Genomic DNA, 53,556 nt, shown 5'->3' with positions numbered 1-53,556 from the left:
CCCCACCCCGCCGGCCACGGCCAGGAGGGCCCCCGCCAGGGTGGCGAGGAGGGCGGAAAGCCCCCAGACCCCGGCCAGGATGCGGGCGGTGGGGATGCCGAGGGCCAAGGCCGCCACCTCCCGCTCGGAGATGGCCCGCACCAGGATGCCGTGGCGGCTTTTCCGGAGGAGCCAGAGGAGGCCGAGGCCGATGGGCAGGGCCAGGAGGAGGTTCCACACCGCGCGGGAGGGGACGAAGAGGCCGCCCGCCTCAAAGCCCAGGTCGGGGAGGCTCCCCGGGAGGTACTTGAGGTCCGGGCCCCAGAGGAGCTGCACCCCCCCGTCCAAGGCGGCGGCGAGGCCGATGGTGGCCATGATGACCGCCACCACGTTCCGCCCCAGGAGGGGCCGCACGAAGCCCCGCTCCACCAGGACCCCGAAGAGGAAGGCCAGGGGCAAGGCGGCGAGGAGGGCTAGGGGAAGGGGGAGGAGGAGGGCGAAGGTATAGGTGAGGTAGGCTCCCACCAGCAGGAACTCGCCGATGGCGAAGTTGACCACGCTGGTGGCCCGGTACACGAGGACGAACCCCAGGGCCAGGAGGCCGTAAAGGGCCCCGTTGGCCAACCCCCCCAGGAGGTAAGGAAGGATGTCGGGCATGCTTCCCCGGAAGCCTCAGGCCAGCTTGAGCCAGTCGGTGATGGCGTTGAAGCGCCCGTCCCGGACGCTCGCCCGGTAGAGCTTGGTGTAGGGGATGCGGTGGTCCACGAACTGGAAGCCCCGCGTCAAGCCCAGGGCGTTGTAGTCCCCGATCTTCCCCAGGTGCTCCACCACCCCGGCGCGGGTGAGCTTCCCCGCCTGGGCGGCCCGGCGCATGGCCTCCGCCACCCCCAGGACCACCGCCAGGCTCCCCATGTAGTAGGTGGTGCGGTAGGAGGTGTCCCGGCCCTTCCGCTGGCGGAAGCGGCGCATCTCCTCCACGGCGGGCACCAGGGTGTCGTACCAGTAGGCGTTGTGGTAGGTCACGGTGAAGCCCTCGGCCGCAGGCCCCGCCCGCTGGATGAGGATGAGCTCCGCCGAGTAGTAGGTGCCCATGAACTGGGCCCTAAGCCCCTGCTCCCTTGCGGCCCTCAGGATCAGGGGTTCCGCGGAGAGGGCGTACCCTTGCAGGATGACGAAGTCGGGGTTGGCCCGGCGCAGGTTCAGGACCACGGGGGTGGCATCGGTAAAGGCGGGAGGCGTGACCTCCTCGTGGACCACCTCCATCCCCAGGGCCTTGGCCCGCTCCTTGGCGTAGGGGATGGGGTCGCGGCCGAACTCGGTGTTGGAGTACACGAGGGCGATCCGGGCCCGGCCCTTCTGCAGGCGGATCTGGCGGAGGAGGGCCTCCATCATGTCGTTGTAGGTGGGACCGAACACGAAGATGGTGGGGTAGGTCTTGGGGTCGGCGAGCTCGCTGGCGAAGCTGGTGGCGGAGTAGGGGAGGTTGATCCGGGCGATCTCCGGGGCCAGGGCCTTGGAGAGGCCCGTGGAGTCCCCGTAGACGAAGAGGAGCTCCTCGGGCCGCTCCCGGGCGATCACCCGGTTGAAGGCGGCCGTGCCCTTGGCCACGTCGTAGCCCGTGTCCTCCACGATGAGCTCCAGCCTGCGCCCCCCGATCCCCCCCAGGACCTCGTTCACGTAGTCCGCCCCGTCCACGAACCCCTCGCGCCCGGCGTTGCCCGCGAAGGCGAAGGGCCCGGTGAGGGGGAGGAGGGCGGCGAGCTTCACGGGCCGGGCCTGGGCGGTGGCGAAGTAGGGCATGCCCCAGGCCGCCAGCGACCCCACACCTAGCTTGGCCAAAAACTCCCTGCGCTTCATGCTTGCCTCCTTTCCGGTTGTGCTTGGGCCAAACATAACACGCCCCCGGCCATCCGGCAAGCCCCCTGGGCGAGGAGGCTCTAGGATAGACCCATGCGCTGGCATGCGGTCTACCGCCGCTTCGTCCTGGGTCGGCACTACCGGTTTGCCCGGGAGGAACTGGTGCCCCACTTCTTCGATGCCCTCACCGCCTATGCCCTGGAGCTGGCCCGCCTGGGGGTGCCGTGGGCCGAGGAGGCGGTGAAGGCCCTACGGGAGCTCCGCACCCTGCCCCTACCCAGCTTCACCGGGGAGGTGGAGGACGTGTTCTTCTCCATCCAGGCCCAGCTCCAGGAGCACTGGGGGGAGGAGGTGGCGGGGGCGGTGCGCCGGGGCCTTTCCCGCAACGACCTGGACCTCACCGTCTTCCGCACCTACCTGCGCGACCAGGTGCTCCGGCTTCTGGGGAGCTTCCTGCGCCTGCGGGGCGCCTTGCTCAGGGTAGCCAGGACCTATGCCGGGGTGGCCCTCATCCTCCGCACCCACCACCGCCCGGCCCAGCCCGCCACCTTGGACCACTACCTCCTGGGGGTGGAGGGGCTTCTGGCCCGGGACTACGGCCGCCTGGTCCACGCCCTGGCCACCCTGGACTGCTCTCCCCTGGGGGCCAGCGCCCTGGCGGGAAGCCCCTACCCCGTGGACCGGGCCCGCCTGGCGGAACTGTTGGGGTTTGCCGCCCCGGTGGAGAACACCCTGGACGCGGTGGCCTCGGGGGACTACGCCTGGGAGCTGGCCACGGCGCTTGCGGGCCTGGGGGCGAGCCTTTCCCGTCTTCTCACCGACCTTCTCTTCTGGGCGGAGCGGGGGGCCTTCGTGGTGGGGGAGCGCCTGGCCCAGGGCTCCAGCTTCATGCCCCAGAAGCGGAACCCCGTGGTCTTAGAGCACGCCCGCATCTACGCCGGGCACCTCCTGGGCGGGGCCAGCACCCTGGCCTTTCTCAACCACAACACCCCCTTCACCGACCTCAACGACCACTCCACCGGGGTGCTGGAGCCCCTGTCGGCCCTCCTGCAAAGCGCCGAGGCGGCCTTGGAGCTGGTGCGGGTGGCCCTCGAGGAGAGCCGCTTTGAGCCCCAGCTCCTCCTGGAGGAACTCTCCCCCGAGGTCCTGGCCTCGGAGGCGGTGGACCTCCTGGTGCGCAAGGGGGTGCCCCTCGCCGAGGCCTACCGGCGGGTGCAGGGGGCCTTGCCCGGGGTCAGGCCGGAGCTTTTGGGCGTGGAGCGGGAGGAGCTCATCGCCTGGATGGCCCTCGAGGGCTTCTTCGCCCGCAGGGAGGTGCTGGGCGGGGTGGGGCCGAGGGCGCGGGCCGAGGCCCTGGCGCGGGCCAGGAAGCGCCTGCGAGAGGACCGCAAGGCCCTAGCCGCCCTGCGGGCCCGGGTGCGGCTGGCCCGGCTGGCCCTGGCGCACCACCTCAAGCCGAAGGAAGGCCAGGAGGCTCCGAAGGAGGAGGGGCAGGTAGAAGGCGAGGAGGAGGCCCAGTAGCCCCTGGGCTAGGAGGCGGAAGACCAGGCTCTCCAGCCCCTCCGCCAGGGCCCGGGTGGCCAGGGTGAAGGCGGCCAAGGGGAAGACCAGGCCCCAAAGCCCGGGCTGGAAGCGGAGGCGCACCCGGTGCAGGAGGAGGTTTTCCAGGAGGAGGGCCAGGGCCAGGACGAGCCACCACCCCCCCAGGCCCCAGAGGGCGGCGCCGAAGAGGTAGAGGGCCTCGAGGCCCCCCGGGTACAGCCCCGCTTCCCTTGCTCCTGCGAAGAGGGCGAGGGGGGCCAGGATGCCCACCCCCACGGGGGCCAGGCCGATGAAGAGGCTGGGGACGAGCTCGGGGGCCGGGCGCTCGTGGGCGTAGAGGCGCCCGAAGAGGGTGGCCCCCACCCAGAGGAAGAGGACGAGGCCCAGGCCCAGGAACATGAGGAGCCAGAAGAAGGCCTCCCGGGCCCAGGGGCCGAGGAGGGGGAGGAGGGGCCCCCCCGCCAGGGGCACCACGATGGCGGAAACCGGGGGGATGAACCAGGTGCCGTTGGCCGCCTCAAAGGGCAGGCGCAGGCGGGTGAAGACCAGGTACCCCACGAGGAGGCTGAGGAGGAGGGTGAGGGGGGCCCCCAGGGCGAAGAGGCCCAGGGCCAGGCCCGGGAGGCCCGCCACCTGGAGGCTGGCCAGGCCGAAGAGGAGGAAGGCCAGGGGGAAGGTGGCGTAGAGCTGGGAGAGGAGGGGGTGGTGGAGTTCCTGCCACACCTGGGCCGGGTGGCGCAGGAGCTTGGCCAGGAAGAAGGCGAGGCTTAAGGCGAAGAGGAGGCCCGAAAGGGCGTAGGCGAGGAGGCCCAGGGGGAGGGCGCCGAAGGCCTTGAGGGCCAGGGCCACCCCGCTTCCCCCCATGACCGAGGCAAACCAGGCCGGGTGGAAGTGGCGCGCGCTCATAAACCCCCATTTTGGGTACGGGGGTAGGGTATGTCAACGGGCGCGGAAGGCCTCCACGGTGCGCCTTATCCCCTCCGCAAACCCCACCCTGGGCCGCCACCCGTGGGCCATGAGCTTGTGGGGGGAGAGGACGCTCCGCTCCAGGTCCCCGGGGCGCGGGGGGGCTTGGACCACCTGGGGGGTTCGGCCCGCGGCCTGGGCCACCGCCTCGAGGACCTCCCTGGTGGTGTGCCCCTCCCCGGTGCCCACGTTGTACACCCCCTCGAGGCCCTTAAGGGCCAGGTTGTGGGCCTCCACCACGTCCCCCACGTACACGTAGTCCCGCACGCACCCCTCGTCCCCCGGCGTCTTCCGGGCGTAGAGGGTCACGGGCTCCCCCTTGAGCACCCGCTCCGCGAAGATGGCCACCACTCCCGCTTCCCCGTGGGGGTCCTGCCTGGGGCCGTAGACGTTGCCGTAGCGCAGGGAGACCCACTTGAGGCCGTAGTTCTGCCCGTAGGCGGAGAGGTAGTGCTCGAAGGCCGCCTTGCTCGCGGCGTAGGGGCTTTTGGGGCGGGGAGGCCAGGTTTCCTCCGCGGCCTCCCCCTCGGGCACCTCCCCGTAGATGGCCCCCCCGGTGGAGGCGAAGAGGAGCTTCTCCACCCTCCACCTGCGGCAGGCCTCCAGGAGGTTAAGCCCCCCCAGGAGGTTCACCTCAAAGTCCAGGAGGGGGTTTTCCACGCTCACCTTCACCGAGGCCTGGGCCGCCTGGTGGGAGACGTGGGTGGGGCGGAACTCCCGGAAGACCCGCTCCAGGCCCTCCCGGTCGCGGAGGTCCACCTTGTAGAAGTAAAGGCCTTGGGGGACGTTTTCCCGTTTACCCGTGGAGAGGTTGTCCAGGACGGCCACCTCGAGGCCCTCCCGGAGGAGGCTTTCCACGATGTGGCTTCCGATGAACCCGGCACCGCCCGTGACCAGTACGCGCATGGGGTACCTCCAAAAAACCCGGGCCAGTCTACCAGAAAGGGTCCCGGGAGGGAAGGGCTACCCCTAGGCCTGGCCGATGCGCACCTCGGGCTCGTTGCCGGGGCGCCACTTGATGGTGCAGCCGATGGCGGGGGCCTCCTTGAGGGGGGGGTCCTGGCCCTGGAGGAGGGCCTCTATGGCCGCCTCGAGGTCGTGGCTTTGCACCTGGTCGGGGAACTTGGGGCTGTCGTTCACCCGGCCGTGGTAGCGGAGAAGGCGCCTCTCGTCAAAGAGGAAGACCTCCGGGGTGCGCAGGGCGCGGTAGGCCTTGGCCACCTCCTGGGTCTCGTCCAGGAGGTAGGGGAAGAAGATGCCGTGTTCCTTCGCGAAGGCCACCATGCCCTCGGGGCTGTCCTCGGGGTAGCGCTCGTAGTCGTTGGGGTTGATGCCCACGAAGGCCACCTTGCCCCGGTACCTTTCCGCCAGGGCCACGAGCTCGGCGATGGAGCCCTTCACGTAGGGGCAGTGGTTGCACATGAAGACCACGGCCAAAAGAGGCTCCTGGAACTGGGAGAGGCGGTAGCGCCCGCCCCTCGGGTCGGGGAGCTCCGCGTCAATCAGGGGGCTTTCCAAGGGAAGCTCGGGGTACTGGAGCATGGCCCTATCCTACCCGCTCCCCGGCTTCCGGGACAATAGTCCGACCCCTTATGGGTATCCTGGGTCCATGCGCGGGCTTTCCTCCGAAGAGGCGCGGCGGAGGCTATCGGAATACGGCCCCAACGCCCTCCCCGAAAAGCCCCCAGAGCCCCTCTGGCGGAAGTTTCTGCGCCAGTTTCAAAACCCCCTGGTCTACATCCTCCTCTTCGCCTTGGCCGTGGACCTGGCCTTCTGGCTTGGGGAGGGGGCGCGGGGGGCCCCCCTGGAGTCCCTGGCCATCCTGGCCATCCTGCTCCTGAACGCGGGGCTCGGCACCCTGCAGGAGAGGCGCTCGGAGGACGCCCTTCGCCGCCTTAAGGCCCTGGCCGAGCCCCTGGCCTGGGTCCTGCGGGACGGGACCTTCCGCCGCCTTCCCTCCCGGGAGATCGTCCCCGGGGACGTGGTGCGCCTGGAGGCGGGGGACCGCATCCCCGCCGACGGGGTCGTGCGGGAGGGCCGGGGCCTCCTGGTGGACGAGAGCATCCTCACGGGGGAAAGCGTCCCCGTGGAGAAGGAGGTCGGCCAGGAGGTCCATGCGGGGACCCTCCTGGTGCGGGGCCTCGCCCTGGTGGAGGTCACCCGCACCGGCCTGGAGAGCGCCATGGGGCGCATCGCCCACCTCCTCGCCGAGATGGAGGAGGAGAAGACCCCCTTGGAGCGGCGCCTTCATGCCTTTGGCCACCGGGTGGCCCTTTGGGTGTTGCTTCTGGCCCTCTTGCTGGTGCTCCTGGGGTTGGCGATAGAAGGCCCCTCCCCCAAGGTGTTCCTCTTCGCCGTGGCCCTGGCGGTGGCCGCCGTTCCCGAGGGGCTTCCCGCCATCCTCACCCTGGCCTTGGCCCTGGGGGTGGAAAGGATGGCCCGGCGCCAGGCGGTGGTCCGCCGCCTGGCCGCGGTGGAGGCCCTGGGGAGCGTCACCGTGATCGCCACCGACAAGACGGGCACCCTCACGGAGAACCGCATGGAGGTGCAGGACCTCCTGAGCCCCGACCGGGAGAAGGCCCTCATGGCCATGGTCCTCTGCAACGATGCCGACCTCGCCACCGGGGCCGGGGACCCCTTGGAGCTCGCCCTCCTGCGCTACGCCAGCCGCCACCTGGACCCGGTGAGGGTGCGCCAGGCCCATCCCCGCCTCTCCGGGCGTCCCTTTGACAGCGCCTGGAAGTTCATGCGGGTCACCACCCCCCTGGGGAGCTTCCTCAAGGGGGCCCCAGAGGCCCTCATCCCCCGACTGGACCTGCCCGAAAGGGAAAAGCAAGACCTCCTGCGGGAGGCGGAGGCCCAGGCGGCCCGGGGCTTCCGGGTCCTGGCCCTGGCCTTTGGGGAGGGGGAGCGGGAGGAGGGCCTCCGCTTCTTGGGCTTTGTCCTCTTCCTGGACCCCCCCCGCCCCGAGGTGCCCGGGGCGGTGGCCCGGGTGCTCCAGGCCGGGGTGCGGGTGGTGATGGTCACCGGGGACCATCCGGCCACCGCCTTGGCCATCGCCCGGAGGGTGGGGATTCCGGCGAAGACCGTGGTCACGGGGGAAGAGATCGGGAGGCTTTCCGAGGAGGAGCTCCTGAAGGTGGACGTCTTCGCCCGGGTGAAGCCCGAGGACAAGCTCCGCATCGTGGAGGCCTTCCAGAGGGCTGGGGAAGTGGTGGCCATGACCGGGGACGGGGTGAACGACGCCCCCGCCCTCAAGCGGGCGGACGTGGGCGTGGCCATGGGGCAAAGGGGCTCCGACGTTACCCGGGAGGTGGCGGACCTGGTGCTTCTGGACGACAACTTCGCCACCATCGTGGCCGCCATAGAGGAAGGGCGGAGCATCTACGAGAACATCCAGAAGTTCATCCGCTTCCTCTTCTCCACCAACCTCTCCGAGGTCCTGGTGGTGGCCTTCGGCATGGTCTTCGCCGCCCTTCTAGGCCTAAGGGACGAGGCGGGCCACCTCCTCCTCCCCCTCACCGCGGCGCAGATCCTCTGGATCAACCTCGTCACCGACGGGTTGCCCGCCCTGGCCCTGGCCCTGGACCAAAACCCCGGGGTGCTCTCCCGTCCCCCCAGGCCCAAGGAAAGCCCCCTCCTGGACGGCCCCTCCTTGCGCTTCGTCCTCCTCACGGGTTTCCTGAAGGCGGCCTTGGCCCTCTCCCTCCTCGGTTTCCTGCCCCCGTGGCTGGGGACGGAGGGGGCGCGCACCGCCACCTTCCACTTCATGGCCATAGGCCAGCTCTTCTTCGCCTACGCCGCCCGGCACACCCACATCTACCCCCTGCCCAACCCCTACCTGCACGGGGCCGTGGCCTTGGGGATCCTCTTGCAGGTGGGGTTGGGGACCCTCGGGCCCGGGCTCCTGGAGGCCATCCCCATACCCCTCTGGGCGTGGGGCCTCGTCCTCCTCGCCGCCCTTTTGGCCTGGGGTCTGGCGGAGGTGATGGACCGGTTACTATGGAGAAAGGAGGCGCGATGAAGGTAAGGGACGTCATGGTCAGCCCCGTGGTCAGCGTGCCCTTGGGGACCACCTTGGACCGGGTGGCGGATCTGATGACCGCTAACCGCATCGGCAGCGTGTTGGTGGTGGACGAGAAGGGGAAGCTGGTGGGCATCGTTACCGAGAGCGATTTTCTCAAGGAAAGGGGCATTCCCTTTTCCACCTTCCGCGCTCCCTTGCTCCTCGGCCGCTTCCTGGAAGGAGAGCAGCTGGAGCGGATTCTGAGGGAAGCCAAGGCCACGCGGGTGGAGGAGATCATGACCGCCCCTGTCCACGCGGTGGGGCCGGAAGCCCCCTTGCGGGAGGTGTTGGAGACCATGCTCGCCTACGACATCAACCGCATCCCCGTGGTGGACGGGGAGGGGAGGCCGGTGGGCATCGTTTCCCGCTTTGATCTCCTGAGGTTCCTCCAAGACCGGGTATGACCGCCCTGGCCTTCCTGGGGGTGGCCCTGGTCATCTTGCTGGCGGGCCGGCAGGTGGCCTTTTACGGGGATGTGCTGGCGGAGAAGACGGGGCTCGGCCGCACCTTCGTGGGGCTTTTCCTGGTGGGCATCACCACCAGCTTGCCGGAGATCTTTAACGTTACCAGCGCCGCCTTGCAGCACTTGCCCGAAATCGCCGTGGGAAACCTCCTAGGGGCCAGCATGGTGAACTTTCTTCTCCTCACCGTGCTGGATGCCGTCCATCCCCGTCCCCTCACCGCCCGGGCCAGCCAGGAACACGCCTTGAGCCTGGGGTTTGTGGTCCTCCTGTTGGCGGTGGCGGGGCTTGGCCTTTTGGCGGAGCGGAGCCTGGGGCGGGTGGGGGGGTTTGCCCTGGCCCTCGCCCCCCTCTATTTTTTCGCCCTATGGCTTTCCTTTCGCTACGCCAGGCGTTTTCCTCGCGATGAGGCCCTCGAGGAGGAGGCCTACGGCCATATCCCCCTGCGGGTCGCCGCGGGGCGCTACCTCCTCGGGGCGGGCGTTTTGGTGGGGGCGGCGGTGCTCCTTCCCGGCCTGGCCGAGGCCTTAGCCCGGGAAACGGGGCTGGGCCAGGCCTGGGTGGGCACCTTCTTGGTGGGGATCGTCACCACCTTGCCCGAGGCCACGGTGGTCCTGGCCGCAGCCCGCCTGGGGGCGGTGGACCTGGCCTTAGGCAACGCCCTGGGAAGCGCCATGTTCAACACCTTTTTGCTCTTCTATGCCGATCTCCTGGTCCCTGGTCCCCTCCTGGCCCAGGTGGGGGGAAGCCATCTCCTCAGCGTCCTGGTCCTCCTGGGCATGGCGGGGACGGTCCTCAGCGGCCTCATGTACCAAAGCCTGAGGAAGCTCTGGGTCCTGGCCTACGATTCCTGGGCCATCCTGGCCCTTTACCTGCTTGCGGCCTCGCTTCCCCTGGCGCGGTAGGGAACCACCAGGACCGGCTTGGGGCTTCGGCGGACCACCTCCTGGGTCACGCTGCCCAAAAGCACCGCGTCCAAGCCCGTGCGCCCGTGGGTGGCCATGACCAAGAGGTCGTGCTTTTCCGCTTCCCTGAGGATCACCTCCGCCGCCCTTCCCTCCAGGAGATGGGCTTCAAACGCCACCCCTAGTTCCTCCGCCCTGCGGGTGGCCCGGTCCAAGGCGGCGAGCCCCTCCTGGCGCATGTCCTCCACCAGCTCCTGGTAATAGGGGAGGGTCTCGGGGCCGAGGAGGAGGCTCTTCGTCAGGGGCTCCAGGGCGTAGAGGAAGGCCACCCGGGCCTTTAGGGCCCGGGCCAGCCCCAGGCCCTCCTCCACCCCCCTCTCCGCCGCCTCGCTCCCATCCGTGGGCAAAAGCAGGCTCTGGTACATGCCTTTACCCCTCGATGACCACGGGCAGGATCATGGGGTCCCGGCCCGTGGCCTTCTTCAAGAACTTCTTCACCGGGTAGTAGATGTCGTCCCGGATGCGCTCCAAGGGCTTCTTTTCCCGCACCCCGTGCTCTAGGGCCTCGAGGGCCATGCGCCGCACCTCGCCGAGAAGCCGCTCCCCGGCCTTGACGAAGCCGCGGGAGACCACCTCCACCACCGGGTCCTCCCCGGCGAGGGCGGTGATCACCACCAGGCCCTCCTCGGCCATGTGGCGGCGGTCCGCCAGGATCTCCTCGGTGATGTCCCCCACCCCCAGGCCGTCCACGTAGAGGACCCCGTGGGGCACCGTCCCCACCTTGTCAAAGCTATCCCGGGTGAGGCGGTAAATGGCCCCGTTTTCCCCGATCAGGGTCTTCTCCGGAGGGCGGCTCATGGACTCGGCGAGCCACTTGAAGTTCACCTGGTGCCGCACCTCCCCGTGCCACGGCAGGAAAAAGCGGGGGGTGGTGAGGTTGAGGATGAGCTTGAGCTCTTCCTGGGAGGCGTGCCCCGAGGCGTGGACCTTGTAGGTGGGGGGGTAGAGGACATAGGCCCCCAGGGCGTAGAGGCGGTTGATGACCCGGTTCACCGCCTCCTCGTTCCCCGGGATGGGGCTTGAGGAGAGGATCACCGTGTCCCCGGGCTTGATGGCCATCTTGGCATGCCCCTCAAAGGCCAGGCGGTGGAGGACGGACATGGGCTGGCCCTGGCTCCCCGTGGCCAGGATGAGGACCTGGTGGTCGGGGAGGTCCTTCACCTCCTCCAGGGTGTAGAGGCGGTCCTTGACCTTGAGGTAGCCGAGCTCCAGGGCGATGCGGCTGAACTTGAGCATGCTCCGCCCCTCCATGGCCACCTTGCGCCCGTACTTCTCCGCCGCCCAGATCACCGACTGAATGCGGTGGATGTGGCTGGCGAAGGTGGTGACGAAGACCCGCCCCGGGGCGCGGCCGATGACCCGGTCCAGCTCCTTGGCGATCTCCATCTCGCTTGGGGTGTAGCCGGGCCTTTCGGCGTTGGTGGCGTCGGCGATGAGGAGGAGCACCCCTTCCGCCCCCGCCTGGGCCACCTTGGCCAGGTGGGAGACCTTCCCGTCAATGGGGGTGGGGTCCAGCTTGAAGTCCCCCGTGTGGACGATGGTGCCGATGGGGGTGCGGATCACCACCCCGGAGTTGTCGGGGATGGAGTGGGTCATGCGGAAGAGGTCCAGGGTGAAGTACCGCCCCACCTGGATGCGGTCGTCGGGGGAGACCTCCTTGAGGTTGAAGGCCCCGGGCCTAAGGCCGAACTCCTCCAGCTTCCCCCGGAGGAGCCCCAAGGTGAGCCTCGCCCCGTAGATGGGCACCGGGCTTTCCTTGCCGAAGACCATGGGCAGGAGGAAGGGCAGGCCCCCGATGTGGTCCTCGTGGCCGTGGGTCAGGACCCAGGCCTTGATCCGGTGGCGGTTTTCTATGAGGTAGTCCACCCGGGGGATGAGGAGGTCCACCCCGGGCATCCCCTCCTCGGGGAAGGCAAGCCCTCCGTCCAGGACGAAGATCTCGTCCCGGTAACGGAAGGCGGTGATGTTCTTGCCGATCTCCCCCATGCCCCCCAGGGGGATGATCTCCACGAAATCCTGGGGCAAGACGCCAGGCGTCCCCCCCTCCTGGGGTTTTCTCCGCCGCCTCCGCCTCGGTTTGCGCGCTTGGTCTTCCATAAACCTCCTCTCTTCCCGGCCCGGCCGGGATGGGCGCAAGGGGAAAACCCCCAGGGGCTAGCCGCGCCGCCTGGGGGGGATCTTGCCCTCCAGCTCGGGGCGGATCAGGTCGATCTTGCCCCGCTCGTCGATGCGGTGGACCTTGACCTTGATGACGTCCCCCACCTTGAGGTAGTCCTCCACCCGCTCCACCCGGCCCGGGGCGATCTGGCTGATGTGCAAGAGGCCCTCGGTGCCGGGGAAAAGGCTCACGAAGGCCCCGAAGGGGGTGATCTTGGTCACGGTGCCCTCGTAGACCTCGCCCACCTTGGCCTCCATGGTGAGTTCCTCGATGCGCCGCTTGGCCTTTTGGGCCGCCTCCATGTCGCTGGAGTAGATGCGCACCGTGCCGTCCTCCTCGATGTCCACCTCCACCCCGAGCTCCTCCAGGGCCCGCACGTTCTTGCCCCCGGGGCCGATGACGAGGCCGATCTTCTCCACGGGAACCTTGAGGGAGAGGATCCTGGGGGCGAAGGGCTTGAGTTCGGGGCGGGGAGCGGGGAGGACCGTCTCCATCAGGTCCAGGATCTTGAGCCTGGCCTCCCGCGCCTGGAGGAGGGCTTCCTTCAGGACCTCCCGGGGCAGGCCCCCCACCTTGTTGTCCATCTGCAAGGCGGTGACGCCCTGGCGGGTCCCCGCCACCTTGAAGTCCATGTCCCCCAGGGCGTCCTCGAGGCCCAGGATGTCGGTGAGGATCACGGCCCGCTCCCCCTCCCACACCAGGCCCATGGCCACCCCGGCCACGGGGGCCCGGATGGGCACCCCGGCGTCCATGAGGGCCAGGCACCCGGCGCAGACCGTGGCCATGGAGCTAGAGCCGTTGGACTCCAGGACGTCCCCCACCACCCGGATGGTGTAGGGGAAGTCCTCCTGTTTGGGAAGCACCGCCTTGAGGGCCCGCTTGGCCAGGTTTCCGTGGCCCACCTCGCGGCGGGAGACGCCCCTTAGGCGCTTCACCTCCCCGGTGGAGAAGGGCGGGAAGTTGTAGTGGACCAGGAAGGGGTCCGTCTCGTCAATGCCCAGGTCGTCAATGATCTGCTCGTCCCGGCCCGTGCCCAGGGTGACGGTGCCCAGGACCTGGGTCTCCCCCCGGGTGAACACGGCGGAGCCGTGGGCCCGGGGCAGGACGTCCACCTCAATCCAGATGGGCCTGAGGTCCCTGGGCCCGCGGCCGTCCGCCCGCCTGCCCTCCTCGAGGACCAGCCTGCGGAGCTCCCGGCGCACCACCTCGTCAAAGGCGCTCTCGTAAAGGGGCTTTTTCCCCTCCTCCGGGGTGTCGTCCTCCCCTTTGGGCAGGACCTCGGCCACCAGGGCCTCGGCGAAGGCGGAGAGGGCCCGGCTCCTTTCCCCCTTGCTGGCCGTCTGGAGCACTTGGGAGAGGCCCCTTTCCATGGCCAGGCGATAGAAGGCCTCCTTTTCCTCCTCGGAGAGGGTTTCGGGCGGGGTCCAGGCCATCTTGGGCTTGGCGAGCTCCCGGGCCATGGCCTCCTGAAGCTTCAGGATGGGCTGGATCTCCCGGTGGGCGAACTCCAGGGCCTGGACCAAAAGCTCCTCGTCCACCTCCTGGGCCCCGGCTTCCACCATGAGGATGGCGTCCTGGCTTCCCGCCACCACCAGATCCAGGGCGCTTTCCTCCAGCTCCTGCAAGGTGGGGTTCAGGACCAGCTGCCCCCCGATGAGCCCCACCCGCACGGCGGCGATGGGTCCCTCCCAAGGGATGTCGGAAAGCAGGAGGGCGGCGCTGGCCGCCGTGGGACCCAAGATGTCCGGGGGGTTCTTCTGGTCGGCGGAGAGCACCGTGACGATCACCTGGACCTCGTGGCGGAAGCCCTTGGGGAAGAGGGGCCTAATGGGCCGGTCCGTCATGCGGGCTGAAAGGATGGCCTTCTCCCCGGGGCGGCCCTCCCGGCGCATGAAGCTTCCCGGGATCTTGCCCACCGCGTAGTGCCGCTCCTCAAACTCCACCGTGAGGGGCAGGAAGTCGGCCTCTATGGGCTCCTCCGAGGCCTGCGCCGTGGCCAAGACCAGGGTTTCCCCGTAGCGCACCAAAACGGCGCCCGAGGCTTGCTTGGCGTACTTGCCGGTTTCCAGGACCAGGGGGCGGCCTGCCACCTGGGTCTCGTACCTGTGGGGTTTGGGGGTGTTGGGCGTGGCTTCTGGCATGGCTTTCCTCAAGCGAAAGGCGGAGCCCTAAGGCCCCGCCCCCGACCTGTCTTCCAGTTTACTTCCTGAGGCCGAGCTTCTCAACTAGGGCCTGGTAGCGCTCCGGGTCTTCCCGCTCCAGGTAGCGAAGAAGCCGCCGCCTTTGCCCCACCAGCATCAAAAGCCCCCGGTGGGAGTGGTGGTCGTGCTTGTGGGCCTGGAGGTGCTCCGAAAGGCGGTTGATCCTTAGGGTGAGGAGGGCCACCTGCACCTCGGTGCTCCCCGTGTCCCCGGGGAAGCGGGCGAACTCCTGGATGACCTTCTGCTTCTCCTCCTTGGTGATGGGCATATTCTCCTCCGTCAGGGGGGAAGGCGCTTTTTGCCCCTTCCTCCTCAAAGCCCCGCAGGGCCTGAACCAGGATAGGCCCTGGGGCGCTTGCCGTCAAGCAGGAAAAGCGCCAGGGCCAGGAGGGCGATGCCTCCCCCGGCCGTGAAGGCCACCTTAGCCCCCCAGGCCTGCCACAGGAGGCCGAAGAGGAGGCTGGCGGGGAGGAGGAGAACCCCCACCACGGTGTGGTAGAGGCCAATGGCGCTGGCCTTGGCCTCCTTTGGGACCAGGGTGGCCAGGTAGGCCCGGCTTGCCCCCTCAAAGGCCGCGGAGTAGAGGGCGTAGGTGAGGAGGAAGCCCACCCCCAGGGAGGGGGTGGAGGCCCAGGCGAAGCCCAGGTACACCAGGGCGTAGAGGCCAAAGCCCAGGGCCACCACCCGGCGCAGGCCCACCCGGTCCGCCAGGCTTCCCAAGGGGTAGGCGAGGAGGGCGTAGGCCAGGTTGTAGAGGGTGTAGGCCAGGGTCACCCGCTCCTCGGAAAGGCCCAGGTCCTTCAGCCTTAGGAGCAAAAAGGCGTTGGAGGAAAGGGCCAGGGTGAAGACCCCGGAGACCCAGAGGAAGCGGCGGTAGCCCGGGTCCATGCGGGCCAGACGCAAGGGGGGGAGGGCCTTGGGGGGCCTTTCGGCCTCCCTCAGGCGGAGAAGAAGGAGAAAGGCCAAAAAGGCGGGCACCGCCGAAAGCCAAAACACCCCCCGCACCCCCACCACCGGCAGGAGGAGGAAGGCCACCAAAGGGCCCAGGGTGGCCCCCAGGGTGTCCAGGCCCCGGTGGAGGCCGTAGGCCCGGCCCAGGGCCTCCTGGGGGGCGCTTTCGGCGATGAGGGCGTCCCGCGGGGCGGTGCGGAGGCCCTTCCCCGTCCGGTCCAGGAAGCGGTAGAGGAGCACGTGCAGGGGATGGGAGGCCAGGGCGAGGATGGGGCGGAAGAGGGCGGGGAGGCCGTACCCCAGGAGGAGGAAGGGGCGCCTCTTCCCGAGCCGGTCCGAAAGCCTCCCCCCCACCACCTTGAAGAGGCTCGCCGTGGCCTCGGCGATGCCCTCCACCAGGCCCAAGGTCCCGGCGCCAGCCCCGAGGCCGCTCAAGAAGAGGGGCAGGAGGGGATAGACCATCTCGCTGGCCACGTCCATGAAGAGGCTGACCAGGCCGAGCAGGTAGACCTGGGGGGGAAGCTTCATGGCCGGTTTCGCAGGTAGAGGTAGAGGAGCAGGGGCTCCGGAAGGACCATGAGGACGGAGAGCGGGTCCAGGGGGGCGGGGGAGAGGAGGGCCGGGCCCAAGGGGGTGAAGAAGGGCAGGGGCAAGGTGCGGGTGAGGAGGAAAAGGAGGAGGAGGACCAGGGAAAGCCCCACCCCCACCTGCCAGACCCGGCGGGCGAAGGGGGGGTCGGCGGTAGGGTACATGAAGCGGAGGGCGGCGAGGGCCAGGCCGTAGGTGACCTTCAGGGCGAGAAGCGCCAAGAAGAGCTGCCCGTAAAAGTAATACTCGCTCACCAGGCCGTAGCGGACCGCCTCTCCCTCGCTGATGCCCAGGGCGCTGCCGCAAAGCCCCTGGCCCAGCGCCTCCCCTAGGCCCAGGCCGAGAAACTGCAGGAAAAAGGGAAGAAAGGAGAGCCCCACCATCCAAGGAAGGGCGGGCGAGGGTAAGAAGCCCACGGGCATAGCCTCCTCCCTTCGGGGGAAAAGGTCAAGGGCCAGGAGGCCCTGGCCCTTAACCGTTTTAAGCCCTTACCAGAGGCGGAGGCCCGGCACGGGGTTCAGGTTGCCGAAGAGCTGGACCAGGGTGGGCCCGTAGGCCAGCACCACCAGGATCACCGCCACAGTGAACCAGAACCCGATGCGGTCCATGGCCTGGACCAGAGGCCGGTCCTCCGGCCCGGAGATCACCTCGGCGAAGGGCACGGGGGCCTCGGCGAGCTCCACGCGGCGCTCCCGGCCGAGGAGGACGCTGAAGAGGCCGTAGATGAAGAGGAGCAGGGCCACGAGGAGGATGATCCCTGCCAGGGCGCTGAAAATCATGGGAACCGCCGCCTGGGGGTAAGCGTCCGGCACCTGGGCGATGTAGGCCCGCCTGGGCACGTTGAGGAGGCCCTGCCAGTGGAGGCCCAGGGCCATGACCATCATGCCGATGAACCAGAGCCAGACCACCGCCAGGCCGAGCCGCCTTTGCCCGTCGGAGATGGGCTTGCCCGTGAGGTTGGGGATGAGCCACCACAAGGAGCCCATGCCCGTGAGGGTCACAAGGCTTGCCACCTGGAGGTGGAAGTGGCCGGGGATCCAGGCGGTGTTGTGCACCACGTAGTCCAGGGTAAAGCTGGCGTTCACCAGGCCGCCCGCCCCGCCCGGGATGAAGCCCAGGAGGCCCAGGACCGGGGCCACGAAGGCAGGGTTGTCCCAGGGAAGGGCCCGGATCCACCCCAAAAGCCCCTTGCCGCCCCGCATCCGCCCCGCGAACTCCAGGCTCGCCGCGATGGTGAAGGCGGTCATGAGGCTCGGCACGGCCACGAACATGGTGAGGATGGAGTGGATCATCTTCCAGGTGGGGTCAATCCCGGGGTCGGCGAACTGGTGGTGGAACCCCACCGGGGTGGAGAGGAGCAGGAAGAGGAGGAAGGCCAGGCGGGCCATGGGGTCGGAGACGAGCTTCCCCCCGGCCTGCTTGGGCAGGACCGCGTAGATGATGGCGTAGGCGGGCAGGAGCCAGAAGTAGACGATGGGGTGGCCCGTCCACCAGAAGAGGGTGCGGGCGATGAGGGGGTCAACGCCCCGGATGAGGCCAAAGGACCAGGGCAGGAGGAAGAGGACGGCCTCCAGCACCAGGCCGATGGAGGCGATGAACCACATGAGCCAGAAGACCACGGCCATGTAGGTGACCAAGGGGGTCACCTTCCCCGGGTTTTGCGCCTTCCAGCGCCGCCACAGGTCCAGGACGATGTAGATGCTCACCCAGGTGGAGAGGACGAAGATGCTGGCCCCCAGGTAGAAGGCCCAGTGGCCCTTAAGGGGCGGGTAGAAGGTGTAAAGCACCGTGGCCTCGTTGGCGAGGAGGGGCAAAGCTGCCATCACCAGGCCGGCGAAGGCCATCCACCAGGAGAACCACATGAGGCCCATGTTGGGCCTCAGGTTCAGCTCCCTGGCGGGCAGGTAGACCATGATGGCCTGGGCGAAGAGCTGGGTGAAGACGATGGCGTTCAAGACCCCGTGCAGGGTCAGGCCCTGGTAGTAGGACTGGACGAAGGGGAGAAGGCGCTTGAGGAGGGGGTAGGCGTCCACGTTGCCGTAGTTCAGGGCCTGGAAGGGGCCAAAGAGGCTGCCCACGATGAGGGCGACAAAGCCCAGGACCAGGAAATAAAGGGTGGCCTTCTTTTCGGGATAGGCCTCGTAGACCCGGCTAATCTCGCTTGCGCGCACCGCCATGGCTCACTCCTTCACCACGATCTTGCCGAACATGTTCTGGTGGCCTACGCCGCAGTACTGGTTGCAGATGATCCGGTACTCCCCGGGCTTCTTGAAGGTGTAGCGCACGGTGGAGACCTCGCCCGGGAGCACCTCCACGTTGATGTTGGTGCCCTCCACGTGGAAGCCGTGGATCACGTCCGGGCTCGTGATCTTGAAGACGATCTCCGCGCCCTTGGGCACCTCAACGGGGTTCGGCTGGTAGCCGAAGGCGAAGGCCAGGACGTAGACGGTGTACTGGTTGGGGCCGGTCTCCACCACCGCCTGGGCGGGGTCGGCCCAGGGGCCTTCGGCGCGCACCTTGGTGGGGTCCACCCGCTCCAGCTTTCCTGCGGGGATGACCCCCGAGGTGTGGGTGGCCAGGGTGTAGGCGATGAGGGCGATGAAGACCACCAGCATGGCCAAGGAGAAGGCGAGCCAGCCTTTCTCGTACGCCAGAATGGCCTTGTGGGCTTTGTGCTCGTCCACCATACCCTACCCCCTAGCGAAGAAGACGGCGTATACCCCCAGCCAGAAGACCAGGATGGTGAGGGTGAGAACCAGTATCACTCCCATGGCGCCGATCGGTTTTTCCTCCATACGCTTCCTCCCTTACGGCGGTTTGCCGTATACGAGGGTTATGTTAGCGAAAGCCCGGGGCAAGGGTGAAGTACATTTGTCCCTTAACAAAATAACCCCTTGGAGAGGGCAAAACCCATACCCCTTTAAGGTATAGAGAGAGGCACGCCCCCCGGCCTTTTACGTGCTCCCCACCCGGGCGAGGATCAGGCGGCTCACCTCCCTCAGGGTCTCAAAGACCCCGCGCCCCTCGGTGGCCACCGCCTCAAAGACCGAAAAGCGCCCCTCGGGGTCCACCACCGCCCGCACCATCTCCACCGGCAAGGCCTCGGGGAGGTCCCGCTTGTTGACCTGCAGGACCACGGGGAGGTCCTCCACCTTGAGGCCGTACTCCGCCAGGTTTTCCCGCATGTTGCGCATGCTCTCCGCGTTGGCCCGGAGGCGGTTCGGGGCGGAGTCGGCCACGAAGACGATGCCGTCCACGCCCCTCAGGATGAGCTTGCGGCTCGCGTTGTAGAAGACCTGGCCCGGCACGGTGTAGAGGTGAAACCGGGTCTTGAAGCCCTTGACCTCCCCCAGGTCCAAGGGCAGGAAGTCAAAAAAAAGGGTGCGCTCGTCTTCCGTGGCCAGGGAGACCATCTCCCCCTTGCGGCCCTCGGGGATCTTGCCGTAGATCCACTTCAGGTTGGTGGTCTTCCCGGAAAGGCCTGGGCCATAGTAGACGATCTTGAAGTTGATCTCGCGGTTGGCGAAGTTGATGGTGCTCATGCTAGTTGCCGAGGAGTTCGTCCAGCAGGGCCTTGGCCTCCTCGCGGTACTGGGTGTCCAGGCTGAGCTTGGGGGGGTTGGCCAGGGCCTCCTCGGCGATCCTGGCCAGGGCCTCCGCCGCCCGCTTGCCGTAGAGCTTCACCTTGCCCAAGGGGGCGTTCTCGTCAAAGACCAGGAGCAGGAGGGCGTGTTCGCCGGCCTCGTCCACGTAAAGGCCCATGCGCTCCCCCTGGTGGAGGATCTCCTGAAACCGCGCCTCGCCCAGGAGCTTGGCCAAGGCCTGGGTGGCGGCGGCGTTGCCCGCCACCAGGGTGGCCAGGGAGTCCAGGGGGGGGGGCTTCGGGGCCCAGAGGGCCTCCTTGTGGGCCAGGACGAAGCCTTTCCGGTCTACGAGGAGGGCGTAGCGGGAACCGGTTTCCCGCAGGGTCTCCTCCAAAACCCCTAGGGCCCGCTCGTAGGGGGCCCCGTAAAGGACCAGGGAGGGTTCCACCATAGTATGCTCAGTCTACCATGGACCCTTTCGTGCAGGAGGCCAAGGCGCTGTTGGCGGAACTGGTGGCCCTGCCCACGGTGAGCGCGGAGGGGAGGGCCCTGGAGGCGGGGGCGGCCAAGGTGGCCGAGCTCCTGGAGGGCCTGGGCCTAAAGGCCGAGCTCCACCTGGGCTACGGGCCCCCGGTGGTCTACGCGGAAGGAGGGGAGGGGGAGAAGACCCTGCTCTTCTACAACCACTACGATGTGCAGCCCCCAGACCCCCTGGAGCTTTGGGACACGGACCCCTTCGTCCTCGCCGAGCGGGAAGGGGCCTGGTACGCCCGGGGTGCCCACGACGACAAGGGGGAGCTCGTGGCTCGCGTGGTGGCCCTGAGGCTTTTCCAGAAGAAGCACGGCTTCCTCCCCCGGGTGAAGCTCGTGGTGGAAGGGGAGGAGGAGGTGGGAAGCCCCCACCTCGAGGCCTACGTGGCGGACAAGCGGGACCGCCTGAAGGCCGAGGCCATCCTCTGGGAGGCGGGAGGCGTGGACGCCAAGGGCAGGCCCTACCTCTACGCCGGGCTCAAGGGCATCGTGGCCCTGGAGCTTAGGGTGCGGACGGCGGCCTTTGACCTCCACTCCTCCTACGGGGCGGTGGTGGAAAACCCCATCTACCGCTTGAGCCGGGCCGTGGCCTCCTTGCGGGACGATGAGGGGCGGGTGCTGATCCCGGGCTTCTACCACCGGGTGCGCCCCCTCACCCCTCTGGAGGTGGAGGTCCTCTCGGAGATCCCCGACGAGTCCGAGGCCTTGAGGGCGGCCTTTGGGGTGCGGGACTTCCTGGGCGGGGCGCGAAACCTGGAGTTCAACCAGCGCCTTTACACGGAGCCCTGCGTGAACGTGAACGGCTTTCATTCGGGCTACGGGGGGCCGGGGTCCAAGACCGTCCTGCCGGCGGAGGCCTTGGCCAAGCTGGACTTCCGCCTGGTGCCGGACCAGGACCCGGAGGAGGTGTCGGGACTCCTTAAGCGCCACCTCGAGGCCCAGGGCTTCCACGACGTGGAGGTGGTGGTCCTGGAAAAGGGGGAACGCCCGGCCCGCTCCGACCTCGCCCACCCCTTCGTGGCCCTGGCGCGGCGGGCCCTGGAGGAGGCCTTCGGGGAGAAGGCGGTCCTCTACCCCAACATGGCGGGCTCCGGGCCCATGCACCCCTTCCTCCACCACCTGAAGGCCCCGGCAGTGGGCCTCGGGGTGGGGTACCCGGGAAGCCGGGTGCACAGCCCCAACGAGCACATCCGCATCCGGGACTTTGAGCGGGGCACCCTGGCCCTCCTCCGGCTCTTGGAGCTCTTCTTCCTGGGCCGCTGAGGGCGGTTTCTGCTAGGCTCTTGGGGTATGCGCCTGATCTTTGGCGAGCGCGACACGCCCTACGAGGAGGCCCGGGTGGTGGTCCTGCCCGTGCCCTACGACCTCTCCCTCTCCTTCCTGCCCGGGGCCAGGCGGGGCCCCGAGGCCATCCTCTTGGCAAGCCGCGAGCTAGAGCCCTTTCTTTTGGAGCTCGGCGCCACCCCCGAGGAGGTGGGCATCCACGCGGCGGAGCCCGTGCCCTGGGTGGCGGGTAGTGCCGAGGAAAGCCACGCCCTCATCCGGGAGGAGGCCCTGGGGCACCTCCAGGCGGGCAAGTGGGTGGTGGCCCTGGGGGGGGACCACTCCATCACCCACCCCCTGGTCCTGGCCCACCGGGAGGCCTTGGGGGCGTTTTCCCTCCTCCACATAGACGCCCACGCCGACCTCTACCCCGAGTGGCAGGGCTCAATCTACTCCCACGCCTCCCCCTTCCACCGCCTCCTGGAGGAGGGGTTCCCCCTGGTGCAGGTGGGCCTCAGGGCCATGGACCGGGAGGCCTTGGCCCTGGCCCGGGAAAAGGGGGTCGCCCTCTTCCCGGCCCACCGGATCCACCGGGAAGGGCTTCCCCTGGAGGAGATCCTGGCCGCCTTGGGGAAGCGGGTCTACATCAGCCTGGACTTCGACGCCCTGGACCCCTCGGTCATGCCCAGCGTGGGCACGCCCCTTCCCGGGGGGCTTTCCTACCGGCAGGTGGTGGACCTCCTGGAGGCCGTCTTCCGGGAGAAGGAGGTGGTGGGCATGGACTTCGTGGAGCTCTCCCCCAACGGCCAGTTCCACGCGGAGATGACCGCGGCCCAGCTCGTCTACCACGCCATCGGCCTCAAAGGGCTTAAGGCAAAGTGGCTTGCCCGGGAAGCGGGCCACATTTAGCCCGTCCTCGGCCCTTTAGCCTGGGGCCATGCGCCCCGGGCTTGCCCTCTTTGTTCTCCTTTCGCAGGCCCTGGCCCAGGTCCTCACCATCCCCGCCTTGCGGGAAAGGACCTACGGGGACGGGGGGTTTCGCGTGGAGGGGGTTCTGGAGGAGAAACCCTCCTTCACCCGGGTTCAGTTTTCCCACCTCTCGGATGGCCTCCGGGTCCACGGCTTCGCCAACCTGCCCAAGGGCCAGGGCCCTTTCCCGGTGGTGGTGGTCCTCCACGGCTACGTGGAGCCTAGCCGCTACCGCCTTCTGGCCTACACCACCCCCTACGCCGACTTCCTGGCGGAAAGGGGCTATCTGGTCCTCCATCCCAACTTTCGGGGCCACCCCCCTTCGGAAGGGGCTCCTGCCCAAGGCCTCCGCCACGCCTACGCCGTGGACGTTCTCAACCTCCTCGCCGAGGTGCGCAAGGGGGCCTTCCCCCAGGCGGATCCCGCCCGCGTGGCCCTCTTCGGCCACTCCATGGGTGGGGGCATCGCCCAGGCCGTGAGCCTGGTGGACCCCTCCTTGGGGGGCGTGGTCCTCTACGGGAGCATGAGCGGGGACGAAAGGCGTAACCTAGAGCGCATCCGCCACTGGTCCGGAGGAAGCCGGGGCCAGGAGCTTCTTGCCCTTTCCCCGGAGGTCCTCCGCCAGGCCTCCGCCTGGACCTACCTGGGGGAACTTTCCGTGCCCTACAGCGTCCACCACGGCACCCAGGACGCCCAGGTGCCCCCGGGGTGGTCCTGGGAGCTTTGCCGGAGGCTCAAGGACCTGAGGAAGCCCGTGGAGTGCTTCAGCTACCCCGGGGGGCACCTCTTCCGGGGGTGGGTGGACCGGGTGTTCCGGGAGCGGGTCCTGGCCTTCCTCAAGCGGGTGCTTTAAGGTAGTACCGTGCGGGCGTTTTTGGAGAACCTTTCCGCCCTCTTCCTTGCCCTGGCCTTCGGCATGGCCCTTCTTGGGGTGCTGGCCCGGCTTCTGGGCGTGCGGCGCTCCTGGCCCCTTTTCCTCCTCGCCCTCCTCCTTTTCCTTTTAGGCCTGTACTGGGGTGTAAAATAGCCCCCCGTGGCCAAGCGCGTGGTTTCCGTTTCCCTGGGGGCGAGCCGCCGGGACTCCGTGGCCGAGGTGGAGCTCTTGGGGGAAAAGGTGGTCCTGGAGCGGCGGGGCACGGACGGGGATTTCCAGAGGGCCCTTTGTCTCATCGCCGAGCTGGACGGGAAGGTGGACGCCATCGGCCTGGGGGGGATAGACCTCTACCTCTGGGCCGGGGGCAGGCGGTACACCATTCGCGATGCCAAAAGGCTCAGGGAGGCCGCCAAGAAGACCCCGGTGGTGGACGGCTCGGGCCTCAAGCACACCCTGGAGCGGCGGGCGGTGGCCGAGCTGGCCGGGCAAATAGACTGGAAACACACCAAAGTGCTCCTGCCCTCGGCGGTGGACCGCTTCGGGCTGGCGGAGGCCCTGGCGGAGGCCGGGGCCAAGGTGCTCTACGGGGACTTCATCTTCGCCCTGGGGCTCCCCATTCCCCTTTACTCCCTCTCCTTTTTGCAGAAGCTCGCTTATGTCCTCCTGCCCCTCCTCACGCAACTTCCCTTCCAGCTCCTCTACCCCACGGGAAAGGAGCAGGAAACGCGGGTGGTGGACTGGCGGAGCCGCTACTACGCCTGGGCGGACCTGGTGGCGGGGGACTGGCACTACCTGCGCCGGTACATGCCCGAGGACATGCGGGGGAAGACAGTCCTCACCAACACCACCACCCTCGAGGACGTGGCCTTCCTGAAGGCGCGGGGGGTGCGAAGGCTCATCACCACCACCCCCCGCTTAAACGGGCGGAGCTTCGGCACCAACGTGATGGAGGCCCTTCTGGTGGCCCTGGCGGGGCGGGAGCTTGGGGAAGAGGAGTACCTCCGGTATATTGACCTCCTAGGGCTTAGGCCCCAGGTCCTGGACCTAGAGGAGAACTAGGAGGAAGCATGATCAGCGTGACGGATCTTCGGCCCGGCACCAAGGTGAAGATGGAAGGCGGCCTGTGGGAGTGCGTGGAGTACCAGCACCAGAAGATCGGCCGCGGCGGGGCCAAGGTGGTGGCCAAGTTCAAGAACCTGGAAACCGGGGCCACCATCGAGCGCACCTTCAACTCCGGGGAGAAGCTGGAGGACATCTACGTGGAGACCCGGGAGCTCCAGTACCTCTACCCGGAGGGGGAGGAGATGGTCTTCATGGACCTGGAGACCTACGAGCAGTTCGCCGTGCCCCGCTCCCGGGTGGTGGGGGCGGAGTTCTTCAAGGAGGGCATGACCGCCCTCGGGGACATGTATGAGGGGCAGCCCATCAAGGTGACCCCGCCGACCGTGGTGGAGCTCAAGGTGGTGGACACGCCCCCGGGCGTGCGGGGGGACACGGTCTCCGGGGGGTCCAAGCCCGCCACCCTGGAGACGGGGGCCGTGGTCCAGGTGCCCCTGTTCGTGGAACCCGGAGAGGTCATCAAGGTGGACACCCGGACCGGCGAGTACGTGGGCCGGGCCTAGGCCGCCCGAGGGGGGCGCTCCCTTTACGGGATTTTGACGCGGTGCAGAAATCCGTAAGGGGTGTATGGGGTAAGCTTTACCCGCGAGGTGCACCGATGACGCCGAAGGAGCTGAAGCAGATCCTGCAAGCCTTGGTGGAGCACGGGGTGAACGAGCTCACCCTAGAGACCCCGGACTACAAGCTCACCGTGCGGCGGGGCGGGGAGGTGCAGGTGGTGGGCGTCCCCCAGGTCCAGGCCCCCGTGCTTGTGCCCCCCCCGGAGGTGCCGGCCCCGACCCCGCCCGCGCCGGCGGCCCCGGCGGCGGAGCCCCAGCCCCAGGCCAAGGCGGAGCCCCAGGACGACTGCCCGGGGTGCGTGGAGGTCCGGGCCCCCATCGTGGGCACCTTCTACCGGGCCCCGGCCCCGGACGCCCCCCCCTACGTAAAGGAGGGGGACCGGGTGGAGAAGGGGCAGGTCCTCTGCATCATCGAGGCCATGAAGCTCATGAACGAGATTGAGTCCGAGGTCTCCGGGATCGTCCGGAAGATCCTGGTGCAAAACGGGGAGCCCGTGGAGTACGGGCAGCCCCTCTTCCTGATCCAGCCGGTATGAGGAAGGTTCTCATCGCCAACCGGGGCGAGATCGCCTTGAGGATCATCCGGGCGGCCAAGGAGCTCGGCATCAAGACGGTGGTGGCCCACTCCACCGCCGACGAGAAGAGCCTGCCCGTGCTCTTGGCGGACGAGGCCATCTGCATCGGCCCCCCTCCTTCGGGCCAAAGCTACCTCAACATCCCCAGCCTGCTCTCCGCCGCCATCGTGACGGGGGCCGACGCCATCCACCCGGGCTACGGCTTCCTGGCGGAAAACGCCACCTTCGCGGAGATGTGCCGGGAGCACGGGATCACCTTCATCGGTCCCACCCCGGAGAACATGCGGGCCCTGGGGGACAAGGCCACCGCCAGGAAGGTGGCCCGCGAGGCGGGGGTGCCCACGGTCCCCGGCACCGACGAGCTCACCAGTGTGGAGGAGGCCAAGCGGGCCGCCCTGGAGATCGGGTACCCCGTGATCCTCAAGGCCTCCGCCGGGGGGGGTGGCCGGGGGATGCGGCTGGTGCACACGGAGGAGGAGCTGGAAAGGGCCATCCAGCAGGCCCAGGAGGAGGCCCGGGTCGCCTTCGGCAACCCGGCGGTGTACCTGGAAAAGTACATCGAGGAGCCCAAGCACATCGAGATCCAGGTCCTGGGGGACGGGGAGAACGTCATTCACCTCTGGGAGCGGGACTGCTCCATCCAGCGCCGCCACCAGAAGCTTCTGGAGGAGGCCCCAAGCGTCCTTCCCTTAGAGACCCGAAAGGCCATCGCCGAGGCCGCCGCCCGGCTGGCCCGGAACGTGGGGTACGTCTCCGCGGGCACCCTGGAGTTCCTGGTGGACAAGGAGGGGAACTTCTATTTCATCGAGATGAACACCCGCATCCAGGTGGAGCACCCCGTCACCGAGATGGTCACCGGCATTGACCTGGTCCAGGCCCAGTTCCGCATCGCCCGAGGGGAGAAGCTTTGGCTCAAGCAGGAGGACGTGGAGGTCCGGGGGCACGCCCTGGAGGTGCGCATCAACGCCGAGGACCCCGAGAAGGGCTTTAGGCCCGCCATCGGCAAGGTGGAGACCCTCCTTTTCCCCGGGGGGCCCGGGATCCGGGTGGACAGCCACCTCTACCCGGGCTACCAGATCCCGCCCCACTACGACAGCCTCATCGCCAAGATCATCGCCTGGGCCCCCAGCCGGGAGGAGGCCATAAGGCGCATGGAGCGCGCCTTGGCCGAGACCCTCATCGAGGGGCCTGGCCTCAAGACCACCATCCCCTTCCACCAGAAGGTGCTCCACAACGCCTTCTTCCGCCGGGGGGCCGTCTACACCAACTTCGTGGCCCGGCGCATGGAGATGTAGACTGGGCGTGTGATGGTGGAGTACGAGATCAGCGACCAGGCCCTCGAGGGCCTCGTGGCCCACGCCCTGGAGGGCCTCGAGGGGGTCAGGCTCCTGGAGCACGCCCCCCGCTCCCTGGGGGAGGTCTTCCGCCGCCTCAAGCCCGTGAAGGTGGAGCGCTCCCCCGAGGGGTTGGCCGTGGACCTGGTGCTTTCCGTGGACTACGGGGTGGTCATCCCCGAGCTGGCCCAGGCGGTGCAGAAGGCGGTGGCCGAGGCCCTCTTCCTCGCCACGGGGGAGAAGGTGCGGGCGGTCAACCTCACCGTGGCCCAGGTGGAGTACCGCAAGGAGGCCCATGCTCAGGCGGGCTAGGGAGCTGGCCATGCGGGCCCTCTTCGCCCACACCCAGGGCGGGGTGGACCTGGAGGAGGCCCTGAAGCACGCCCTGGAGGAGATGGGCGGGGAGGACGAGCCCTACGGCGAGGCCCTGGACCAGGAGGGGGTGGCCTTCGCCCGGAGGCTCCTTGCGGGCTACAAGGCCCACCAGGAGGAGGTGGACCGCCTCCTGAGGGAGACCGTGGAGGGCTGGGACTTCGCCCAGATGTCCAAGACCGACCTCACCGTCTTGCGCCTGGCGGTGTACGAGATGCTCTACGAGCCCACCCCCTTCGCCCCCCTTATTGAGGTGGCGGTGAAGATCGCCAACCGCTACGGGGGCGAGCACTCCGGGGCCTTCGTGAACGGGGTCCTGGGCCGCCTCTACCGGCGGATCCAGGAGGGGGAGCTTAAGACCATGCCCAAGGAGGGGTGAGATGACCCTTGCCCGTACCCTTTCCGGCCACGAGGTGGCGGAGGCCGTGTACCAGGAGCTCCGCCAGACCCTCGAGACCCTGCCCTTCGTGCCCTCCTTGAGGGTGATCCGCCTGGGGGAGGACCCCGCCTCGGTGTCCTACGTGCGCCTCAAGGACAAGCGGGCCCGGGAGCTGGGCCTTAGGAGCCAGGTGGAGGTCTACCCCGAGGACTTCCCGGAGGAGGCCCTCCTCCGGCGCATCCAGGAACTCAACCAGGACCCCGAGGTGGACGGGATCCTGGTCCAGCTCCCCCTTCCCCAGGGGGTCCGCGCCGAGCGCATCCTGGAGGCCATCTCCCCCTTGAAGGACGTGGACGGGTTTCACCCGGTGAACGTGGGCAGGCTTTGGAGCGGGGGCGAGGGGCTTTTCCCCTGCACCCCCCTGGGGGTGGTCCGCCTCCTCAAGCACTACGGGGTGGGGCTCAAGGGCAAGGAGGTGGTGGTGATCGGCCGCTCCAACATCGTGGGCAAGCCCCTGGCGGGGCTCCTCCTGCGGGAGGACGCCACGGTGACCGTAGCCCACTCCAAGACCCAGGACCTGCCCGCGGTGGCCCGGCGGGCGGAGGTGCTGGTGGTGGCGGTGGGCCGCCCCCACCTGGTGCGGAAGGAGTGGGTGCGCCCCGGGGCCATCGTGGTGGACGTGGGGGTGAACCGGGTGGAGGGGCGGCTTTTGGGAGACGTGCACCCCGAGGTGGCGGAGGTGGCCTCCGCCCTCACCCCGGTCCCCGGGGGGGTGGGGCCCATGACCGTGGCCATGCTCATGGCCAACACCGTGCGGGCGGCCCTCCTCAGGCGGCATGGAGCTCCTCGCTAACCAGGTCTTCTGGACCGCCATCCTGGCCAACTTCCTGGCCCAGACCCTGAAGCTTTTCCTCTACTACCTCCTGGAGGGCCGGTTCCAGTGGGAGCGCTTCTTGGAAACGGGCGGGATGCCCAGCTCCCACTCCGCCACGGTGAGCGCCCTGGCCATGGCGGTGGGGTTCCAGGAGGGCTTCGGGAGCGCCCTCTTCGCCGTGGCCGCGGTCTTGGCCCTCATCGTCATGTACGACGCCACCGGGATCCGCCGGGCGGCCGGGCTTCACGCCCAGCTCCTGAACCAGCTGGTCCAGGAGCTTCAGCAGGTCCTGGAGAAGGGGCCCGCCCCGGAGCCCTTGAAGGAACTCCTGGGCCACACCTACCTGGAGGTGCTGGTGGGGGCGCTCCTGGGGGCTTTCGTGGCCTGGCTCAGCTTTCACCTCTTCCCTGCGGCGTAGAAGGCCAGGGTCTGCCCCACCAGGAAGACCAAGAGCCCCAGGGCCGGGGCGAGGAAGAAGGCGAAGAGGCTCACGAAGAGGACCAGGACCAGGGGGAGGAGGGGCTTCTTGAAGCGGTGGAAGACCCAGAGGTTCAGGAGGCCGAAGAGGAGGAGGAGGGCCAGGGCTACGCTTTCCACGGGGCTCCATTGTACGCTCTTGCCAGGTGGGGGGAATAGGGTAAACTTTTACCGAGTATAAGGAGGGCGGTTTCATGCTGACCCTGACCGAGAAAATCCTCTTTATCCTGCTGGCCTCGGCAAGCCTCTACTACGCCTACACCGGCTTCCGGCGGGTCTATCTGGCCATCCGGCGGGGAAGGCCGGAGGCGCGGTTTGACCGCTTGCCGGAGCGTATCGGGCGGGCGGTCTGGCTCACCCTCACCCAGCAGACGGTCTTCAAACGGCGGCCTTTGGTCTCCCTCCTCCACGCCTTCGTCTTCTACGGCTTCGTCTACTACCTGCTGGTCAACCTGGTGGACCTCCTGGAGGGGTACTTCCCCCTGCACGCCCGGGGGGGGCTTTGGGACCCCTACAACCTCGTGGCCGACCTCCTCACCGCCGCCATCCTGGTGGGCATCCTGGGCCTCATGGCGCGCCGCTACCTGGTGGCCCCCCGGGACTTCACCTGGAACCCCCAGGTGCCCCTGCACGAGGAGGCCCGGAAGGGCATCGCCCGGGACTCGGCCATCGTGGGGGCCTTCATCACCTTCCACGTGGGTAGCCGCCTCCTCTCCAAGGCCTTCCAGCTGGCCCAGGAGGGCCCGGACCCCTTCCAGCCCGTGGCGAGCGCCCTGGCCGGGGCCATCTCCGGGCTTTCCCCTTTTGCCCTCACCCTTGGGGCCCACTTCTTCTGGTGGGGAGCCTTGGGCTCCATCCTCCTCTTCCTCCCCTACTTCCCCCGCTCCAAGCATATCCACCTCCTCATGGCCCCCATCAACCTGGCCTTCCGCCAGGAGGTGCCGGGGGCCCTGGCGCCCCTGGACTTTGAGAAGGAGGAGGAGAAGTACGGGGCGGAAAAGCTTGAGGACCTCTCCTGGAAGCGCCTTTTGGACGCCTACGCCTGCATCATGTGCAACCGCTGCCAGGAGGCCTGCCCCGCCTACACCACGGGGAAGGCCCTAAGCCCCGCGGCCATCCTCATCTCCGAGCGCTACGAGCTGAACGCTATCCTCCCTGGGTTCGCCGCCGGGAAGGAGAGCCCCAGGCCCCTCATGGACTTCGCCCTGAACGAGGAGGCCCTTTGGGCCTGCACCACCTGTCTGGCCTGCGTGGAGGTCTGCCCCGTGGGCAACGAGCAGATGCTCCACATCCTGGACGTGCGCCGGGCCAAGGTGCTCATGGAAGGGGAGTTCCCCCAGGAGCTCAACAACGCCTTCCGGGGCATGGAGCGCTCCGGGAACCCCTGGGGCATCGGGCAGGACAAGCGCTTGGACTGGGCGGAGGGGCTTGACGTCCCCACGGTGGAGGAAAAGCCCCACCCCGAGGTGCTCTACTGGGTGGGGTGCGCCCCAAGCTACGACCCCAGGGCGCAGAAGATCGCCCGGAGCATGGTGCAGATCCTGAACGCCAGCGGGGTGGACTGGGCCGTTTTGGGCCGGAGGGAAAAGTGCACGGGGGACGCGGCCAGGCGCGCGGGCAACGAGTACCTCTTTTTCCAGCTGGCCACGGAGAACGTGGAAACCCTAAACCAGGTGGCCCCCAAGACCATCGTCACCACCTGCCCCCACTGCCTCCACACCCTGAAGAACGAGTACAAGGACTTTGGCGGCCACTACCGGGTGGTGCACCACGCGGAGTTCATCGCCGAACTCCTGCGCCAGGGCCAGATCCGGGTGGAGGAGGAGACCCGCAAGGTGGTCTTCCACGACCCCTGCTACCTGGGCCGCCACAACGGGGTCTACGAGGCCCCGAGGGAGGTGCTCAAGGGGGTGGGCCTCGTCCTCACCGAGCCTCCCCGGAGCCGGGAGAGGAGCTTCTGCTGCGGGGCGGGCGGGGCCCAGTTCTGGAAGGAGGAGGAGCCCGGGGCCATGCGGGTCTCGGAGAACCGCTACCAGGAGCTCAAGGGCACCGGGGCCGAGATCATCGCCACCGGCTGCCCCTTCTGCATGGCCATGATGAACGTGGAAACCGCCCAGGACGAGGCCCACCCCGAGGTCTTGGACCTGGCGGAGCTGGTGGCCAAGGGCCTCAGGGCTTGACGTAGACGGCGAAGGCCCGGTACCCCCCCGTCCACCCCTCCCCGAAGGCGCGCAAGCGGAGGCCTGGGGGAGGAGTTAAGAGCTCGTAGGGTTCCCAGTAGAAGGGGCTTTCCCCCCTTCCCCGCCGCGCGGCCTCCCTCCGGGTGAAGCCCTCCACCAGGAGGAGGCCTTGGGGGGCGAGGAGGGGAGGCAGGGCCTGGAGGAGGGGCCGGTTCACGTAGTAGCTCAGGAGGGCGAGGGCGAAGGGGCCCTGGGGCAGGCGGGCGAGGGCGCCTTCGGCCTCGAGGTCCAGCTCCAGGAGAGAAAGCCCTGGGGTCCCCCGGAGTCTCTTCAGGGCCTCCCGGCTCTTCTCCACCAGGACCACGGGATGGCCCCGCCCCAGGAAGTAGCGGGCGTTCCGCCCCAGGCCCCCCGCCAGGTCCAGCACCGGCCCCGGGGGGGCGAAGGGGCCGTAGGCCCGCACCACCCAGGCGGGCTCCTGCGCCCCTGGGGTTTCCCGGTAAAAGGCGTCCCAGTCCCTAGGCATGCTTCCGCACGGAGAGGAGGCTTCCCCCCACCAGGATGAGGAGGGTGACGCCCCAGAAGACCTCCTTGGGGAGGTGCAGGGCCAGGTCGGCGCGGTGGAGGAGGTGGGCCAGGGTGCTTTCCCCCTCCAGGAGGAGCTTGACCCCGGCCCAGCCCACCAGGGCGTAGGCCACCTTTTCCAGGCCGGGGTGGCGCTCCATCACCCCCACCACGTAGCCCGCCGCCAGGCGGATGAAGAGGATGCCCAAGGCCACCCCCAGGAAGACCAGGAGGAGGTCCTTGGAGAAGGCCACCACCGCCAGGATGGAGTCCACGGCGAAGGCCAGGTCCACCAGGTTGATGAGGAGGACCACCCGCCAGAACTCCCGGGCCGTGGCCTGGGGCAGGGGTTTGGCCTCGGGGTGGTCGCGGAAGTGCTGCACCATGAGGTGGAGGAGGTAAAGCCCCCCCAGGACCTGCACCCACCAGAGCCGGATCACGTAGACGGCGAAGAGGAGGGCGAGGCCCCGCAGGAGGTAAGCCCCCAGGATGCCGTAGAAGAGGGCCCTGCGCCTCAGCTCCGGGGACAGGGGCTTCACCATCACCGCCAGGACCAGGGCGTTGTCCCCCGAGAGGAGGGCCTCGAGGGCCGCCACGGAGAGGAGCACGAGGAGCGTCTCGGCGCTCATGCCTTCCCCAAGAGGTAGCGGAGCCCGGGGGCCAGGGCCTGCTTCCAGGTGACCCAGTTGTGCCCCGAGGGCCTTTCCCGGTAGGCGTGGGGGGCCTTCCGATCGGCGAGGAGGGCGGCGAAGCGGCGGTTGGGGCCCAGGAGCCATTCCAGGAGGCCCACCTCCAGGTACACCCTGGGGAGGACCTCGGCCTCGGCGTAGCGGTCCGTGAGCCACTCCTCGTCCCTGTAGGCGTCCTTCCCCCCGGGGTGGGCCTTGAGGGCGGGGGAGAGGGCGAGGACCTTGGGAAAGCGGTCCGGGTGCCTCCAGGCCTGCCACAGGGAGAAAAGTCCCCCCAAGGAGGCCCCCACCAGCACCACCTCCCCCAGGGAGCCGTAGGCCCCTTCCACCTGGGCCAAGACCCGGTGGAACTCCGCCTCGTAGGCCTCCGAGAAGCGGTACTCGGCGCTTCGGTCCAGGGGCTCCACGAAGACCAGGCGCACGGGGGGAATCTCCCCCCGCTCTGAGAGGGCCTGGGCTACCCGGTGGAGAGAGGCGGTGCGGTAGAAGGCCACCCCGTCCTGGGCCACCAGGGTGGCCGCTGGGGAGGGCCCCGTCTCCGCCACGTAAAAGCGCCGCTCCCCCAGGCGGTGCCGGGCCACCTTGGGCTCCTCCTTGGGCTCGGGGGGCGCCTCGTAGCGGAAGCCGGGAAGCCTGATGGCCCTGGGGTAGGTCCACCAGGGGTTGTCCGCCTTCTCCGGGTTGTCGGGATCGGGAAAGGGCCTTCCCCCCTCGTCCAGGAAGGCGTACTCCACGTAGGCCCCCTCGGGGAACTCCAGGGTGAGGGGGCCCTCGAGGGGGATGGGGTTCCGTTCCCAGTCGGTGAAGTCCCCGATGAGGGCGGTGGCGCCCCGGGGGGGAAGAAAGGTCACGGTGCGCGGGCCTACCCGTACCACGGCCCTACTCTACCCAAGGGGGGCCGCACGCGGGTCAAATCTTCTCCAGCTCCGGATAGAGGAGGAGAAGCTCCTCCTCCGTGAGGGCCTCCCCCTCCCGCTCCGGCGTCCAGGCCAGGTAGGCGGCGAGGAGGGTGTAGGGGCTGGAGCCCGCCAGCTCCAGGAGGGCTTCCCGCACCCTGCCCCGGGTCAGGGGGGCCTTGGGGGTGAGGAGGCGGCGCTCCGCCAGGAGGAGGCTCACCACCAGGTACCGCCCCCCGGGTTCCACCTGGGCCCGGTAGCCCGCGTCCTCCTGCTTCTTCCCCTCGAAGTGGCGGAAGGTTTCCTGGTACTTGCTCCGCGCCTCCACCATCCAGGCGTCGAAGCGGGCCAGCACCTCCTCCTCTGGGCCCGCCTCTACCCGGTAGCCGGCGAAGCGCCATGCGGGCTCTTCCCGCAAGAGCAAAAGCACCGCCTCGTCCACCAGGTCGGCCAGGCCCTTGGCGGAGGTGGTCTCCGCCTCCTCCGCCAGGCGCCTCAGGGCCCGCTGCACCTTGGGGCCCGCCAGCAGGGCCAGGTGGAGCTGGGCTAGGCTGGCCTGGGCCCCTTCCCCCGCCTGGCGCAGGCCCCGCACCATGAAGACCGCCAGGGCCACCAGGCCGAAGAAGACCAGGACGGGTACAATACCGAGGCTCCCCCCGCCCCCCGGGTAGACCACCACCGGGCCGGGGTACGGGGGCACCGGGGCGGGCAGGGTGGGGGAGGGGCCTGGGGACATGGGGGGAGGGCTTGGGCTATAGGGCCTTCCCCCCACGCCGCCCCCGCTCTTCTGGGCCAGGGCTAGGGAAAATCCCAGGAGGAAGAGGAGGAGGAGGCGGCGCATGGCCCCCAGCATACGCCAGGGCCGGGGGCCTTTGCGCTAAAACGTACTTTGCAGTAAACTTGACACAGGTAGGCTTAGGCTATGGACGCAAGAGGCGAAAGGAGGGAATCCATGCTACCGGCAACCTTGCCCGTCTGCCCCGTGAGGGGGTCGGTCATCTACCCCACCATGGTCATGCCCATCGATGCGGGCCGGCCCATCTCCATCCGGGCCATCGACGAGGCCCTGGCGCGGGAGCGGGTGCTTCTCATCGTGAGCCAGAAGGACAAGGAGGTGGAGGTGCCCAAGCCCTCGGACCTCTACGAGGTGGGCACCGCCTGCAACATCCTGAAGATGCGCAAGAACCCGGACGGCTCGGTCCAGGTGCTGGTCCAGGCCTTCGCCCGGGTGCGGGTCAAGGAGTGGCTGGACCTGGGGGACCACCTCGAGGCCCATGGGGAGGTGCTGGCGGACGAGCCTTCCGACCCCACCTTGGTGAAGGCCCTGGTGCGGGAGGTCAAGGACAAGTTCCAGGCCCTCCTCAAGGAGGGGAAATACCTGGCCCCCGAGGTGGTCCAGTTCGTCCTCAACCTGGAGGACCCCTCGCAGCTCGCGGACTACGTGGCCTTCCACATGGACTTCCGCCTGGAGGACAAGCAGCGGGTCCTGGAGACCGCGGAGGTGGCCGAGCGCTTGAAGCGGGTGCTCGTCCTCCTGCAGGCGGAGCTGGACCTCCTGGAGACGCAGAAGCGCATCCAGCAGCAGGTGAAGGAGGAGATCGACCGCAACCAGCGGGAGTACTTCCTGCGCGAGCAGATGAAGGCCATCCAGCGGGAGCTCCACGGGGAGGAGGGGGCGGAGGAGGTGGAGGAGTTCCGCAGGCGGGTGGAGGCCTTGGACCTGCCCCCCGTGGTGCGCCAGGAGGTGGAGCGGGAGCTCAACCGCTTCGCCCGCATGCACCCGGACTCCGCCGAGGCCAGCGTGATCCGCACCTACCTGGACTGGATCGTCAACCTCCCCTGGAACAAGCGCACCGAGGACAACCTGGACCTGGGGCGGGCCAAGGAGATCCTGGAGAGGGACCACTACGGCCTGGAGAAGGTGAAGGACCGGGTGCTGGAGTTCTTGGCGGTGCGCAAGCTAAAGGCGGAAAGGGCCAGGCGGGGGGAGATCCCGGCCGAGGAGGTGAACAAGGGCCCCATCCTCCTCTTCGTGGGGCCGCCCGGGGTGGGGAAGACCTCCATCGCCAAGAGCATCGCCGAGGCCTTGGGGCGGAAGTATGTGCGCATCTCCCTGGGCGGGGTGCGGGACGAGTCGGACATTCGGGGCCACCGGCGCACCTACATCGGGGCCATGCCCGGGCGCATCATCCAGGGCCTCAGGCAGGCGGGCACCAAGAACCCCGTCTTCCTCCTGGACGAGGTGGACAAGCTGGGCATCTCCTACCAGGGGGACCCGGCGGCGGCCCTCCTGGAGGTCCTGGACCCCGCCCAGAACAAGGAGTTCGTGGACCACTACCTGGGCGTGCCCTTTGACCTCAGTGAGGTGATGTTCATCTGCACCGCCAACTTCCCCCAGAGCATTCCCGCCCCCCTTTGGGACCGGATGGAGGCCATCGAGTTCACCAGCTACATCGAGCAGGAGAAGCTGGAGATCGCCAAGCGCTACCTCCTGCCCCGGCAGATGCGGGAGACGGGGCTCGCCGAGGGCCAGGTGGTGGTGACGGAGGCCGCCCTCATGCGTCTCATCACCCACTACACCCGGGAGGCGGGGGTGCGGCAGCTGGAGCGGGAGATCGGGGCGCTTCTCCGCAAGGCGGCGCGGCAGATCCTGGAGGAGGGGAGGAAGCGGGTGCGCATCACGGAGAAGGACCTGGAGCGCTACCTGGGCCCGCCCCGCTTCCTCCCCGAGACCGAGGCCCGGGAGCCCCAGGTGGGGGTGGCCACGGGCATGTACTACACCCCCGTGGGGGGGGACATCATGTTCGTGGAGGTGACGGTGATGCCCGGCAAGGGCAACCTCATCCTCACGGGGCAGCTCGGGGACGTGATGAAGGAGTCGGCCCGGGCCGCCCTCTCCTACGCCAAGAAGAACGCCCTGCGCTTTGGCATTCCCTTGGAGCGCTTTGAGCAGTCCGACATCCACATCCACGTGCCCGCGGGGGCCATCCCCAAGGAGGGGCCGAGCGCGGGCGTGGCCATCGTGAGCGCCCTGGTCTCCGCCCTCACCGAGGTGCCCGTGCGCCACGACATCGCCATGACCGGGGAGATCACCCTCACGGGCCGGGTTCTCCCCATCGGCGGGGTGAAGGAGAAGGTCCTGGGGGCGAGGCGGGCCGGGATCCGGGAGGTGATCCTGCCCAAGCCCAACGAGCCCGACCTCACGGACATCCCCAAGCCCCTGCGCCAGAACATGACCTTCCACTTCGTGGAGCACCTGGACCAGGTGCTGGACCTGGCCCTGGTGGGGGGCATGCGGGCCCTCGAGGCCCGCGCCGAGAAGGCCAAGCGGCCCCCCAGGAAGCCCCGCAAGGAAGTGGTGGCCCACGCCTGAGGCCACCCCGTGCCGTGGCCTAGCCCCCTAGGGCGGCCTCGTACACCTCCAGGTACTGCCCGGTGATCCGGTCGGGGTGGAACTCCGCCACCGCGTATTCCCGGGCCCTTTGCCGCATCCTTTCTAGCCCCGGGCTAGCGAGGAGTTCCAGGATGGCCTCCGCGTAGCCCTCCAGGTCCCCGAGCTCCACCAGGCGGCCCACCTCGGGCCGCACCAGCTCGGGGACCCCGCCCACCGCCGTGGCCACCACCGGCACCCCCGAGGCCAGGGCCTCGAGGGCCGCCTGGCCGAAGGACTCCTCCTCCGAGGCCAGGAGGAAGAGGTCCGCCGCCCCCAGGACCTCCTCGGGGTGGGGGGTTGGGGGGTGGAAGGTGACCCAGCGGGCCACCCCCAGCTCCTCCGCCACCCGGCGGGCCTCGGCCTCCTCGGGGCCCTTGCCCAGGAGGAGGAGGCGGGCCTTGGCCTTCTTCCGCACCTTGGCGAAGGCCCGCACGATATCCGGAACCCGCTTGATGGGGCGGAAGTTGGAGGCGTGCACCAAAAGCCACTCCCCTTCCGCGGCGTAAAGGGGCTTCCGCTCGGGCCGGGGGCGAAAGCGCCCCGGGTCCACGGCGTTGTGGATGACCTGGGGGCGCACCCCGAAGGCCTTCTCCGCCTCCTTGGCCAGGGCGCGGCTCACCGCGGTGGTGGCCCGGGCCGCCCGGAGGGCCCTCTTGGTGGGCCCGTGGAAGGCGGGGTCCATCCCTAAGAGGGAGACGTCGGTCCCGTGGAGGGTGTGCACCAGGGGGAGGTCCTCCCCGAAGGCCAGGTAAGCGGCGGCCGCGTGGGGGATGGCGTAGTGGGTGTGCACCAGGTCCAGGCCCTTCTCCCTGGCCTCCCGCTCCAGGGTGCCCGCCAGGGAGAGGGTGTAGAGGGGCCCGGGGAAGACGGGGTAGAAGGGCAGGTCCACGGGCACGTAGACCACGGGGCTCCCCTTGGCCAGGCGGAAGGGCCTTTCCGTGGCGAAGAGGAAGACCCGGTGCCCCATGCGGGCCAGGCGGTCCGCCAGCTCCGTGGCCATGATGCCGCTTCCCCCGAGCCCGGGGTAGGCCACCAGGCCCAGGCGGAGGGCCCTCACGGCTTGCCCCCCCGGGGAAGGCCCAGGCCAGGCCGGGTCATGCCCCGAGTCTACCGCAGGGCCCTTAGCCCCAGGAACAGGAAGAGGAGGTCCGCCCCCCAGGCCCCAAGCTCGGGGGGAAGGGCCCCGATCCCCGCCAGGGAGCGCCCCAGGAAGAAGGCCCCGTAGTAGGCCAGGGCCAGGACCACGCTCATGCCCAGGGCAAGCCCGGTGCTCCGGCCATAGCGCAAGGCCATGGCCGCCGCGAGGAGGACCAGGACCAGGTTGGCCAGGGGCAGGGCCAGCTTGGAGTGGAACTCCAGCCTGGCCCGCCACTTGTCCAAGGGCGGCAGGAAGGGGTCCTTGAGCTTCTGCCAGGCCTGCGAAAGGCTATCCTGGCCGAAGCTGAAGGTGTCCGCGTAGTCGGCGATGGCCCGGGCCCGGGAGAGGTCGGACTCCACCTCCAGAAGCCTGCCCTGGCTCACGGCCCGGAAGACCTTCCGCACCTGGGCCAGGAGGTCTTCCGCCCCCTCGAGGCCCGGCACCTGGGCGAAGTCCACCCGGTAGAGGCGGTAGTCCTTGAGGGTGATGGCCTGCCCCTCCCAGCTCCCCCGCTTGGCGAAGAGGAAGGCGCCCTCTTCTCCCCGGAAGGCGGTGATCCGCACCCCCACCATCTCCTTGCTCTGCCAGTCGAAGTCCTCGAAGTAGAGGCTTTTCCCCTGGCCGATGGGGATCTCCTTGCGCACCAGGCGGTGCAGGCCCGCCCCTTGGGTGTGGATCTCGTCCCACCAGGCCACCCGCACCCGGTTGTTGGCCTCGGGGACCACGTACTCCTGGAGGTAGAGGGAGGCCAGGGAGAGGAGGCCTCCGAGCCAGAGGAGGGGCAGGGCCGCCCGCCACAGGGGAATCCCCCCGGAAAGGAGGGCGAACTGGGCCCCTTCCGCGGCCAGGCGCCCGAAGAGCAAGACGGTGGTGGTGACGAGGGCGATGGGGAAGACCTGGACCAAGACCCCGGGCACGTGGTAGCCGAGCCAGCGGAGGACCTTGGGGACGGGCACCCCCTCCAGCCACCTGGCCCCCGCGTAGAAGAAGCCGAAGAGGTAGACGGCGGTGAGGAAGAGGAGGGCGAGGAGGAGGAGGGGGAGGCCCTCCTTCAGGAGGTGGCGGTAGAGGGTCATGGGAGGCGCCGGGCGTACCCCTCGAGGCGGCCCGCCTGCGGCGGGAGCTTGGTGCTGGCCTGGACCTTGCCCCCCGCGAAGCGCAGGTAGAGCCTGGCCTGGGGACCCTGGCCCCTGAGGATGGCCTTGGCCTCCTGGTAGACGAAGCTCCCCAAGGCCAGGGCCTCCTGGGCCTTCAGGTCCACCACCAGGGTTTCCGCCTGGAGGCTTGGGCGCTCGGCCCGCACCCTCCCCTTGAGGACCACCACGTCCTCGGCGAAGAGGGCTAGCGCCCGCTCCGCCCGGAGGTTCTTGAAGTCCGCGTTGGCGAAGACCAGGCCGGTGAAGCGGGCCTCCTGCTTGGGGATGTCGTGCTCCAGGGTCTCGGCCAGGAAGGTCTCCCGCTCCGAGAGGAGCTCCACCCCCTTGGCCCTTACGAAGCTTCCCTCCTTGTATTCCACGTAGCTTCCCTTGAGGCGGAGGCCGTTCTCGTTATCCACGAGGAGCCCCCCTTGGGGAAGGGTGGTGACCCCGGTGTCCAGGTTGACCCGCTGGGAGCCAAAGGGCTCCACGCTGAAGGCGGCGAAGCGGGCGGCCAGGCCAAGCCCCAGGAGGAAGGCGAGGGTGAGGAAGCGCCCCATGGCCCCCACTTTACAGGGAATCCCTGAGACCCGTCTTAGCCCAAGCTTCGCGTATAGTAGGGGCCGTGCGCTTCCTGGCACCGGCCCTGGCCCTCGCCCCCCTCTTCCCCCCTTTGGCCCTCCTGGCCCCCCTCTTCCTCCCCTGGCTCGGGCGGCTTCCCCCCGGGACCCAGGCCCTCTTGGGGCTCTTTGCCCTCCTCCTGCTGGGGCCCGCCCTCTTCGCCCCGGAGCCCTGGGCCTTCCCCCTGGCCCTGGGGCGGGCCCTCTACGTCCTCGGCCTGGTGGGAGCGGGGGTGGCCCTGGCGCAGAGGCCCCCCCGGGAGGCCCTCGCCCCCCTGGGGTTTGGGCTTTTCCTCCTCTACCTTTCCGCCTTGGCGGCCACCTTGTGGGCCTTCGGGGACCAGGCGGCGAAGGTGCGCCTCATGCACCCTTTCCATAGCCCCGTGGGCTTGGGGTTCATGGGGGCCTTGGGGGTCCTCCTGGTTCTCTACGTGCGCTACCCCTGGCCTTTCCGCCTCCTCTTGGGCCTTCTCGGCGGGGTGGTCCTCCTCCTCTCGGGGAGCCGGGGGGGGATGCTGGCCCTCCTCCTGGGGGGGGCCGGGGGGCTCCTCTTTAGGGGGCGGGGGCTTTGGGCCTTGGGGCTTGCCGGGCTTCTCCTCTTCCTGGCGGCGAACCTGGACACCCCGGTCTCCGAGCGCTTTTTCCAGATGCACCTCTCGGGCCGGGAGGGGCTTTGGCTCAGGGCCTACGAGGCCTTCCAGGCCCACCCGTGGACGGGGGTGGGGCCTTACCTCTTGGGGGACCACCTGAAGGGGGTCCTCCTGGGGGATTGCTTCCTGTTTCCCCTCTTGGAGGCCAAGGGCCTTACCTGCCCCGAAGGGCTCCGCCCCCTTGGGGGGCTTTGGACCTTCGCCCACAACCACCTCCTCCAGGCCCTGGGGGAAAGCGGGGTCCTCGGGGCCCTTGGGCTCCTCCTCCTGGTGGGGGGGTTTTTGGCGGCGGCCTGGGGGGAGGGCCTCCTCTTCTCCCTCCTCCTGGCCTACGCCGCCATGGGCGTGGTGGATAACCCCTTCAGCGTCCCGAGCCCCTTCCGGGGGGAGGTCTTTTTCCTGGCGGGCGGGCTCGCCTTGGCCCGCAAGAACCCCTTTCCCCAGGCCCTGGGGTGGGCGGGGGCCGTGGCCTTGCTCTGGGCCCTCCCCTTTCTCTACCTGGCGAGCCGCCCCGAGGCTTCGCCGCCCCGCCTGGCCTACGCCGCCCTGCCCCGGGAGGGGGTGGGGGAGGTGCGCCTTCTGGAGGGAGAGGGGTACCGGGTCCAGGTCTGGCTTTGCCGGGAGAAGGGCTGCCAGAGGGTGGGGTGGGAGTGGGCGGGGGATGGGCCCATCCGCTTCTCCCTGCCCGAGGGGCTTCCCCCGGGGCGCTACCGCCTTCGCCTGGTCCTCTTCAGTGGGCACCGCCTGGCCCTGAAGCCCCGGTACGTCTGGGAATGGGAGGTGGCGCGGTGAAGATCCTGGGCCACGGGGTTTTCCTCCTCCTTGCCCTCCTCGCCTCCCTCCTCGCCCTCTCCCGGGCCCTCACCTTGAGGCCCCTGCGGGAGGAGGCCTGCGTTCCCGGCTCCTTGCCCGCCCGCGCGGAGCTTTGGACGAACGGGGCCATCCCCATCCCCCTCTGCCGGGCGGCCACCCTGGTCCTGGAGCTGGAGGGCACCCCCGCCCAAGGGAAGGGTCCCCACGCCCTGGTGGTGGAGGGAAGCCGGGTGCTCTGGGAGGGGGAGGTCTTGGGCAAGGTGGTGCTTCGGGTGCGCGCCACGGGGCGGGGGACGGTGGCCCTCGCCTTCACCAACGACCTCTACAAGCCCCCGGAGGACCGGAACCTCTTCCTCAGGGGGCTTCGCGTGGAGCCTTAGCCGCCCTTACCTAAGGCTCAGGCCGAAGCCGAGGCTTAGCCCCACCGCCTCGCCGTACTGGCCCCGGAGGACGTTTTGCGCCCTGAGTTCGTAGGCGAAGCAGCCGTCGTAGTAGCGGAGGGTGGCCCCGTAGCGGCTCAGGCCCTCCCGGGTGAGCCCCACCTCGGGGGAGAGCCAGAGGGCCTGGCAGCAGGTCCGGTCGGGGAGGGGCATGGCGTAGGCCAGGCGCACCTCCTCCAGGCTTCCCCGCAGGTAGCCCAGGCGGAAGACCCCCAGGGCCCCGTCCCTGTACTCCCCCTCCAGGCGGTCCAGCCGGTTGCCCAAAGGGTTTTCCAGGGCGTAGCGGAGGGCGAAGGGGCCGTATTGGGCCTCGGCGGAAAGCCTTTGGAACTCGTCCCGGTTCTCGTAGGCGAAGGGGGGCGTGGGGGTGAGGGGCTCCAGACGCCCGGCGTAGGCCAGCCGCAGGGCCAGGTCCCCCTCCCGGAAGGCCCCCTCCACGCTCCCCCCCAGGGCCAGGTAGGGGGCGTAGGGGGTGCCGGGGTAGAGGCTGGCCAGGAAGGCGGGGCTTAAGGTGAGGCTGAAGGGCCCTTCCCGGAGGGTGTGGCGGTAGCTCCCCTCCACCCCCAGGGTCCAGCCCCGGCTTCGGCCCGTCTCCGCGTAGCGCAGAAAGGGGCTTAGGCTGAGGCCCTCCAGGAGGAAGCTGGGGCGGTAGCGGGCCTCGAGCCGGGGGGTGTCCGCGTCGGGGGGGGACGGGGTGGCGGCGAAGTAGAGGTCGCCCCAGAAGGCCCGCACCCCGGCGGCGTGGCCGAGCTGGACCTCGGCCCCCAGGTCGCCTTGCCGCAGGCCGAACCTCAGGGCTTCCTCGGGGGTGTTGAGCCCCGTGGCCAGGAGGGTAAAGCGCCTTTCCCAGCGCCCGATCTCCTCCCCGGGCTGCGGCAGGGGGAAGTCCTGGAGGCCCAGGGTGAGGCCCCCCGCATCGCTGGCCGAGAGGACCAGGGGGCTCCTCAGGTCTGGCCTCCGGTTCACGTTGGCCCTGGCCTCCCCCAGGGGGAGCTCGAGGCCCCAGACCCCCAAGGTGGCCTCGCCCAAGAGCTCCCCCGTGGCCACGGCGAACCGGGCCTCCGCCATGGCCAGGCGCACGTCCTCCCCGCAGGGGCAGGGGGTGGCGAGGAACCCCTTGAGCCGGGCCTCTTCCCCGGTGAAGCGGGCCTCCTCCGCCCGCACCCGGTAGGCGGGGCTTTCCAGCCGGACCCCCTGGCCCAAGGGGGGGCGTTCCAGGAGGACGCGCTCCGCCCAGGCCTTAAGCCTTCCCTTTTCCAGGCGCACTCCCCGGAGAGCCTTCCCCGAGAGCCCCTCCGCCTGGAGCCGCCAGCCCTCCACCTCTCCCCGCAGGCCCTCCCCCTGGAGTTCCCCTTCCTCCTCCCGGTAGCGGAGGGTGGGGGCCTCCAGGTAAAGCCCCTCCCGCTCCAGGCAGGCCCGTCCCTCAAACACCAGGACCTCCCCGTCGTAGGTGAGGTTCTCCCCGCCCAGGAGGCCCTCCTCCGTCTCCAGGGTGTAGGGCCTCTCCCCGCAGGGGCCCGCCAGGGCGGCGCCCCAAAGGAACACCAAGGCCAGCGCCCGCTTCACGGGGCCAAGGATACCGGAAGATCCTTAGGGCTTCCAGCCCGAGGGGCTTGCGGGGTAGGGGGGAGACTGGCCCCGCCTGAGCTCCACCCGGAAGAGCCGGCTTAGGGTGAGGTTTCCCCCCGTGCTCCCCGCCTCCTTCAGGGCCTGGTCCAGGAGGGCGGAGAGCTCCAGCAGGAACCGGTCCTGCCGGGCCTTCTCCACGGGCAGGGCCCCGAAGGTGAAGCAGGCGGCGTTGGGGCTTGGGCAGTGGGGCTCCAGGCGAAGCCTCCCCCCCAGGAAGTAGACCCGCCAGGCCCCCAGGTCCACCCGGTAGCCCGCCCGGAGGTGGTCCCGGTACTGCTCGGAAAGCCTTTGCCAAAGCTCCCGGGCCTCCCCCGTCCTCGGGCTTAGGGTGTAGCGCCAGGCCTTGGCCCCCTGGGCGGTGAGGGTCTGGCTGCGGGTGAGGGCCCAGTCCTGGGCCAGGGCCAGACCCATGAGGGCTAGGGCGAAGACGAACCAGCGGGTCATCGCCCCGATTTTACCGGGCCTGGTCAGCGGAAGAGGGAGAGCAAGGCCAGCACTATCCCAATGGCCGTGAAGAGGACCATGGCCTTGTTGAAGGCGGTGTTGATCTCGGCCTTCACCTCCTGGCGCAGGTTTTCAATGCGTTCCTCCAGCTTGGTCTCCACCCCCTGGATCCGGGCCTCCAGTTTGGTCTCCACCTGCTGGATGCGTTCCTCCAGCCTGGTTTCCACCCCCTGGATCCGGGCTTCCAGTTTGGTTTCCACCTGCTGGATGCGCCCTTCTAGCTCGGCCCGGACCTGCTGGATCTGCTCGCCAAGCCTGGTTTCCACCTGCTGGATGCGTTCCTCCAGCTCGGAGCGAACGTGCTGGATCTGCCCGCCGAGCTTGGTCTCCACCTGCTGGATGCGTTCCTCCAGCTTGGTTTCCACCCCCTGAATCCGGGCTTCCAGCTTGGCCTCCACCTGCTGGATCTGCCCCTCCAGCTTGGTTTCCACCCCCTGAATCCGGGCCTCCAGCCGGGCCGTCATGCCCTGCATCTCTTCCCGCAGCCCGTCAATGCGCCGGGAGAGGTCCTGGACCAGGGGGGGTAAGACCTGCACCGTGGTCTCCACGATCCCTTCCAGCTTCTCCAGGCGCTCCAGCAGGCGGTCCTCGGGCATGCTTCCATGCTACCCCAACCTGGCCGTGGGCGGGAGAGGGTGTGCTATGCTTCTTAGGCGATGAAGGGGCCTATCCGCTTCGGCACGGAAGGCGTTCGCGGGGTCATCGCCCGGGAGTTCACGTTTGCCACGCTAAGCCGCCTGGCCGAGGCCTACGGCCGCTACCTGCTGGACCGGGGCGGGGGCCTGGTGGTGGTGGGGCACGACACCCGCTTCCTGGCGGGGGAGTTTGCCCGGGCGCTTGCCGCCCACCTCTCGGGCATGGGTTTGCCGGTGGTCCTCCTGCAGGGCCCCGTTCCCACACCCCTCCTCTCCTTCGCCGTGCGCCACCTCAAGGCGGCGGGCGGGGCCATGCTCACCGCAAGCCACAACCCGCCCCAGTACCTGGGGGTGAAGTTCAAGGATGCCACCGGGGGCCCCATCGCCCAGGAGGAGGCCAAGGCCATGGAGGCCCTGGTGCCGGAGGAGGCGGAGGCCAGGGAGGGGGCCTATGAGGTCCTGGACCTAAAGGAGGCCTACTTTGAGGCCCTGAAGGCCCGCGTGGACCTGAAGGCCCTCTCCGCCTTCCCCGGCACCCTCTACCACGACAGCATGGGCGGGGCGGGGGCGGGCCTCCTCAGGGGCTTTTTCCGCCACGTGGGGCTGGAGATTCCCCTAAGGCCCATCCGGGAGGAGCCCCACCCCCTCTTCCACGGGGTGAACCCCGAGCCCATCCCCAAGAACCTGGGGGTGACCCTGGCGGTGCTGGGCCCCGAGACCCCGCCCACCTTTGCGGTGGCCACGGACGGGGACGCGGACCGGGTGGGGGTGGTCCTCCCCGGCGGGGTCTTCTTCAACCCCCACCAGGTCCTCACCACCCTGGCCCTCTACCGCTTCCGGAAGGGCCAAAGGGGCCGGGCGGTGAAGAACTTCGCCGTGACCTGGCTTTTGGACCGCCTGGGGGAACGGCTCGGCTTCGGGGTCACCACCACCCCGGTGGGCTTCAAGTGGATCAAGGAGGAGTTCCTCAAAGGGGACTGCTTCATCGGCGGGGAAGAGTCCGGGGGCGTGGGGTACCCCGAACACCTCCCCGAGCGGGACGGGATCCTCACAAGCCTCCTTCTCCTGGAGAGCGTGGCCGCCACGGGGAAGGACCTGGCCGCGCAGTTCAAGGAGGTGGAGGCCCTCACGGGCCTCACCCACGCCTACGACCGCCTGGACCTCCCCTTAAAGGCCCCCCTGGACCTCACCCCCTTCCGCGAACCCCGCCCCCTGGCCGGCCTCACCCCCAAGGGGGTGGACACCCTGGACGGGGTGAAGTGGCTCTATGAAGAGGCCTGGGTCCTCTTCCGGGCCTCGGGCACGGAGCCCGTGGTGCGGATCTACGTGGAGGCCCAAAGCCCCGAGCTCGTCCGGGCGCTTCTGGAGGAGGCGCGGAAGCTCGTGGAGGGCTAGCGTCCGTGGGCCTCACCCCTCGCCTCTGGGCCAAGGTGGGAAGGGCGTGGCGGAGCCCCACCCTGCGCAACCTCTTCTACCTCTACGCCGTCCAGGCGGCCAACTACCTTTTCCCTCTCGTCACGTTGCCCTACTTGGCCCGCGTCCTGGGACCCGAGGGGTTCGGCAAGCTCGCCCTGGCCCAGGCCCTCTCCCAGTACCTCTACATCGTCCTGGAGTATGGCTTCTCCCTCTCCGCTACCCGGGAGGTGGCCAAGTGGCGGGACCGGCCGGAAGCCCTCCAAAGCATCCTGGGCGGAGTCTTGGGAGCCCGCGCCCTCCTCTCCTTGCCGGCGGCGGGAACCGCCCTGCTCGCCCTTTACCTCTTTCCCCCCCTGCAAGGCGAGCTCGGCCTGATTTGGGGAGGCTTCCTTCTCGCCTTGGGAATGAGCTTGAGCCCGGTATGGTTCTTTCAAGGCATGGAACGCATGGGGGCGGTGGCCCTCATGGAGTTTTTCGTCCGCCTTCTGGCCACGCTCGGCGTCTTCTCCCTCGTGCGCTCCCCGGCGCAGGTGGCCTGGCCCCTCTACCTCCAAGCCCTCGCGTCCTTGGCGGTAGGTTTCGTGGGCCTCGCGTGGGCGGCGTCTTTGGTGGGGTTGCGCTGGCCCCGGTTCGGAGAGGCCTGGACCTGGCTCAAACGAGGCTTTGGCCTTTTTTTCTTTCGTGCGGTGGTGAGCCTGTACACCACGGCCAACGTGCTCTTGGTGGGGCTTTTCCTTCCCCCCGCCCAGGTAGCCCTTTATGCGGGGGCGGAAAAGCTCACCAAGGCCTTGATCCCCATGTGGGAACCCTTCAATCGGCTCTTTCTTCCCCGCTTCTCCCACCTTCTGGAGAAGAGCCCGAGAGAAGCCACCTGGCTCGCTCAACGGGTGGGCGGCATGATGCTCCTGCTGGGCCTCGCCGCGGCAGGGGTTCTGACTTACGCTTCCCCCCTCCTGGTACGACTGCTTTTGGGACCCGGATATGAAGGGGCAGCGCCCTTGATGCGGATCCTGGCCTGGCTGCTTCCCTTGATCGCCCTCTCCAGCTTCCTGGGCATCCAATGGATGCTGGCCCAGAAGATGGACCGCCCCTTCAACGCCATCATCTTCGCCGCCGGGCTCCTAAACGTCGCCCTGGCCCTTCTCGTGGTGCCCCGCCACGGGACCCTAGGGATGGCCTGGGTGGTGGTCCTCTCCGAGGCCTGGGTGACCGGGGCCATGCTAACCTACCTCTGGTGGAGAGGTCGGTTACCCTGGAGGACGCATGAAGGTTGACTACCTGATCGTGGGCGCGGGCTTCACCGGGGCCACCCTGGCGGAAAGGCTCGCCGCCGCAGGCAAGCGGGTTCTGGTGGTGGACAGGAGGAACCACATCGGGGGCAACGCCTACGACGAAATGGACCCCCACGGGGTCCTCGTCCACCGCTACGGACCCCACATCTTCCACACCAACAGCAAAAAGGTCTTTGACTACCTCTCCCGCTTCACCGAGTGGCGCCCCTACTACCACCGCGTCCGCGCCGTGGTGGAGGGCAAGGAGGTCCCCCTCCCCTTCAGCCTCGCCACCCTCCGCGCCCTCTTCTCCCCAAGGCTCGCCGACCGCCTGGAGGAGAAGCTCGTCTCCCGCTTCGGCTACGGGGCCCGGGTGCCCATCCTCCGCCTTCGGGAGGAGGAGGACCCCGATCTCAAGTTCCTCGCGGACTACGTCTACCGCAACGTCTTTGAGGGGTACACCCTGAAGCAGTGGGGCCTGCGCCCCGAGGAGCTCTCCCCTTCGGTCACCGCCCGGGTCCCCGTCCTCATAAGCCACGACACCCGCTACTTCCAGGACACCTACCAGGCCATGCCCAAAGAGGGATACACCGCCCTCTTTCGCCGGATGCTCGCCCACCCCAACATCAAGCTCCTCCTCCAAACCGACTGGAAGGAGGTGGAAGGGGAGGTCAAGTTTGCGCGCCTCATCTTCACCGGGCCCATAGACGAGTTCTTCGGCTACCTCCACGGGCCCCTCCCCTACCGCTCCCTCCGCTTCCGGATGGAACTCCACCCCGGTCCCTGGGCCCAGGAGGTGGGTACGGTGAACTACCCCAACGAGCACCCCTACACCCGGGTCACGGAGTTCAAGCACCTCACGGGGCAGGACTACCTCCCCCACTCCACCCTCTGCTACGAGTACCCCGAGGCCTACACCCCGGGCAAAAACGAGCCCTACTACCCCGTCCCCAGGGAGGAGAACGAGGAACGCTACCGGCTCTACCTGGAGGAGGCCAAGAAGCTTAAGGGCGTTTACTTCGCGGGAAGGCTCGGCGACTACCGCTACTACAACATGGACCAGGCGGTGGCCCGGGCCCTGAAGCTCTTTGAGGAGATCGTCCATGAGTGAACGCATCTGCGCCGTGATCGTCACCTACAACCGGAAGGCGCTCCTACGCGAGTGCCTCAAGGCCGTCCTCTCCCAGACCCGCCCCCCGGACCACGTCCTGGTGGTGGACAACGCCTCCACCGACGGCACCCCCGAGATGCTCCAAGAAGCGTTCCCCCAGGTGGAGGTCCTCCGCCTCCCCGAAAACCAGGGCGGGGCCGGGGGGTTCCACGAGGGGATGAAGCGGGCCTACGAGCAGGGCTTTGACTGGCTGTGGCTCATGGACGACGATGGCCTGCCTGTTCCGAGTACTCTAGAAGAGCTTTTAAGTGAGAGAGAACTGGAGTTTAAGGGCTGTCTTGTTTTGGCGAAGGAGGACCTAGGGTCTACTGCTTTCTATTACCCCCTTCCCACAGAGGGGCATACTAAAGACGTATCTGCGATAGAGGCGGCTTATCCCCAGGGGGCGATTCGGGGGTTTTTAAACCCATACAATGGGTGTTTGGTTCATCGCTCCGTTGTGTCAAGGATCGGGTTACCGCTTAAGAAGTTGTTCATCTGGGGTGACGAGACAGAGTATTTCTTGCGTGCGCGCTGCGCGGATGTCAAGATGGGCACTCTTTTGGGTGCTAGGTTTTGGCATCCGAAGGATAGGCAGAAAAATCGCAAACTGGTTTTGTTTGGCAGGGCAGTTTTCTTGCCCTTTTCGGATGACCCGAAGCGTTTCTTTTTGATCGTACGTAATCAGACGTATATATACTGGAACTACATATCCCGCTTTAAGCTATTTGTCAGGCTAATTTTATACGTGCTTGCCTTCCCCCAGAGTGCTCCGATGGTGTTAAGGGCTTCATGGGCCGGAATCCGCATGGCCTGGTTCCATCGGGCGCTATGCACCGAAGAGAATACGGACGTTGTGAGGTGAGGCCGAGATGCGGTTATTATTGGTCAACTCTTTTTATTCGCCGAACGTGATAGGGGGTGCAGAGCGCGTTGTTGAACTCCTAGCTCAGTTGCTGGTTAGGAAAGGGCATGAAGTTGCCGTCGCTTCTTTGAACCTGCATTCCCCTCGAGCGTGGTCAGAAACGGTTCGGGGGGTGAAGGTTTATTATTTGCCCTTGAAAAACCTTTATGTGCCTTTTAAAACGGCGCGGCCCAACGTTTTCCGCAAGGCAATCTGGCACGCGGCTGACTCCTACAACGCATCCATGGCTGGTCTATTCGCGCACGTGCTGCGCCAGGAGACACCAGATTTAGTCCATACTCATAACTTGGCGGGTTTTTCAGTGGCTGTTTGGAAGGCCGTGAAACGGCATGGCCTTCCCCTAGTGCATACGTTGCATGATCACTATCTTTTGTGCCCGCGCAGCACCATGTTCAGGGGGGGAAGGAACTGTACTGACATTTGTACCGACTGCCGTCTTTACGCCTGGCCCCGGCGGAGGATGACAACATTAGTGGACGCGGTAGTAGGAGTAAGCCACTATATTCTTGACCGACACTTAGCGTATGGCTACTTCACCCGATCCAAGCGATATGTTGTCTACAATGGTTACGATGTTCCTAAAGGCGGCATGCCTCAAAGCAGGGTCGAACGATCGGACTCCGAAAGTAATACGGCGTTCCCTTTACGCTTCGGTTACCTAGGGCGCCTTCATCCCACCAAAGGCGTAGACCAACTTTTGCGTTCCTTTCTCGCGTTGCCCTCGGGCCGCGCTGAGCTTAGGATTGCAGGGAAAGGCGAGCCTGAATACGAAGCTAATCTCAAAAAGATGACGAAAGAAAGGGCGGATGTCCAGTGGCTTGGCTTCATGCCCCCCGAGGAGTTCTTTAAAGCGGTGGATGTGTTGGTAGTGCCCTCGCTGTTGCAGGATTCAGCTCCTATGGTAGTGTTGGAGGCCATGGGCAACGGGGTTCCTGTGCTTGGGGCGCGGCGAGGAGGTATACCGGAGCTTGTGGGTGAGGCGGGATGGGTTTTCGATCCTGATAAGCCAGGGGATTTGGAAGCGCACTTGCGGCGATGCCTAGGGGATCCAGCCGAGGTTAAAGTTATGAGTCAGCGAGCGCGGGAGCGGGCGAAGCTATTTTCTTCAGAAAACATGTTGTCCAGTTACTTACGCATTTACGAAAGCCTGCTGAAAGAGAGTGCCCGATGAGGCGGCTCGAGGGGGTTTTCCTCGGAATAGGGTTTGTCTTCCTACTTTCCGAAGTATTTGGGGGAATGCTTCGCTACTACCTTGCCTCATTGGGGGTGGCTCCTCTTATCTACCTCCCTAAAGCTCTGCTAGCTGTGGGTCTGGCAGGAGCGGTTCTTCTTTCGCTAGTAAACAAAAGGGTGAGTTTGTTTTTTCTCCTCGTTCTGGCCTTAGCCGTAGAGTTCTCTTTAGTGGGGTATGCCTTCGTTGGAAACTCGCTTCAAGTGACTTTTGGACTATGGGTGATTTTGCCTTTCTTTTATGGCGTACTCATCCTTCCCTCCATACTAAGAGTTTGGTCACGGCTCCGTCCCTACCTCCTCCTTTTGTGGGGTAGTGCTGTAATAGGCGTGATTATCAACGCCTTTCACGATTGGCCTTGGGTGGGGTTTGCTTACTCACTTGGAGGGGTGGAGGTTGAGGGAAGTCGTGCCTGGTTTACTGCGGGATTGGGGTTATTTAGGATACCGGGTTTTTCTCGCGCTTCCTTTGAAGCCGCCTCTCAAATTCTATTACTGGGACTTTCTCTAACCTTTCTGATGCGCATGCGGTGGCGGGTTCTTCTGTGGCTTGTCTCTGGGGTTGCTATCGTGCTCACCACTTCCAAAACCCCCCTGGGAATATGGCTTTTTTTGAGCCTTATGTTTGTCCTGGGAAGGCTTGTCCCGTTGCGTTTTTTGCGCTTACTACCGGTTTTTTTCGCTTTAGCCGGTATTGGGCTTCCGCTGAGTTCGGTATATGTGAGCTACGACCCAAAGGCGGACAGCGCTGTAGAACGTTTTCTTGTCGCCTCTTTTGCAGATCGGCTTGGATGGATGTGGCCCATGAGTTTGCAAATGGTGGTTGAACATGGAAGTTGGCTATTTGGGCGTGGGATTGGGGGCATCGGGAGCCCACAACAGTACTTTGAGCCTCTTCTGTATTCCCCCGCCGATAACCTTGCCGTGTACCTGTTTGGTCTTGGAGGGGTGGTTGGTCTTCTGCTTTTGGCGGCTTACGGTTTGATTGCGTCTTTAATTCCTCTGCGTACGCTCCAAGACCGCTTCTTCTTCCTGCTTACCTTGGCAGTATTGCTGGAAGGGTGGACGGTGAACGTTATGGAGAGCTCCTTTTTTGGGATGGCCTTTGGGCTCACGCTTCGGTACTGGTGGGAGATGTCAGAGAAGCGGGCTGTTAGCCCAAAGGAAGGCGCACGTTCAATGATATGGCAGAAATGAGCATGATGGACGTGGTAGCAAGAGCCCGTATAGTGGTGGCTGACACGCGCTGGATCGGTCTGCACGGTATAGGCCGTTTTGCTCGCGAGGTTATAGCCCGTCTTCCTCGCGTTAGTCCCCTCCCAGGTAGCTTATCGCTCCTGCATCCCTTCGAGGCGATCTGGCTAAGCACGTTGTTGCTACGCGTGCGCCCTCGCGTATACTTTAGCCCTGGGTTCAACCCCCCTCTTTGGAGTCCGGTTCCCCTCGTTTTCACGATCCACGACTTGATTCACGTGCGCTTCCCGGAGGAAACGAACCCGCGTAAGCGCGCTTATTATCACTTTGTAGTGCGGCCAGCCACTGCTAGGGCTTACCGAGTGCTGACCGTTTCAGAGTTCTCCAAGCAGGAGATTTTGGAGTGGGCTGGATTGCCTGAGGAAAAGGTGGTGGTGGTTGGCAACGGCGTGGGGCCGGAGTTTTCTCCTCAGGGAAAACGATATGAACCCGGGTATCCCTATGTGTTTTACGTAGGGAACACGAAGCCGCACAAGAACTTCAACCGCCTCCTGGAGGCCTTTGCTCGCTCGGGGCTTCTAGGGGAGGTGCGGTTGGTTTGTACGGGAACCCCGAGTGCGCGGGTGCGGGGCCTTATTCAAGAGCTTGGTCTTGAGAAACATGTCGTTTTTGCGGGGACTATTCCCGATGAATTACTCCCCGCTTATTATCGGGGGGCTTTAGCGTTGATTCTCCCGTCCCTGTATGAAGGGTTTGGTCTGCCCGCTCTAGAAGCCATGGCCTGCGGTACTCCTGTGGTCACCTCGAGCGTCACTTCGCTGCCGGAGGTGGTGGGGGATGCGGCGGTGCTGGTAGACCCTTACGACGTTGAATCGATTGCCTGGGGTGTTCGGCGAGTGGTTGAAGATAGTTCCTTGCGAAAAGAGCTTCGGCGCAAGGGGCTTAAGCGCGCCAAGCAGTTCTCCTGGGATAAGACCGCCGAGCTCACGTGGAAAGTTCTACAAGAAGCAGCTCAGGAAGGGTAGTTTTGGGTTATGCTTGTCGCTTTCGTTCACGACTGGCTTACTGCATACGCTGGTGCAGAAAAGGTTCTGGAAGCCGCTCTCGAGCTCTATCCTACTGCGCCCATTTACACGCTGGTCTACCAGCAAGAAAGCTGTAAGGGCTCGCGGATTGCGGAGCACCCTGTGCATACCTCGTTTATCGAGCGCTTGCCTAAGGGGCGGGAAAAGTACAGGGCGTACCTTCCTCTAATGCCCCTTGCGATTGAGCAGTTCGATTTGAGCGGTTACGATGTGGTGATCTCAAGTTCCCATGCGGTAGCCAAGGGTGTGCTCACCCGTGCGGATCAGCTTCACATTAGCTACGTTCACACGCCCATCCGCTACGCTTGGGACCTGCAGTTTCAATATCTCAAAGAGGCGGGCATAGAGCGCGGTTTAAAAAGTGCCATCGCTCGGGCAATCCTACACTACATTCGGCTTTGGGATGTGGCAAGTTCAAACCGAGTGGACGTGTTCGTGGCCAACTCCCACTATGTAGCTCAACGTATTTGGAAGATGTACCGACGTGAAGCACAAGTGATCTACCCACCTGTGGACGTGGATCGCTTCACGCCGAAGGGCCAAAGAGAGGACTTCTACCTCACGGTGTCACGCTTTGTGCCTTACAAAAAAATAGATCTAATCGTAGAAGCCTTCACCCGATTGGGGCTTCCGCTAGTGGTGATCGGTGACGGACCGGACTTTAACAAGGTGAAGCGTATCGCTGGTCCTAACGTTCAACTGCTCGGCTACCAGCCCGACACCGTAGTCAAGGACTATATGGAGCGCTGCAAGGCTTTTGTCTTCGCAGCGGACGAAGATTTCGGCATCACGCCGGTGGAGGCCCAAGCCGCGGGAGCTCCAGTCATCGCCTACGGCAGGGGCGGCGTGACCGAAACAGTACTCCACGGGGAAACGGGACTCTTTTTCCAAGAGCAAACCGTGGAGAGCCTGCTTGCAACCGTACGCGCGTTTGAATCGGGGGAATACCAGTTTGACCCTGAACGCCTCCGCCAAAACGCCGAACGTTTTTCAAAAAAACGCTTTCAACACGAATTCGCGGAACTGGTAGAACACGAATGGGCAAAATTCACAAGGGTTCGTGGGGTCCGGTAGTAGCATAACCCAAGTTGCTACCTATCCCCTGGATCTGAAAAAATAGTGGCCGCTATGCTTTCCCGTCTCATAGCGGCCTTTTGCATTATAGACGACGCCCTGCAAGCCATGGGCTACAAGGATGACCCCCAAGCCAAAACGCCCGCCTCCGCCATCCTCACCCTCGCCCTCCTTGCCGCCCTAGAGTTCGGCGGCAAGCACAACAAGGCCCTGGCCCTCGCCAAAGACCTCGGCCTCTT

Annotated in this window: 54 protein-coding genes and 2 pseudogenes (1 of these 56 only partly in view); 29 read left to right on the top strand and 27 right to left on the bottom strand. The window is 67.3% G+C overall.

Features of this window, described 5'->3' with window-relative positions; all coding sequences use genetic code 11:
* Both ACYQ0J_RS05845 and ACYQ0J_RS05840 read right to left on the bottom strand, forming a co-directional pair.
* A protein-coding gene (locus tag ACYQ0J_RS05845) for a branched-chain amino acid ABC transporter permease (protein ID WP_460171240.1) crosses the window boundary here: on the bottom strand, positions 1 to 636 show its 5' portion. The gene continues 240 nt to the left of window position 1, outside the view; 636 of the gene's 876 nt are visible here — the first part of the coding sequence; the start codon lies at positions 634 to 636; the stop codon falls past the left edge of the window.
* Between the two features lie 15 nt (positions 637 to 651).
* Complete coding sequence (locus tag ACYQ0J_RS05840; RefSeq protein ID WP_460171239.1) at positions 652 to 1,836, bottom strand: ABC transporter substrate-binding protein; 1,185 nt, start codon at positions 1,834 to 1,836, stop codon at positions 652 to 654.
* Positions 1,837 to 1,929: 93 nt separating this feature from the next.
* Here ACYQ0J_RS05840 and ACYQ0J_RS05835 point away from each other — a divergent pair, with 93 nt between their 5' ends.
* Complete coding sequence (locus tag ACYQ0J_RS05835; RefSeq protein WP_460171238.1) at positions 1,930 to 3,357, top strand: lyase family protein; 1,428 nt, start codon at positions 1,930 to 1,932, stop codon at positions 3,355 to 3,357.
* Positions 3,358 to 3,372: 15 nt separating this feature from the next.
* On the opposite strand, the pseudogene ACYQ0J_RS05830 reads toward ACYQ0J_RS05835, so the two are convergent.
* The 3 genes and pseudogenes from ACYQ0J_RS05830 to ACYQ0J_RS05820 form a co-directional block, all read right to left on the bottom strand.
* A pseudogene (locus ACYQ0J_RS05830) lies at positions 3,373 to 4,242 on the bottom strand (SLAC1 family transporter); the annotation flags it as partial.
* A gap of 75 nt (positions 4,243 to 4,317) precedes the next feature.
* Positions 4,318 to 5,250 carry an NAD-dependent epimerase/dehydratase family protein gene (locus ACYQ0J_RS05825; RefSeq protein ID WP_460171237.1) on the bottom strand — a complete coding sequence of 311 codons (933 nt, stop codon included), beginning with the start codon at positions 5,248 to 5,250 and terminating at the stop codon, positions 4,318 to 4,320.
* A gap of 63 nt (positions 5,251 to 5,313) precedes the next feature.
* Positions 5,314 to 5,886 (bottom strand): thioredoxin family protein, encoded by a 573-nt coding sequence (locus ACYQ0J_RS05820; RefSeq protein ID WP_460171236.1) that lies wholly within the window; start codon positions 5,884 to 5,886, stop codon positions 5,314 to 5,316.
* 67 nt (positions 5,887 to 5,953) lie between these two features.
* Here ACYQ0J_RS05820 and ACYQ0J_RS05815 point away from each other — a divergent pair, with 67 nt between their 5' ends.
* From ACYQ0J_RS05815 to ACYQ0J_RS05805, 3 genes are read left to right on the top strand one after another with little or no spacing between them, the layout of a single operon-like run.
* A complete protein-coding gene (locus ACYQ0J_RS05815) occupies positions 5,954 to 8,368 on the top strand; it encodes a cation-translocating P-type ATPase (protein WP_460171235.1) in 2,415 nt (804 codons plus the stop codon).
* Entirely contained in the window at positions 8,365 to 8,814 is a 450-nt protein-coding gene (locus ACYQ0J_RS05810; RefSeq protein WP_460171234.1) for a CBS domain-containing protein, read from the top strand. Before ACYQ0J_RS05815 ends, ACYQ0J_RS05810 begins: the two co-directional genes overlap by 4 nt.
* A complete protein-coding gene (locus tag ACYQ0J_RS05805) occupies positions 8,811 to 9,776 on the top strand; it encodes a sodium:calcium antiporter (RefSeq protein ID WP_460171233.1) in 966 nt (321 codons plus the stop codon). Before ACYQ0J_RS05810 ends, ACYQ0J_RS05805 begins: the two co-directional genes overlap by 4 nt.
* On the opposite strand, the gene ACYQ0J_RS05800 is transcribed toward ACYQ0J_RS05805, so the two are convergent.
* The 11 genes from ACYQ0J_RS05800 to mglB all read right to left on the bottom strand — a co-directional run bounded on the left by ACYQ0J_RS05800 (position 9,740) and on the right by mglB (position 19,769).
* Positions 9,740 to 10,201: a universal stress protein gene (locus tag ACYQ0J_RS05800; RefSeq protein WP_460171232.1), complete on the bottom strand. Its 462-nt coding sequence runs from the start codon at positions 10,199 to 10,201 to the stop codon at positions 9,740 to 9,742. The two genes, ACYQ0J_RS05805 and ACYQ0J_RS05800, sit on opposite strands and share 37 nt — an antisense overlap.
* A 4-nt stretch (positions 10,202 to 10,205) precedes the next feature.
* Entirely contained in the window at positions 10,206 to 11,933 is a 1,728-nt protein-coding gene (locus ACYQ0J_RS05795; RefSeq protein WP_460171231.1) for a ribonuclease J, read from the bottom strand.
* A 57-nt stretch (positions 11,934 to 11,990) separates the two neighbouring features.
* Complete coding sequence (gene pnp, locus ACYQ0J_RS05790; RefSeq protein WP_460171230.1) at positions 11,991 to 14,135, bottom strand: polyribonucleotide nucleotidyltransferase; 2,145 nt, start codon at positions 14,133 to 14,135, stop codon at positions 11,991 to 11,993.
* 58 nt (positions 14,136 to 14,193) lie between these two features.
* The gene (gene rpsO, locus ACYQ0J_RS05785; protein ID WP_460171229.1) at positions 14,194 to 14,463 is read right to left on the bottom strand and encodes a 30S ribosomal protein S15; all 270 of its coding nucleotides are present in this window, start codon (positions 14,461 to 14,463) and stop codon (positions 14,194 to 14,196) included.
* 44 nt (positions 14,464 to 14,507) lie between these two features.
* Positions 14,508 to 15,674 (bottom strand): MFS transporter, encoded by a 1,167-nt coding sequence (locus ACYQ0J_RS05780; protein WP_460171228.1) that lies wholly within the window; start codon positions 15,672 to 15,674, stop codon positions 14,508 to 14,510.
* On the bottom strand, positions 15,671 to 16,156 hold the full coding sequence (locus tag ACYQ0J_RS05775; RefSeq protein ID WP_460171227.1) for a hypothetical protein: 486 nt from the start codon (positions 16,154 to 16,156) through the stop codon (positions 15,671 to 15,673). The genes ACYQ0J_RS05780 and ACYQ0J_RS05775 overlap by 4 nt, the downstream gene beginning before the upstream one ends.
* Positions 16,157 to 16,222: 66 nt before the next feature.
* Positions 16,223 to 17,911 carry a b(o/a)3-type cytochrome-c oxidase subunit 1 gene (locus ACYQ0J_RS05770; protein ID WP_460171226.1) on the bottom strand — a complete coding sequence of 563 codons (1,689 nt, stop codon included), beginning with the start codon at positions 17,909 to 17,911 and terminating at the stop codon, positions 16,223 to 16,225.
* 3 nt (positions 17,912 to 17,914) lie between these two features.
* Positions 17,915 to 18,421: a ba3-type cytochrome C oxidase subunit II gene (gene cbaB / locus ACYQ0J_RS05765; RefSeq protein WP_093007358.1), complete on the bottom strand. Its 507-nt coding sequence runs from the start codon at positions 18,419 to 18,421 to the stop codon at positions 17,915 to 17,917.
* Positions 18,422 to 18,424: 3 nt separating this feature from the next.
* Positions 18,425 to 18,529 (bottom strand): cytochrome c oxidase subunit 2A, encoded by a 105-nt coding sequence (locus ACYQ0J_RS05760; RefSeq protein ID WP_460171225.1) that lies wholly within the window; start codon positions 18,527 to 18,529, stop codon positions 18,425 to 18,427.
* Between the two features lie 159 nt (positions 18,530 to 18,688).
* Positions 18,689 to 19,276, bottom strand: coding sequence for a GTPase MglA (gene mglA, locus ACYQ0J_RS05755; RefSeq protein ID WP_460171224.1), 588 nt, complete (start codon positions 19,274 to 19,276; stop codon positions 18,689 to 18,691).
* A gap of 1 nt (position 19,277) precedes the next feature.
* On the bottom strand, positions 19,278 to 19,769 hold the full coding sequence (gene mglB / locus ACYQ0J_RS05750; RefSeq protein ID WP_460171223.1) for a GTPase-activating protein MglB: 492 nt from the start codon (positions 19,767 to 19,769) through the stop codon (positions 19,278 to 19,280).
* Between the two features lie 17 nt (positions 19,770 to 19,786).
* Here mglB and ACYQ0J_RS05745 point away from each other — a divergent pair, with 17 nt between their 5' ends.
* The 12 genes from ACYQ0J_RS05745 (at position 19,787) to ACYQ0J_RS05690 (ending at position 28,586) form a co-directional block, all read left to right on the top strand.
* Positions 19,787 to 21,112, top strand: a complete 1,326-nt coding sequence (locus tag ACYQ0J_RS05745; RefSeq protein ID WP_460171222.1) for a M20/M25/M40 family metallo-hydrolase — start codon at positions 19,787 to 19,789, stop codon at positions 21,110 to 21,112.
* Between the two features lie 27 nt (positions 21,113 to 21,139).
* On the top strand, positions 21,140 to 22,021 hold the full coding sequence (gene speB / locus ACYQ0J_RS05740) for an agmatinase (protein WP_460171221.1): 882 nt from the start codon (positions 21,140 to 21,142) through the stop codon (positions 22,019 to 22,021).
* Between the two features lie 28 nt (positions 22,022 to 22,049).
* Positions 22,050 to 22,934: an alpha/beta hydrolase family protein gene (locus ACYQ0J_RS05735; protein WP_460171220.1), complete on the top strand. Its 885-nt coding sequence runs from the start codon at positions 22,050 to 22,052 to the stop codon at positions 22,932 to 22,934.
* A 9-nt stretch (positions 22,935 to 22,943) separates the two neighbouring features.
* Positions 22,944 to 23,108: a hypothetical protein gene (locus tag ACYQ0J_RS05730; protein ID WP_460171219.1), complete on the top strand. Its 165-nt coding sequence runs from the start codon at positions 22,944 to 22,946 to the stop codon at positions 23,106 to 23,108.
* A 6-nt stretch (positions 23,109 to 23,114) separates the two neighbouring features.
* Complete coding sequence (locus ACYQ0J_RS05725; protein WP_460171218.1) at positions 23,115 to 24,014, top strand: quinate 5-dehydrogenase; 900 nt, start codon at positions 23,115 to 23,117, stop codon at positions 24,012 to 24,014.
* An 8-nt stretch (positions 24,015 to 24,022) separates the two neighbouring features.
* Positions 24,023 to 24,577, top strand: a complete 555-nt coding sequence (gene efp, locus ACYQ0J_RS05720) for an elongation factor P (RefSeq protein ID WP_460171217.1) — start codon at positions 24,023 to 24,025, stop codon at positions 24,575 to 24,577.
* A gap of 95 nt (positions 24,578 to 24,672) precedes the next feature.
* Positions 24,673 to 25,170 (top strand): acetyl-CoA carboxylase biotin carboxyl carrier protein, encoded by a 498-nt coding sequence (accB, locus tag ACYQ0J_RS05715; RefSeq protein WP_460171216.1) that lies wholly within the window; start codon positions 24,673 to 24,675, stop codon positions 25,168 to 25,170.
* Positions 25,167 to 26,504 carry an acetyl-CoA carboxylase biotin carboxylase subunit gene (accC, locus tag ACYQ0J_RS05710; RefSeq protein ID WP_460171215.1) on the top strand — a complete coding sequence of 446 codons (1,338 nt, stop codon included), beginning with the start codon at positions 25,167 to 25,169 and terminating at the stop codon, positions 26,502 to 26,504. Before accB ends, accC begins: the two co-directional genes overlap by 4 nt.
* A 12-nt stretch (positions 26,505 to 26,516) precedes the next feature.
* Entirely contained in the window at positions 26,517 to 26,855 is a 339-nt protein-coding gene (locus tag ACYQ0J_RS05705) for an Asp23/Gls24 family envelope stress response protein (protein WP_460171494.1), read from the top strand.
* The gene (gene nusB / locus ACYQ0J_RS05700; RefSeq protein WP_460171214.1) at positions 26,839 to 27,294 is read left to right on the top strand and encodes a transcription antitermination factor NusB; all 456 of its coding nucleotides are present in this window, start codon (positions 26,839 to 26,841) and stop codon (positions 27,292 to 27,294) included. Before ACYQ0J_RS05705 ends, nusB begins: the two co-directional genes overlap by 17 nt.
* A gap of 1 nt (position 27,295) precedes the next feature.
* Entirely contained in the window at positions 27,296 to 28,147 is an 852-nt protein-coding gene (locus tag ACYQ0J_RS05695) for a bifunctional 5,10-methylenetetrahydrofolate dehydrogenase/5,10-methenyltetrahydrofolate cyclohydrolase (RefSeq protein ID WP_460171213.1), read from the top strand.
* On the top strand, positions 28,131 to 28,586 hold the full coding sequence (locus ACYQ0J_RS05690) for a divergent PAP2 family protein (RefSeq protein ID WP_460171212.1): 456 nt from the start codon (positions 28,131 to 28,133) through the stop codon (positions 28,584 to 28,586). Before ACYQ0J_RS05695 ends, ACYQ0J_RS05690 begins: the two co-directional genes overlap by 17 nt.
* Here the strand turns inward: ACYQ0J_RS05690 and ACYQ0J_RS05685 are convergent.
* Positions 28,565 to 28,765 carry a hypothetical protein gene (locus ACYQ0J_RS05685; RefSeq protein ID WP_460171211.1) on the bottom strand — a complete coding sequence of 67 codons (201 nt, stop codon included), beginning with the start codon at positions 28,763 to 28,765 and terminating at the stop codon, positions 28,565 to 28,567. The genes ACYQ0J_RS05690 and ACYQ0J_RS05685 overlap by 22 nt on opposite strands.
* 74 nt (positions 28,766 to 28,839) lie before the next feature.
* Here ACYQ0J_RS05685 and ACYQ0J_RS05680 point away from each other — a divergent pair, with 74 nt between their 5' ends.
* The gene (locus ACYQ0J_RS05680; RefSeq protein WP_460171210.1) at positions 28,840 to 30,825 is read left to right on the top strand and encodes a (Fe-S)-binding protein; all 1,986 of its coding nucleotides are present in this window, start codon (positions 28,840 to 28,842) and stop codon (positions 30,823 to 30,825) included.
* Here the strand turns inward: ACYQ0J_RS05680 and ACYQ0J_RS05675 are convergent.
* Genes ACYQ0J_RS05675 through ACYQ0J_RS05660 form a run of 4 tightly spaced genes read right to left on the bottom strand, consistent with a single transcriptional unit; the run spans position 30,815 to position 33,815 of the window.
* Positions 30,815 to 31,351, bottom strand: a complete 537-nt coding sequence (locus ACYQ0J_RS05675; protein WP_460171209.1) for a methyltransferase domain-containing protein — start codon at positions 31,349 to 31,351, stop codon at positions 30,815 to 30,817. The two genes, ACYQ0J_RS05680 and ACYQ0J_RS05675, sit on opposite strands and share 11 nt — an antisense overlap.
* Complete coding sequence (locus tag ACYQ0J_RS05670) at positions 31,344 to 32,018, bottom strand: TerC family protein (protein WP_460171208.1); 675 nt, start codon at positions 32,016 to 32,018, stop codon at positions 31,344 to 31,346. Before ACYQ0J_RS05670 ends, ACYQ0J_RS05675 begins: the two co-directional genes overlap by 8 nt.
* Positions 32,015 to 32,953 carry an alpha/beta hydrolase-fold protein gene (locus ACYQ0J_RS05665; protein WP_460171207.1) on the bottom strand — a complete coding sequence of 313 codons (939 nt, stop codon included), beginning with the start codon at positions 32,951 to 32,953 and terminating at the stop codon, positions 32,015 to 32,017. The genes ACYQ0J_RS05670 and ACYQ0J_RS05665 overlap by 4 nt, the downstream gene beginning before the upstream one ends.
* Positions 32,954 to 32,987: 34 nt before the next feature.
* Positions 32,988 to 33,815 carry a DUF1517 domain-containing protein gene (locus ACYQ0J_RS05660; RefSeq protein WP_460171206.1) on the bottom strand — a complete coding sequence of 276 codons (828 nt, stop codon included), beginning with the start codon at positions 33,813 to 33,815 and terminating at the stop codon, positions 32,988 to 32,990.
* Between the two features lie 111 nt (positions 33,816 to 33,926).
* Here ACYQ0J_RS05660 and lon point away from each other — a divergent pair, with 111 nt between their 5' ends.
* Positions 33,927 to 36,347 (top strand): endopeptidase La, encoded by a 2,421-nt coding sequence (lon, locus tag ACYQ0J_RS05655; protein ID WP_460171205.1) that lies wholly within the window; start codon positions 33,927 to 33,929, stop codon positions 36,345 to 36,347.
* A 19-nt stretch (positions 36,348 to 36,366) separates the two neighbouring features.
* Here lon and bshA read toward each other — a convergent pair whose 3' ends face one another.
* The 3 genes from bshA to ACYQ0J_RS05640 are packed head-to-tail and all read right to left on the bottom strand — an operon-like array spanning position 36,367 to position 39,241.
* Complete coding sequence (bshA, locus tag ACYQ0J_RS05650; protein ID WP_460171204.1) at positions 36,367 to 37,464, bottom strand: N-acetyl-alpha-D-glucosaminyl L-malate synthase BshA; 1,098 nt, start codon at positions 37,462 to 37,464, stop codon at positions 36,367 to 36,369.
* A 50-nt stretch (positions 37,465 to 37,514) separates the two neighbouring features.
* Positions 37,515 to 38,621: an LptF/LptG family permease gene (locus tag ACYQ0J_RS05645; protein ID WP_460171203.1), complete on the bottom strand. Its 1,107-nt coding sequence runs from the start codon at positions 38,619 to 38,621 to the stop codon at positions 37,515 to 37,517.
* The gene (locus ACYQ0J_RS05640) at positions 38,618 to 39,241 is read right to left on the bottom strand and encodes a hypothetical protein (RefSeq protein ID WP_460171202.1); all 624 of its coding nucleotides are present in this window, start codon (positions 39,239 to 39,241) and stop codon (positions 38,618 to 38,620) included. The genes ACYQ0J_RS05645 and ACYQ0J_RS05640 overlap by 4 nt, the downstream gene beginning before the upstream one ends.
* Before the next feature lie 65 nt (positions 39,242 to 39,306).
* Here ACYQ0J_RS05640 and ACYQ0J_RS05635 point away from each other — a divergent pair, with 65 nt between their 5' ends.
* Entirely contained in the window at positions 39,307 to 40,743 is a 1,437-nt protein-coding gene (locus tag ACYQ0J_RS05635) for an O-antigen ligase family protein (RefSeq protein ID WP_460171201.1), read from the top strand.
* Positions 40,740 to 41,144, top strand: coding sequence for a hypothetical protein (locus ACYQ0J_RS05630; protein ID WP_460171200.1), 405 nt, complete (start codon positions 40,740 to 40,742; stop codon positions 41,142 to 41,144). Before ACYQ0J_RS05635 ends, ACYQ0J_RS05630 begins: the two co-directional genes overlap by 4 nt.
* A gap of 6 nt (positions 41,145 to 41,150) precedes the next feature.
* On the opposite strand, the gene ACYQ0J_RS05625 is transcribed toward ACYQ0J_RS05630, so the two are convergent.
* Genes ACYQ0J_RS05625 through ACYQ0J_RS05615 form a run of 3 tightly spaced genes read right to left on the bottom strand, consistent with a single transcriptional unit; the run spans position 41,151 to position 43,933 of the window.
* The gene (locus tag ACYQ0J_RS05625) at positions 41,151 to 42,770 is read right to left on the bottom strand and encodes a hypothetical protein (RefSeq protein WP_460171199.1); all 1,620 of its coding nucleotides are present in this window, start codon (positions 42,768 to 42,770) and stop codon (positions 41,151 to 41,153) included.
* 24 nt (positions 42,771 to 42,794) lie between these two features.
* On the bottom strand, positions 42,795 to 43,286 hold the full coding sequence (locus tag ACYQ0J_RS05620) for a hypothetical protein (RefSeq protein ID WP_460171493.1): 492 nt from the start codon (positions 43,284 to 43,286) through the stop codon (positions 42,795 to 42,797).
* A 14-nt stretch (positions 43,287 to 43,300) separates the two neighbouring features.
* The gene (locus ACYQ0J_RS05615; protein ID WP_460171198.1) at positions 43,301 to 43,933 is read right to left on the bottom strand and encodes a hypothetical protein; all 633 of its coding nucleotides are present in this window, start codon (positions 43,931 to 43,933) and stop codon (positions 43,301 to 43,303) included.
* A gap of 60 nt (positions 43,934 to 43,993) precedes the next feature.
* Between ACYQ0J_RS05615 and ACYQ0J_RS05610 the strand changes: the two genes are divergently transcribed.
* The 9 genes and pseudogenes from ACYQ0J_RS05610 to ACYQ0J_RS05570 all read left to right on the top strand — a co-directional run.
* A complete protein-coding gene (locus tag ACYQ0J_RS05610) occupies positions 43,994 to 45,367 on the top strand; it encodes a phosphohexomutase domain-containing protein (protein ID WP_460171197.1) in 1,374 nt (457 codons plus the stop codon).
* A 5-nt stretch (positions 45,368 to 45,372) separates the two neighbouring features.
* Positions 45,373 to 46,662 (top strand): flippase, encoded by a 1,290-nt coding sequence (locus ACYQ0J_RS05605; RefSeq protein ID WP_460171196.1) that lies wholly within the window; start codon positions 45,373 to 45,375, stop codon positions 46,660 to 46,662.
* Positions 46,652 to 47,770, top strand: coding sequence for a UDP-galactopyranose mutase (gene glf / locus ACYQ0J_RS05600; RefSeq protein WP_460171195.1), 1,119 nt, complete (start codon positions 46,652 to 46,654; stop codon positions 47,768 to 47,770). Before ACYQ0J_RS05605 ends, glf begins: the two co-directional genes overlap by 11 nt.
* Positions 47,763 to 48,674, top strand: a complete 912-nt coding sequence (locus tag ACYQ0J_RS05595; RefSeq protein ID WP_460171194.1) for a glycosyltransferase family 2 protein — start codon at positions 47,763 to 47,765, stop codon at positions 48,672 to 48,674. The genes glf and ACYQ0J_RS05595 overlap by 8 nt, the downstream gene beginning before the upstream one ends.
* Positions 48,675 to 48,681: 7 nt before the next feature.
* Positions 48,682 to 49,905, top strand: coding sequence for a glycosyltransferase family 4 protein (locus tag ACYQ0J_RS05590; protein WP_460171193.1), 1,224 nt, complete (start codon positions 48,682 to 48,684; stop codon positions 49,903 to 49,905).
* On the top strand, positions 49,902 to 51,161 hold the full coding sequence (locus ACYQ0J_RS05585) for a hypothetical protein (RefSeq protein ID WP_460171192.1): 1,260 nt from the start codon (positions 49,902 to 49,904) through the stop codon (positions 51,159 to 51,161). Before ACYQ0J_RS05590 ends, ACYQ0J_RS05585 begins: the two co-directional genes overlap by 4 nt.
* A complete protein-coding gene (locus tag ACYQ0J_RS05580) occupies positions 51,149 to 52,183 on the top strand; it encodes a glycosyltransferase family 4 protein (RefSeq protein WP_460171191.1) in 1,035 nt (344 codons plus the stop codon). The genes ACYQ0J_RS05585 and ACYQ0J_RS05580 overlap by 13 nt, the downstream gene beginning before the upstream one ends.
* 9 nt (positions 52,184 to 52,192) lie before the next feature.
* Entirely contained in the window at positions 52,193 to 53,317 is a 1,125-nt protein-coding gene (locus ACYQ0J_RS05575) for a glycosyltransferase family 4 protein (protein ID WP_460171190.1), read from the top strand.
* Positions 53,318 to 53,371: 54 nt separating this feature from the next.
* Positions 53,372 to 53,556: pseudogene (locus ACYQ0J_RS05570) on the top strand (IS982 family transposase); the annotation flags it as partial.

The sequence above is a fragment of the Thermus sp. FJN-A genome (assembly GCF_054655095.1).
This window is presented reverse-complemented; position numbering and strand designations above follow the sequence as displayed.

What these genes read in the sequence shown, in the direction of transcription:
- ACYQ0J_RS05660 (WP_460171206.1), bottom strand. Translation starts at nt 33,815, where the DNA reads ATGCGCCGCCTCCTCCTCCTCTTCCTCCTGGGATTTTCCCTAGCCCTG.
- ACYQ0J_RS05615 (WP_460171198.1), bottom strand. Translation starts at nt 43,933, where the DNA reads ATGCCCGAGGACCGCCTGCTGGAGCGCCTGGAGAAGCTGGAAGGGATC.
- pnp (WP_460171230.1), bottom strand. Translation starts at nt 14,135, where the DNA reads ATGCCAGAAGCCACGCCCAACACCCCCAAACCCCACAGGTACGAGACC.
- ACYQ0J_RS05670 (WP_460171208.1), bottom strand. Translation starts at nt 32,018, where the DNA reads ATGAGCGCCGAGACGCTCCTCGTGCTCCTCTCCGTGGCGGCCCTCGAG.
- mglA (WP_460171224.1), bottom strand. Translation starts at nt 19,276, where the DNA reads ATGAGCACCATCAACTTCGCCAACCGCGAGATCAACTTCAAGATCGTC.
- ACYQ0J_RS05780 (WP_460171228.1), bottom strand. Translation starts at nt 15,674, where the DNA reads ATGAAGCTTCCCCCCCAGGTCTACCTGCTCGGCCTGGTCAGCCTCTTC.
- ACYQ0J_RS05805 (WP_460171233.1), top strand. Translation starts at nt 8,811, where the DNA reads ATGACCGCCCTGGCCTTCCTGGGGGTGGCCCTGGTCATCTTGCTGGCG.
- ACYQ0J_RS05585 (WP_460171192.1), top strand. Translation starts at nt 49,902, where the DNA reads ATGAGGCGGCTCGAGGGGGTTTTCCTCGGAATAGGGTTTGTCTTCCTA.
- ACYQ0J_RS05820 (WP_460171236.1), bottom strand. Translation starts at nt 5,886, where the DNA reads ATGCTCCAGTACCCCGAGCTTCCCTTGGAAAGCCCCCTGATTGACGCG.
- ACYQ0J_RS05675 (WP_460171209.1), bottom strand. Translation starts at nt 31,351, where the DNA reads ATGCCTAGGGACTGGGACGCCTTTTACCGGGAAACCCCAGGGGCGCAG.
- accB (WP_460171216.1), top strand. Translation starts at nt 24,673, where the DNA reads ATGACGCCGAAGGAGCTGAAGCAGATCCTGCAAGCCTTGGTGGAGCAC.
- speB (WP_460171221.1), top strand. Translation starts at nt 21,140, where the DNA reads ATGCGCCTGATCTTTGGCGAGCGCGACACGCCCTACGAGGAGGCCCGG.
- ACYQ0J_RS05680 (WP_460171210.1), top strand. Translation starts at nt 28,840, where the DNA reads ATGCTGACCCTGACCGAGAAAATCCTCTTTATCCTGCTGGCCTCGGCA.
- ACYQ0J_RS05705 (WP_460171494.1), top strand. Translation starts at nt 26,517, where the DNA reads ATGGTGGAGTACGAGATCAGCGACCAGGCCCTCGAGGGCCTCGTGGCC.
- cbaB (WP_093007358.1), bottom strand. Translation starts at nt 18,421, where the DNA reads ATGGTGGACGAGCACAAAGCCCACAAGGCCATTCTGGCGTACGAGAAA.
- ACYQ0J_RS05775 (WP_460171227.1), bottom strand. Translation starts at nt 16,156, where the DNA reads ATGCCCGTGGGCTTCTTACCCTCGCCCGCCCTTCCTTGGATGGTGGGG.
- ACYQ0J_RS05760 (WP_460171225.1), bottom strand. Translation starts at nt 18,529, where the DNA reads ATGGAGGAAAAACCGATCGGCGCCATGGGAGTGATACTGGTTCTCACC.
- ACYQ0J_RS05815 (WP_460171235.1), top strand. Translation starts at nt 5,954, where the DNA reads ATGCGCGGGCTTTCCTCCGAAGAGGCGCGGCGGAGGCTATCGGAATAC.
- efp (WP_460171217.1), top strand. Translation starts at nt 24,023, where the DNA reads ATGATCAGCGTGACGGATCTTCGGCCCGGCACCAAGGTGAAGATGGAA.
- ACYQ0J_RS05800 (WP_460171232.1), bottom strand. Translation starts at nt 10,201, where the DNA reads ATGTACCAGAGCCTGCTTTTGCCCACGGATGGGAGCGAGGCGGCGGAG.
- ACYQ0J_RS05745 (WP_460171222.1), top strand. Translation starts at nt 19,787, where the DNA reads ATGGACCCTTTCGTGCAGGAGGCCAAGGCGCTGTTGGCGGAACTGGTG.
- ACYQ0J_RS05610 (WP_460171197.1), top strand. Translation starts at nt 43,994, where the DNA reads ATGAAGGGGCCTATCCGCTTCGGCACGGAAGGCGTTCGCGGGGTCATC.
- ACYQ0J_RS05835 (WP_460171238.1), top strand. Translation starts at nt 1,930, where the DNA reads ATGCGCTGGCATGCGGTCTACCGCCGCTTCGTCCTGGGTCGGCACTAC.
- accC (WP_460171215.1), top strand. Translation starts at nt 25,167, where the DNA reads ATGAGGAAGGTTCTCATCGCCAACCGGGGCGAGATCGCCTTGAGGATC.
- ACYQ0J_RS05795 (WP_460171231.1), bottom strand. Translation starts at nt 11,933, where the DNA reads ATGGAAGACCAAGCGCGCAAACCGAGGCGGAGGCGGCGGAGAAAACCC.
- ACYQ0J_RS05840 (WP_460171239.1), bottom strand. Translation starts at nt 1,836, where the DNA reads ATGAAGCGCAGGGAGTTTTTGGCCAAGCTAGGTGTGGGGTCGCTGGCG.
- ACYQ0J_RS05810 (WP_460171234.1), top strand. Translation starts at nt 8,365, where the DNA reads ATGAAGGTAAGGGACGTCATGGTCAGCCCCGTGGTCAGCGTGCCCTTG.
- glf (WP_460171195.1), top strand. Translation starts at nt 46,652, where the DNA reads ATGAAGGTTGACTACCTGATCGTGGGCGCGGGCTTCACCGGGGCCACC.
- ACYQ0J_RS05595 (WP_460171194.1), top strand. Translation starts at nt 47,763, where the DNA reads ATGAGTGAACGCATCTGCGCCGTGATCGTCACCTACAACCGGAAGGCG.
- ACYQ0J_RS05590 (WP_460171193.1), top strand. Translation starts at nt 48,682, where the DNA reads ATGCGGTTATTATTGGTCAACTCTTTTTATTCGCCGAACGTGATAGGG.
- ACYQ0J_RS05690 (WP_460171212.1), top strand. Translation starts at nt 28,131, where the DNA reads ATGGAGCTCCTCGCTAACCAGGTCTTCTGGACCGCCATCCTGGCCAAC.
- mglB (WP_460171223.1), bottom strand. Translation starts at nt 19,769, where the DNA reads ATGGTGGAACCCTCCCTGGTCCTTTACGGGGCCCCCTACGAGCGGGCC.
- ACYQ0J_RS05695 (WP_460171213.1), top strand. Translation starts at nt 27,296, where the DNA reads ATGACCCTTGCCCGTACCCTTTCCGGCCACGAGGTGGCGGAGGCCGTG.
- ACYQ0J_RS05580 (WP_460171191.1), top strand. Translation starts at nt 51,149, where the DNA reads ATGGCAGAAATGAGCATGATGGACGTGGTAGCAAGAGCCCGTATAGTG.
- lon (WP_460171205.1), top strand. Translation starts at nt 33,927, where the DNA reads ATGCTACCGGCAACCTTGCCCGTCTGCCCCGTGAGGGGGTCGGTCATC.
- rpsO (WP_460171229.1), bottom strand. Translation starts at nt 14,463, where the DNA reads ATGCCCATCACCAAGGAGGAGAAGCAGAAGGTCATCCAGGAGTTCGCC.
- ACYQ0J_RS05575 (WP_460171190.1), top strand. Translation starts at nt 52,193, where the DNA reads ATGCTTGTCGCTTTCGTTCACGACTGGCTTACTGCATACGCTGGTGCA.
- ACYQ0J_RS05825 (WP_460171237.1), bottom strand. Translation starts at nt 5,250, where the DNA reads ATGCGCGTACTGGTCACGGGCGGTGCCGGGTTCATCGGAAGCCACATC.
- ACYQ0J_RS05645 (WP_460171203.1), bottom strand. Translation starts at nt 38,621, where the DNA reads ATGACCCTCTACCGCCACCTCCTGAAGGAGGGCCTCCCCCTCCTCCTC.
- ACYQ0J_RS05770 (WP_460171226.1), bottom strand. Translation starts at nt 17,911, where the DNA reads ATGGCGGTGCGCGCAAGCGAGATTAGCCGGGTCTACGAGGCCTATCCC.
- ACYQ0J_RS05640 (WP_460171202.1), bottom strand. Translation starts at nt 39,241, where the DNA reads ATGGGGCGCTTCCTCACCCTCGCCTTCCTCCTGGGGCTTGGCCTGGCC.
- ACYQ0J_RS05735 (WP_460171220.1), top strand. Translation starts at nt 22,050, where the DNA reads ATGCGCCCCGGGCTTGCCCTCTTTGTTCTCCTTTCGCAGGCCCTGGCC.
- nusB (WP_460171214.1), top strand. Translation starts at nt 26,839, where the DNA reads ATGCTCAGGCGGGCTAGGGAGCTGGCCATGCGGGCCCTCTTCGCCCAC.